Origin of the sequence: Paraburkholderia phymatum, from assembly GCF_038900715.1 — a bacterium.
Taxonomy (GTDB): domain Bacteria; phylum Pseudomonadota; class Gammaproteobacteria; order Burkholderiales; family Burkholderiaceae; genus Paraburkholderia; species Paraburkholderia phymatum_A.
This window is the reverse complement of the sequence record NZ_JAYMRZ010000005.1, coordinates 112,035-169,705: the sequence shown is the minus strand read 5'-3', so window position 1 is coordinate 169,705 and position 57,671 is coordinate 112,035. Positions and strand designations below refer to the sequence as shown.

44 protein-coding genes (2 of these 44 cut by a window edge) are annotated in these 57,671 nt (G+C 64.8%); 31 read left to right on the top strand and 13 right to left on the bottom strand.

Going from position 1 to position 57,671, the window contains the following annotated elements; all coding sequences use genetic code 11:
* Window positions 1-269 carry the 5' portion of a malate dehydrogenase gene (locus tag VSR68_RS11825; RefSeq protein WP_342940022.1) on the bottom strand. Its footprint begins 715 nt before the window's first position, so the window shows 269 of its 984 coding nt (coding positions 1-269); its start codon is at window positions 267-269; its stop codon lies off the left edge, out of view.
* A gap of 542 nt (window positions 270-811) precedes the next feature.
* Here VSR68_RS11825 and VSR68_RS11820 point away from each other — a divergent pair.
* From VSR68_RS11820 to gltA, 7 genes are all read left to right on the top strand, one after another.
* A complete protein-coding gene (locus tag VSR68_RS11820; protein WP_342940021.1) occupies window positions 812-1,612 on the top strand; it encodes a GntR family transcriptional regulator in 801 nt (266 codons plus the stop codon).
* 152 nt (window positions 1,613-1,764) lie between these two features.
* On the top strand, window positions 1,765-2,181 hold the full coding sequence (sdhC, locus tag VSR68_RS11815) for a succinate dehydrogenase, cytochrome b556 subunit (RefSeq protein ID WP_152758853.1): 417 nt from the start codon (window positions 1,765-1,767) through the stop codon (window positions 2,179-2,181).
* Window positions 2,182-2,185: 4 nt separating this feature from the next.
* Complete coding sequence (gene sdhD / locus VSR68_RS11810; protein WP_152758851.1) at window positions 2,186-2,554, top strand: succinate dehydrogenase, hydrophobic membrane anchor protein; 369 nt, start codon at window positions 2,186-2,188, stop codon at window positions 2,552-2,554.
* 4 nt (window positions 2,555-2,558) lie between these two features.
* Window positions 2,559-4,334 (top strand): succinate dehydrogenase flavoprotein subunit, encoded by a 1,776-nt coding sequence (gene sdhA / locus VSR68_RS11805; protein ID WP_342940020.1) that lies wholly within the window; start codon window positions 2,559-2,561, stop codon window positions 4,332-4,334.
* 22 nt (window positions 4,335-4,356) lie between these two features.
* Window positions 4,357-5,061: a succinate dehydrogenase iron-sulfur subunit gene (locus VSR68_RS11800; RefSeq protein ID WP_342940019.1), complete on the top strand. Its 705-nt coding sequence runs from the start codon at window positions 4,357-4,359 to the stop codon at window positions 5,059-5,061.
* 1 nt (window position 5,062) lies between these two features.
* Window positions 5,063-5,335, top strand: coding sequence for a succinate dehydrogenase assembly factor 2 (locus VSR68_RS11795; RefSeq protein WP_090871098.1), 273 nt, complete (start codon window positions 5,063-5,065; stop codon window positions 5,333-5,335).
* A gap of 82 nt (window positions 5,336-5,417) precedes the next feature.
* Window positions 5,418-6,719 (top strand): citrate synthase, encoded by a 1,302-nt coding sequence (gene gltA, locus VSR68_RS11790; protein WP_342940018.1) that lies wholly within the window; start codon window positions 5,418-5,420, stop codon window positions 6,717-6,719.
* Between the two features lie 96 nt (window positions 6,720-6,815).
* Here the strand turns inward: gltA and VSR68_RS11785 are convergent, their stop codons facing one another.
* Window positions 6,816-7,778 carry an AraC family transcriptional regulator gene (locus VSR68_RS11785; protein WP_342940017.1) on the bottom strand — a complete coding sequence of 321 codons (963 nt, stop codon included), beginning with the start codon at window positions 7,776-7,778 and terminating at the stop codon, window positions 6,816-6,818.
* 147 nt (window positions 7,779-7,925) lie between these two features.
* On the opposite strand from VSR68_RS11785, the gene VSR68_RS11780 reads away from it, so the two are divergent.
* The 5 genes from VSR68_RS11780 to leuB all read left to right on the top strand — a co-directional run bounded on the left by VSR68_RS11780 (window position 7,926) and on the right by leuB (window position 12,829).
* Window positions 7,926-9,170: a DUF1479 domain-containing protein gene (locus VSR68_RS11780; protein ID WP_342940016.1), complete on the top strand. Its 1,245-nt coding sequence runs from the start codon at window positions 7,926-7,928 to the stop codon at window positions 9,168-9,170.
* A gap of 219 nt (window positions 9,171-9,389) precedes the next feature.
* Window positions 9,390-10,799, top strand: coding sequence for a 3-isopropylmalate dehydratase large subunit (gene leuC / locus VSR68_RS11775; RefSeq protein ID WP_342940015.1), 1,410 nt, complete (start codon window positions 9,390-9,392; stop codon window positions 10,797-10,799).
* On the top strand, window positions 10,796-10,960 hold the full coding sequence (locus VSR68_RS11770; protein WP_087735655.1) for an entericidin A/B family lipoprotein: 165 nt from the start codon (window positions 10,796-10,798) through the stop codon (window positions 10,958-10,960). Before leuC ends, VSR68_RS11770 begins: the two co-directional genes overlap by 4 nt.
* A 73-nt stretch (window positions 10,961-11,033) precedes the next feature.
* The gene (gene leuD, locus VSR68_RS11765) at window positions 11,034-11,687 is read left to right on the top strand and encodes a 3-isopropylmalate dehydratase small subunit (protein WP_342940014.1); all 654 of its coding nucleotides are present in this window, start codon (window positions 11,034-11,036) and stop codon (window positions 11,685-11,687) included.
* A gap of 74 nt (window positions 11,688-11,761) precedes the next feature.
* The gene (leuB, locus tag VSR68_RS11760; RefSeq protein ID WP_342940013.1) at window positions 11,762-12,829 is read left to right on the top strand and encodes a 3-isopropylmalate dehydrogenase; all 1,068 of its coding nucleotides are present in this window, start codon (window positions 11,762-11,764) and stop codon (window positions 12,827-12,829) included.
* Window positions 12,830-12,951: 122 nt separating this feature from the next.
* Here leuB and VSR68_RS11755 read toward each other — a convergent pair whose 3' ends face one another.
* Entirely contained in the window at window positions 12,952-13,137 is a 186-nt protein-coding gene (locus tag VSR68_RS11755; RefSeq protein ID WP_342940012.1) for a hypothetical protein, read from the bottom strand.
* Between VSR68_RS11755 and asd the strand changes: the two genes are divergently transcribed.
* The 13 genes from asd to VSR68_RS11690 all read left to right on the top strand — a co-directional run bounded on the left by asd (window position 13,136) and on the right by VSR68_RS11690 (window position 28,415).
* Window positions 13,136-14,257 (top strand): aspartate-semialdehyde dehydrogenase, encoded by a 1,122-nt coding sequence (gene asd / locus VSR68_RS11750; RefSeq protein WP_342940011.1) that lies wholly within the window; start codon window positions 13,136-13,138, stop codon window positions 14,255-14,257. The two genes, VSR68_RS11755 and asd, sit on opposite strands and share 2 nt — an antisense overlap.
* 147 nt (window positions 14,258-14,404) lie before the next feature.
* On the top strand, window positions 14,405-16,801 hold the full coding sequence (locus tag VSR68_RS11745) for a FimV/HubP family polar landmark protein (RefSeq protein WP_342940010.1): 2,397 nt from the start codon (window positions 14,405-14,407) through the stop codon (window positions 16,799-16,801).
* Window positions 16,801-17,613 carry a tRNA pseudouridine(38-40) synthase TruA gene (gene truA, locus VSR68_RS11740; RefSeq protein ID WP_342940009.1) on the top strand — a complete coding sequence of 271 codons (813 nt, stop codon included), beginning with the start codon at window positions 16,801-16,803 and terminating at the stop codon, window positions 17,611-17,613. Before VSR68_RS11745 ends, truA begins: the two co-directional genes overlap by 1 nt.
* Entirely contained in the window at window positions 17,610-18,356 is a 747-nt protein-coding gene (locus VSR68_RS11735) for a phosphoribosylanthranilate isomerase (protein ID WP_342940008.1), read from the top strand. Before truA ends, VSR68_RS11735 begins: the two co-directional genes overlap by 4 nt.
* A gap of 58 nt (window positions 18,357-18,414) precedes the next feature.
* Window positions 18,415-19,608 carry a tryptophan synthase subunit beta gene (trpB, locus tag VSR68_RS11730; RefSeq protein ID WP_342940007.1) on the top strand — a complete coding sequence of 398 codons (1,194 nt, stop codon included), beginning with the start codon at window positions 18,415-18,417 and terminating at the stop codon, window positions 19,606-19,608.
* A gap of 11 nt (window positions 19,609-19,619) precedes the next feature.
* Window positions 19,620-20,531: a site-specific DNA-methyltransferase gene (locus tag VSR68_RS11725; RefSeq protein ID WP_342940006.1), complete on the top strand. Its 912-nt coding sequence runs from the start codon at window positions 19,620-19,622 to the stop codon at window positions 20,529-20,531.
* A 36-nt stretch (window positions 20,532-20,567) separates the two neighbouring features.
* On the top strand, window positions 20,568-21,383 hold the full coding sequence (trpA, locus tag VSR68_RS11720; protein ID WP_342940005.1) for a tryptophan synthase subunit alpha: 816 nt from the start codon (window positions 20,568-20,570) through the stop codon (window positions 21,381-21,383).
* Between the two features lie 82 nt (window positions 21,384-21,465).
* Window positions 21,466-22,338: an acetyl-CoA carboxylase, carboxyltransferase subunit beta gene (gene accD, locus VSR68_RS11715; protein ID WP_090871126.1), complete on the top strand. Its 873-nt coding sequence runs from the start codon at window positions 21,466-21,468 to the stop codon at window positions 22,336-22,338.
* A 132-nt stretch (window positions 22,339-22,470) separates the two neighbouring features.
* Window positions 22,471-23,781: a bifunctional tetrahydrofolate synthase/dihydrofolate synthase gene (gene folC, locus VSR68_RS11710; protein ID WP_342940004.1), complete on the top strand. Its 1,311-nt coding sequence runs from the start codon at window positions 22,471-22,473 to the stop codon at window positions 23,779-23,781.
* Window positions 23,782-23,807: 26 nt separating this feature from the next.
* On the top strand, window positions 23,808-24,734 hold the full coding sequence (locus tag VSR68_RS11705; RefSeq protein ID WP_342940003.1) for an SPOR domain-containing protein: 927 nt from the start codon (window positions 23,808-23,810) through the stop codon (window positions 24,732-24,734).
* A 7-nt stretch (window positions 24,735-24,741) separates the two neighbouring features.
* On the top strand, window positions 24,742-25,236 hold the full coding sequence (locus VSR68_RS11700) for a CvpA family protein (RefSeq protein ID WP_342940002.1): 495 nt from the start codon (window positions 24,742-24,744) through the stop codon (window positions 25,234-25,236).
* A gap of 134 nt (window positions 25,237-25,370) precedes the next feature.
* On the top strand, window positions 25,371-26,921 hold the full coding sequence (gene purF / locus VSR68_RS11695; protein WP_342940001.1) for an amidophosphoribosyltransferase: 1,551 nt from the start codon (window positions 25,371-25,373) through the stop codon (window positions 26,919-26,921).
* 303 nt (window positions 26,922-27,224) lie between these two features.
* Window positions 27,225-28,415, top strand: a complete 1,191-nt coding sequence (locus VSR68_RS11690; protein WP_342940000.1) for an O-succinylhomoserine sulfhydrylase — start codon at window positions 27,225-27,227, stop codon at window positions 28,413-28,415.
* Window positions 28,416-28,476: 61 nt separating this feature from the next.
* On the opposite strand, the gene VSR68_RS11685 is transcribed toward VSR68_RS11690, so the two are convergent.
* Together VSR68_RS11685 and VSR68_RS11680 are read right to left on the bottom strand one after the other, a co-directional pair.
* Window positions 28,477-29,247: an AraC family transcriptional regulator gene (locus tag VSR68_RS11685; RefSeq protein WP_342939999.1), complete on the bottom strand. Its 771-nt coding sequence runs from the start codon at window positions 29,245-29,247 to the stop codon at window positions 28,477-28,479.
* A 42-nt stretch (window positions 29,248-29,289) separates the two neighbouring features.
* Window positions 29,290-29,631, bottom strand: coding sequence for an FKBP-type peptidyl-prolyl cis-trans isomerase (locus VSR68_RS11680; protein ID WP_090871137.1), 342 nt, complete (start codon window positions 29,629-29,631; stop codon window positions 29,290-29,292).
* A gap of 127 nt (window positions 29,632-29,758) precedes the next feature.
* Between VSR68_RS11680 and VSR68_RS11675 the strand changes: the two genes are divergently transcribed.
* Together VSR68_RS11675 and VSR68_RS11670 are read left to right on the top strand one after the other, a co-directional pair.
* On the top strand, window positions 29,759-30,559 hold the full coding sequence (locus VSR68_RS11675) for a HAMP domain-containing sensor histidine kinase (RefSeq protein ID WP_342939998.1): 801 nt from the start codon (window positions 29,759-29,761) through the stop codon (window positions 30,557-30,559).
* Window positions 30,560-30,673: 114 nt separating this feature from the next.
* A complete protein-coding gene (locus VSR68_RS11670; RefSeq protein ID WP_342939997.1) occupies window positions 30,674-32,017 on the top strand; it encodes a hemolysin family protein in 1,344 nt (447 codons plus the stop codon).
* A 3-nt stretch (window positions 32,018-32,020) separates the two neighbouring features.
* Here VSR68_RS11670 and treY read toward each other — a convergent pair whose 3' ends face one another.
* From treY to VSR68_RS11630, 8 genes are all read right to left on the bottom strand, one after another.
* Window positions 32,021-34,960, bottom strand: coding sequence for a malto-oligosyltrehalose synthase (treY, locus tag VSR68_RS11665; protein WP_342939996.1), 2,940 nt, complete (start codon window positions 34,958-34,960; stop codon window positions 32,021-32,023).
* Window positions 34,957-37,116 carry a 4-alpha-glucanotransferase gene (malQ, locus tag VSR68_RS11660; protein WP_342940247.1) on the bottom strand — a complete coding sequence of 720 codons (2,160 nt, stop codon included), beginning with the start codon at window positions 37,114-37,116 and terminating at the stop codon, window positions 34,957-34,959. The genes treY and malQ overlap by 4 nt, the downstream gene beginning before the upstream one ends.
* Before the next feature lie 240 nt (window positions 37,117-37,356).
* Complete coding sequence (gene treZ / locus VSR68_RS11655; RefSeq protein WP_342939995.1) at window positions 37,357-39,303, bottom strand: malto-oligosyltrehalose trehalohydrolase; 1,947 nt, start codon at window positions 39,301-39,303, stop codon at window positions 37,357-37,359.
* A gap of 144 nt (window positions 39,304-39,447) precedes the next feature.
* The gene (glgX, locus tag VSR68_RS11650; RefSeq protein WP_342939994.1) at window positions 39,448-41,661 is read right to left on the bottom strand and encodes a glycogen debranching protein GlgX; all 2,214 of its coding nucleotides are present in this window, start codon (window positions 41,659-41,661) and stop codon (window positions 39,448-39,450) included.
* A gap of 880 nt (window positions 41,662-42,541) precedes the next feature.
* Complete coding sequence (glgB, locus tag VSR68_RS11645) at window positions 42,542-44,767, bottom strand: 1,4-alpha-glucan branching protein GlgB (RefSeq protein ID WP_342939993.1); 2,226 nt, start codon at window positions 44,765-44,767, stop codon at window positions 42,542-42,544.
* A complete protein-coding gene (treS, locus tag VSR68_RS11640; protein ID WP_342939992.1) occupies window positions 44,760-48,215 on the bottom strand; it encodes a maltose alpha-D-glucosyltransferase in 3,456 nt (1,151 codons plus the stop codon). Before treS ends, glgB begins: the two co-directional genes overlap by 8 nt.
* Window positions 48,205-51,654 (bottom strand): maltotransferase domain-containing protein, encoded by a 3,450-nt coding sequence (locus VSR68_RS11635; protein ID WP_342939991.1) that lies wholly within the window; start codon window positions 51,652-51,654, stop codon window positions 48,205-48,207. Before VSR68_RS11635 ends, treS begins: the two co-directional genes overlap by 11 nt.
* 520 nt (window positions 51,655-52,174) lie before the next feature.
* A complete protein-coding gene (locus tag VSR68_RS11630) occupies window positions 52,175-52,840 on the bottom strand; it encodes a DUF1345 domain-containing protein (RefSeq protein ID WP_342939990.1) in 666 nt (221 codons plus the stop codon).
* Window positions 52,841-53,484: 644 nt separating this feature from the next.
* Here VSR68_RS11630 and VSR68_RS11625 point away from each other — a divergent pair.
* From VSR68_RS11625 to VSR68_RS11610, 4 genes are all read left to right on the top strand, one after another.
* Entirely contained in the window at window positions 53,485-54,033 is a 549-nt protein-coding gene (locus VSR68_RS11625) for a sugar dehydrogenase complex small subunit (protein ID WP_428983499.1), read from the top strand.
* 148 nt (window positions 54,034-54,181) lie between these two features.
* The gene (locus VSR68_RS11620) at window positions 54,182-55,783 is read left to right on the top strand and encodes a GMC family oxidoreductase (protein ID WP_342939988.1); all 1,602 of its coding nucleotides are present in this window, start codon (window positions 54,182-54,184) and stop codon (window positions 55,781-55,783) included.
* 18 nt (window positions 55,784-55,801) lie between these two features.
* A complete protein-coding gene (locus VSR68_RS11615; RefSeq protein ID WP_342939987.1) occupies window positions 55,802-57,322 on the top strand; it encodes a cytochrome c in 1,521 nt (506 codons plus the stop codon).
* A gap of 170 nt (window positions 57,323-57,492) precedes the next feature.
* Window positions 57,493-57,671, top strand: the 5' end (the start) of a protein-coding gene (locus tag VSR68_RS11610; RefSeq protein WP_342939986.1) for a metallophosphoesterase. It continues 559 nt past the right edge of the window; 179 of the gene's 738 nt are visible here — the first part of the coding sequence; it begins with the start codon at window positions 57,493-57,495; the stop codon falls past the right edge of the window.

Here is a 57,671-nt window from a genome sequence, read left to right as displayed (position 1 = left end):
GCGCCGACCAGCAGAGCGACGTCTGCATCCTTGAATGCGACCTTGGGATCGTCAGTCACCACGACACCCGCGAGCAGCGGGAACGCGCAGTCTTCGAGTTCCATCACGACGCCTTTGACGGCGGCTTGCGCTTGCGGCAGGTCCAGCAACTGCAGGATGACCGGCTGGTCCTTGCCGAGCATGTCGCCATTGGCGATACGGAACAGCAGGGAGTAACCGATTTGACCTGCGGCGCCAGTGACGGCAACGCGCTTTGCGGGCTTAGCCATTGAGAAATCTCCAGGACGATGCGTTGAACGCTAGGGAAAACGCCATTCTATATGCGCGTTACGCGAAGCGTGGTTTAAGCACGGCAAATTCGCTGCGCGAGCCTTGCGGGCGCTCACGAGAAGGCCAGAAGGCACGCCGCCGGCGAAACCGCCATGCCGGATAATCGGTGCTGCCGAGCGCGGGGAACGGGGATGCTGGCGAGGCTCGCCTCGCGGCGATGCCGCACGTGGCCGCTGCATGGCGCGGGCTCCTGCAAACAGCGCGTTTCGGCGGGCATTGACGGCGCATGCCGGGCAATGCGGGGCGAAGCGAAACCTGAACTGCGTGAGGGAACGGCGTGATGCAGGGTGGCCTTCAGTGCATCACGCTGTTGACACAAAGCGGTGTCAAAAATGCGTGGCACTACCCGCAAACCCTTGCTCGACAAGGAGTGTAGGATTCGGGGCGCACAAAGTCAACAGTATCTTATGTCTTATATAAGACATAATTATTGCGGCAAAAAATCTGGACGGCATGCGGCGCTTTGTGTTGAAATGCGCGCATGAATTCGAACCAGGCCAGCACAGCAAACCCTCCCGGCGCGCCCGGCGCGGGTGACGCCGCGCCTGTCTCCACACCGGCTCCATCGCCGACCTTCAGTCCTCTTTATCAGCAGATCAAGGCGCTCATCACGCAGAGTCTCGAGTCGGGTGAATGGAAGCCCGGCGAGATCATTCCTAGTGAAGTCGAACTGGCCGCGCGTTACAAGGTCAGCCAGGGCACCGTGCGCAAGGCGATCGACGAACTCGCCGCCGACAACCTGCTGGTGCGCCGCCAGGGCAAGGGCACGTTTGTTGCCACGCACAACGAAGACCGCGCGCAGTTCCGCTTCCTGCGCCTTCTCGCCGACGACGGCGTCGAGCATCCGCATATCAGCCGGCTGCTCGAATGCCGGCGTCTGCGCGCGTCGGCGGAAATCGCGCGGCAACTGGACCTGAAGCCCGCCGATCCCGTCGTGCTGATCAAGCGTCTGCTGACCTTCGACGGTGAAGACACCGTGCTCGACGAGATCTGGCTGCCGGGCGGCGTGTTCCGCGGCCTGACGCTCGAGCGCCTGTCGGAGTACAAGGGGCCGCTCTACGCGATGTTCGAAACGGAGTTCGGCACGCGGATGATCCGCGCATCGGAGAAGATTCGCGCCGTTGCGGCGGACCCGGCCGTTGCGGATCTGCTGCATGTGCCGACGGGATTTCCGCTGTTATCCGTGGAGCGCGTGTCCTATACCTATGGGGATCGTCCCGTCGAAGTTCGACGAGGATGGTATGTCACAACCGGGTATTACTATCAAAACGACTTGAGTTGAGCGAAGCAGCTTTGCCGTGGCGTGCGGCGAGGCTTGCCTGTGCCTTTTACGTGCGCGTGGCGTAACGCTGTCTTGTGCGGGGTTTCGCTGCAGCGCGAAATAAAAAGGCGCTAAAATTGCGGATTAGTGTGACTACATAGTAGGGGTCTAGCATGGCTGAAGCCGTAAAAAAACCGAGGCCGGAATTCCGGAACATCGGTATCGGGCAGATATTGACGTCGTATCGTCTTCCTCTCGCGGGGCGCGTGTCGATTCTTCACCGCCTCAGCGGTGGACTGCTCTTCATCTTCCTTCCGTTCCTGCTGTACCTCTTCGACCAGAGTCTCACATCTGAACTCAGTTTCGAAGTTTTCAAGGGCTTCCTGTCCAACATCATCGTCAAGCTCATCACGCTCGTTCTCGCGTGGGCCTTCCTGTTCCACTTTTGCGCCGGCGTCCGTCACCTGTTGATGGACATGAACCATGACGCAGTGTCGAAGGAACGCGGCAAGAACACGTCGATCGTCGTGTTCGTCGTGTCGTCGCTATTGACGATCGCATTCGCGCTCAAACTGTTCGGAGCATTCTAAAAAAATGTCAGCTAATAACCGTGTTGGCTCGAAGCGCCTCGTCGTCGGCGCTCACTACGGTCTGCGCGACTGGCTCGCACAGCGCGTCACGGCCGTCATCATGGCCGTCTACACCATCATCCTGCTGTGCTGGTTCTTCGGCGCGCAGGCATTCTCTTACGACGGCTGGGCCGCGATCTTCGCTACGCAGTGGATGAAGCTCGCCACCTTCGTGACGCTGCTGTCGCTGTTCTATCACGCCTGGGTCGGCGTGCGCGACATCTGGATGGACTACATCAAGCCCGTTGGCACGCGCCTTCTGCTTCAAGCGTTGACGATCGTCTGGCTGCTCGCTTGCGCGGGCTACGCTGCGCAGATTCTCTGGAGAGTGTAAAAGAATGGCTGCAATCAAGAATTCTCTGCCGCGTCGCCGCTTCGACGTGGTCATCGTCGGCGCGGGCGGCTCCGGAATGCGCGCGTCGCTGCAACTCGCGCGCGCGGGCCTGTCGGTCTGCGTGCTGTCGAAAGTCTTCCCGACGCGCTCGCACACGGTCGCGGCTCAAGGCGGCATCGGCGCATCGCTCGGCAACATGAGCGAAGACAACTGGCACTATCACTTCTACGACACGATCAAGGGCTCCGACTGGCTCGGCGACCAGGACGCGATCGAGTTCATGTGCCGCGAAGCGCCGAACGCAGTGTACGAACTGGAACACTTCGGCATGCCGTTCGACCGCAACGCGGACGGCACGATCTATCAGCGCCCGTTCGGCGGCCACACCGCGAACTACGGCGAGAAGCCGGTGCAGCGCGCCTGCGCCGCGGCTGACCGTACCGGCCACGCGCTGCTGCACACGCTGTACCAGCAGAACGTCGCGGCCAAGACGACGTTCTTCGTCGAATGGATGGCGCTGGACCTGATCCGCGACGCCGACGGCGACGTGCTCGGCGTGACCGCGCTCGAAATGGAAACGGGCGACGTCTACATCCTCGAAGGCAAGACGACGCTGTTCGCCACGGGCGGCGCGGGCCGCATCTTCGCGGCATCGACGAACGCGTTCATCAACACGGGCGACGGCCTCGGCATGGCGGCCCGCTCGGGCATCGCGCTGCAGGACATGGAGTTCTGGCAGTTCCACCCGACGGGCGTGGCGGGCGCGGGCGTGCTGATCACGGAAGGCGTGCGCGGCGAAGGCGGCATTCTGCGCAACTCGAACGGCGAGCGCTTCATGGAGCGCTACGCGCCGACGCTGAAAGACTTGGCGCCGCGCGACTTCGTTTCGCGTTCGATGGACCAGGAAATCAAGGAAGGCCGTGGCGTCGGTCCGAACAAGGACCACGTCTTGCTGGACCTGTCGCACATCGGCGCCGAGACGATCATGAAGCGTCTGCCGTCGATCCGCGAAATCGCGCTGAAGTTCGCGAACGTCGACTGCATCAAGGAGCCGATCCCCGTCGTGCCGACCATCCACTACCAGATGGGCGGCATTCCGACGAACATCCACGGCCAGGTCGTGGGTACGTCGAAGGGGCACGAAGAGCCCGTCAACGGCTTCTATGCCGTCGGCGAATGCTCGTGCGTGTCGGTCCACGGCGCGAACCGCCTGGGCACGAACTCGCTGCTCGACCTCGTGGTGTTCGGCCGCGCCGCCGGCAACCACATCGTCAAGCACGTGAAGGAAATCAAGGAACACAAGCCGCTGCCGGCCGACGCCGCCGACTTCGCGCTGTCGCGTCTCGCAAAGCTCGACAACTCCAGCTCCGGCGAGTACGCGCAGGCTGTCGCGGGCGACATCCGCTCGACGATGCAGGCGCATGCAGGTGTTTTCCGCACGTCGAAGCTGCTGGCTGAAGGCGTGGAAAAGATGAAGGAACTGAAGGAACGCGCGGCGCACGTCCATCTGAAGGACAAGTCGAAGGTGTTCAACACCGCGCGCATCGAAGCGCTCGAAGTGGAGAACCTGATCGAAGTGGCGCGCGCGACGATGGTGTCTGCGGAGGCTCGCAAGGAAAGCCGCGGCGCGCACGCGCAGAGCGACTTCGAACATCGCGACGACGAGAACTGGCTGCGCCATACGCTGTGGTTCAGCGAAGGCGATCGCCTCGACTACAAGCCGGTTCACATGCAGCCGCTGACCGTCGAATCGGTGCCGCCGAAAGCGCGTACCTTCTAAGGCACATCAAAGGATCTGAGAAATGGCCAAGCGTACTTTTGAAATCTATCGCTACGACCCGGACAAGGACGCCGCGCCGCGCATGCAGACGTACGAGCTCGAAATCGACTCGCACGAGCGCATGCTGCTGGACGCGCTCGTCAAGTTGAAGGCACTGGACGAAACGCTGTCGTTCCGCCGTTCGTGCCGCGAAGGCGTGTGCGGTTCGGACGCAATGAACATCAACGGCAAGAACGGTCTTGCCTGCCTGACGAATCTGAACGACCTGCCGCAGAAGATCGTGCTGCGTCCGCTGCCGGGCCTGCCCGTCGTGCGCGACCTGATCTGCGACTTCACGCAGTTCTTCAACCAGTATCACTCGATCAAGCCGTACCTGATCAACGATACGCCGCCGCCGGAAAAGGAACGTCTGCAGTCGCCGGAAGAACGCGACGAGCTCGACGGCCTGTACGAGTGCATCCTGTGCGCCAGCTGCTCGACGTCGTGCCCGAGCTTCTGGTGGAACCCGGACAAGTTCGTCGGCCCGGCGGGCCTGCTGCAAGCCTATCGCTTCATCGCGGACAGCCGCGACGAGGCGACGGGCGAGCGTCTCGACAACCTGGAAGATCCGTACCGTCTGTTCCGTTGCCATACGATCATGAACTGCGTCGACGTGTGCCCGAAGGGCCTCAATCCGACGAAGGCGATCGGCAAGATCAAGGAATTGATGGTTCGCCGCGCTGTCTGAGATGGACGGATCATCGCATCAGTCCGACCCTCTACGCCGCGCGCGTCTCCGCTGGCGCGCGCGGCGCGGCCTGCTGGAAAACGATCTGATCTTCGAGCGTTTTTTCAGCCGATATGAGCATGACCTCAGTGATGCGGACGTAGGCGCGCTCACGCGCCTGCTCGAACTGAGCGATAACGACCTGATGGACTTGCTTCTCGCACGCAAGGAACCGGAAGGCGACCTCGCCGACGCCGACGTCGCGCGGGTGCTGGAGATGCTGCGCACTGTGTGAGCGTCACAGGTGCGCAGGTAAGTTTGATCCAGGCGTGCAATTATCGAAACCCTGTTTCCATACTTTCGATTGAGGATGTGCTATGACCCCGTCAGATGTTAAAGCCACGCTATCGTTCAGCGACAATTCGCCGAGCGTTGAAATGCCGATTTACAAGGGTTCGATGGGCCCGGACGTGATCGACATCCGAAAGCTGTACGGTCAAACCGGCAAGTTCACGTATGACCCGGGCTTCATGTCGACGGCGTCGTGCAACTCGGCGATCACCTACATCGACGGCGACAAGGGCGAGCTGCTGTATCGCGGCTTCCCGATCGACAACCTCGCGCAAAACGCCGACTTCCTCGAAACGTGCTACCTGCTGCTGAAGGGCGATCTGCCGAACCAGGCGCAGAAGGACGAGTTCGTGAAGACGGTCACGAACCACACGATGGTTCACGAGCAGATGCAGTTCTTCTTCCGCGGTTTCCGCCGCGACGCGCACCCGATGGCGATTCTCGTCGCCGCAGTCGGCGCGCTGTCGGCGTTCTACCACGACTCGCTCGACATCAATAACCCGCGTCACCGTGAAGTCTCCGCGATCCGCATGATCGCGAAGCTGCCGACGCTGGTCGCGATGGCGTACAAGTACTCGATCGGCCAGCCGTTCGTGTATCCGCAGAACAATCTGTCGTACAGCGCGAACTTCATGCGCATGATGTTCTCGAACCCGTGCGAAGAGTACAAGGTCAACGACGTGCTGGTCCGCGCGCTGGACCGCATCCTGATCCTGCACGCAGACCACGAGCAGAACGCGTCGACGTCGACGGTGCGTCTGGCCGGTTCGTCGGGCGCGAATCCGTTCGCGTGTATCGCAGCGGGTATCGCCTGTCTGTGGGGCCCGGCGCACGGCGGTGCGAACGAAGCCGCGCTGAACATGCTGGAAGAAATCGGCTCGGTCGACAACATTCCTGAGTTCATCAAGCAGGTGAAGGACAAGAACTCGGGCGTGAAGCTGATGGGCTTCGGCCACCGCGTGTACAAGAACTACGATCCGCGCGCGAAGCTGATGCGCGAAACGTGCCACGAAGTGCTGAACGAACTGGGCCTGCACGACGACCCGCTGTTCAAGCTCGCGATGGCGCTCGAAAAGATCGCGCTGGAAGACGAGTACTTTGTGTCGCGCAAGCTGTATCCGAACGTCGATTTCTACTCGGGCATCGTGCAGCGCGCGCTGGGCATCCCGACGTCGATGTTCACGTGCATCTTCGCGATGGCGCGTACCGTCGGCTGGATCGCGCAGTGGAACGAGATGATCGCCGATCCCGAACAGAAGATCGGCCGCCCGCGTCAGCTGTTCATCGGCGAAACGCCGCGCGAAGCAAAGCCGATCGCCAAGCGCTAAGCAACGGGCGCGCTAGCGCCTCGAGCACGCGTCGAAAGCATCGAAAGCATCGAAAGCATCGACAGAAACACCCCGACGGTTCGCCGTCGGGGTGTTTTATTTTGTGCGCGCGGTCCGCTTGCGCCTGCTGGTCTGCTCCAGCGACGGCGGGCGCACGTCGAGCGGGGGCTGCGGCGTGCCGGCGGGCGCATGTCCGTGCGTTTCGAAGAACTGGCGCCATGCGCTCGGCGTCATGCCGCGCGTCGCGAGGAATTGCCGGTTGAAGTTGGCGAGATTCGGCATGCCCGCTTTCGTCGCGATCACGGAAACGGGCCACGTCGTCGCCGTCAGTTGACGCGACGCGTAACCGATACGCACGCGGCTCAGATAGCGTCCCACGCTTTCGCCGACGTGCCGCATGAAATGGCGATGCAGCGAGCGCTCAGAAAGATGCGCGACGGCACACAGATCGGCGATGCGCAGCGGCTCGCCGAAGCGCCTGTCGATGAGATCGAGCACGCGATTCAGGCGCTCGGCCTCGGAGGCCATCTCGTCGGGCTTGCCCGCATGCGCCGACGGCGACGCGAGCGGCTGCGCGCCGGCATCGGCGAGCCGGGCGAGGATGTCGAGCACGGCGGAAAGACGCGTGCGCGGTTCGGTGTCGAGCAGCGCATCGGCTTGTTCGCGCATCATCGCCGTCGCGGCCGGATCGAAATGCAGGCCCGGCGCGGCGCGCCGCAACAGCTTGGAAAGCGGCGCGAACTCGGGGCAGCAGTCGGCCACGCGCCGCGCCCAATCCCCGCTGAACCACACGACGATCGCCACCTGCGGACGCGCCGCATCGACGGGCGCCGTCGAGGCCCATGTGTGCGGCATGTCGGGCGGCACGAGCACAAGGTCGTCGGTGGCGTAATCGTCGACGTGATCGCCGATAAAGCGGCGGCCCCGGCTGTTCAGCGTCAACGTCAGTTCGTATTCCGGATGGTGATGCCATTCGAATGGAATCTGCGCGAGCCGCCGGTGATAGACGCGCACCGAGCAGCCGTCGGGAATCGTCACGCGTTCGTATTGCGGCTTCATCGGCGGCTCCTGGCTGCGTTGGCTCACGCGGCATGGCGGCGCTGGCGGCGTGTCCGGATTGTATCGATAAATGGCCGGATTGCATCGCCCGTGCCCGTCGAAGATGCCTAATCTGGCGGTACACGATCAGTCCAACGGAGACATGCCATGCCACTCATCATCGACAACATACCCGAGGCGATTCGCAGCACGAAACGCGCGCTGCGCGAGGCGCTGCCGGACTATGCGAAGGTGTTCCGCGAACTCGAAGGCGCGATCGCCCGGCAGGTCGAAGTGATCCGCGGCGAGCGCGAGCGCGGCGAGGAGGCGATACCCGTATTCGACTACGCGTCGATTGCGTCGGGCGACGTCGATCCTCGCGTCGTCGCGCGTATCAAGGAGCGTGGCGCGTGTGTCGTGCGCCGCGTGTTCGATCCGCAGCAGGCAAGCGAATGGAACGACGAAATCGGGCAATACGTCGCGCGCAATCGTCTCGACGACCGGCTCGCGCATCGCGCGGAGGACAAGTACTTCGGCACGCTCGCGTCGAGCAAGCCGCAGATCTACGGCGTGTACTGGTCGAAGCCCCAGACGCTCGCGCGCCAGTCCGAGGAGTTGACGAATACGCGCGTGTTTCTGAACCGGCTGTGGCGCGCGGAAAGCGAAGGCACGCGCCATTTCGATCCCGATCGCGTGCCCGTCTACGCGGATCGTATCCGCCGGCGGCCACCGGGATCGGAATCGCTGGGGCTGTCGCCGCATGTCGACGGCGGCTCGGTCGAGCGATGGCTCGATCCGAATTACCGGAAGGTCTATCGGCACGTGCTGTCGGGCAACTGGCGCGCCTACGATGCCCACGACGCCGCCTTTCGTCCCGATGCCGAAGAGATTCCGTCGCCTGCCGTGTGCTCGATGTTCCGCACGTTTCAGGGCTGGACGGCGCTGACGGCGCAAGGTCCCGGCGACGGCACGCTGCAACTGGTCCCGATCGCGAACGCGATGCCTTACATCCTGCTGCGCGCGCTTCAGGACGACGTGCCCGACGACGAACTGTGCGGCGCGCAACCGTCGCGTGCGCTGTCGATCAAGCGCGAATGGCATGCGTTGCTGCTCGAAGCCGTCACGCCGATTCCCCACATGCAGCCGGGCGACGCCGTCTTCTGGCACTGCGATGTCGTGCATTCCGTCGAAGACGCGCATCGCGGCACCGGCTATAGCAACGTCATGTATATCGCGTCGGCGCCCTGGTGCGCGAAGAACGAGGCGTATCTGAAGCGCCAGTTGCAGAGCTTCATGCGCGGCGAGAGCCCGCCGGACTTTCCGTCCGATCATTTCGAAACGGACTTCATCGGACGCGCGACCGAAAGCGATCTGACGCCGCTCGGCCGCACGCAACTCGGGTTCGATCTCTGAGCGAGCGTGCGGGGCACCAAACGCAGGTGCCAGGAGCGGGTGCCTGGCGCGGCGGGAGAAAAACGCGAGGCGCTGGTAGTGCCGATACAGGTATCGGCACTACCAGCCAACTCCCTGTTTTTTATCGGTTTTTTCGATAGCTGGTGAGCCCCTGGCGCCAACTGCGTGGCATAATCGACCGGACACGCACTGCCCGTTGTCATTACTACCCCGCATACCATGGCACAGACTCTCTACGACAAATTGTGGAACACGCACGTGATCCACACGGAAGAAGACGGTACGGCAATTCTCTACATCGACCGTCATCTGCTGCATGAAGTGACCAGCCCGCAGGCGTTCGAAGGCCTGAAGATGGCGGAGCGCCCGGTGTGGCGCATCAGCGCGAATCTGGCTGTGTCGGATCACAACGTTCCCACCACGGATCGCAGCCACGGCATCGCCGATCCCGTGTCGAAGCTGCAAGTCGATACGCTCGACTCGAACTGCGATTCTTTCGGCATCACGCAGTTCAAGATGAACGACCTGCGCCAGGGCATCGTTCACATCATCGGGCCGGAGCAGGGCGCGACGCTGCCAGGCATGACGATCGTCTGCGGCGACTCGCACACGTCGACGCACGGCGCGTTCGGCGCGCTGGCGCACGGCATCGGCACGTCGGAAGTCGAGCACGTGCTGGCCACGCAGACGCTGCTGCAGAAGAAGAGCAAGAACATGCTCGTGAAGGTCGAAGGCGCGTTGCCGCGCGGCTGCACCGCGAAGGACATCGTGCTCGCGATCATCGGCAAGATCGGCACGGCGGGCGGCACGGGCTACGCCATCGAATTCGGCGGCTCGACGATTCGCGCGCTGTCGATGGAAGGCCGCATGACCGTCTGCAACATGGCGATCGAAGCGGGCGCGCGCGCCGGCATGGTCGCCGTCGACGATACGACGATCGAATACCTGAAGGGCCGTCCGTTCTCGCCGGAAGGCGTCGAATGGGATCAGGCCGTCGAGTACTGGAAGCAGTTCAAGTCAGACGCGGACGCGCATTTCGATCGCGTGGTCGAACTGAACGCCGCCGACATCGTGCCGCAGGTCACGTGGGGCACGTCGCCGGAAATGGTCACGTCGGTCGATGGCCGCGTGCCCGATCCGGAGAAAGAGAAAGACCCGGTGAAGCGCGACGCGATGGAACGCGCACTGCAATACATGGCGCTCCAACCGAATCTGCCCATCGAATCGATCAAGCCGGACAAGATCTTCATCGGCTCGTGCACGAACGCGCGCATTGAAGACCTGCGCGCGGCCGCGTGGGTCGTGAAGAAGCTCGGCCGACGCGTCGCGTCGAATGTCCGTCTCGCGATGGTCGTGCCCGGCTCGGGTCTCGTGAAGGCGCAAGCCGAGCGCGAAGGGCTCGACAAGGTGTTCACCGACGCCGGATTCGAATGGCGCGAGCCGGGGTGCTCGATGTGTCTCGCGATGAACGCCGACCGGCTCGAGCCGGGCGAGCGTTGCGCGTCCACGTCGAACCGCAACTTCGAAGGCCGTCAGGGCGCGGGCGGACGCACGCACCTCGTGAGCCCCGCAATGGCCGCAGCCGCCGCCATCGAAGGGCATTTCGTCGACATTCGCAAGCTGGGATGACACGCAACATGAACATCGATCGCATCGCGCTTCTGCGCCGATTCGCACTCGCGACGCTCGCCGGGCTGCTGCTCGGACTCGCCGGGTGCAACACGGTGCATGGCTTTGGCGAAGACCTGCAGCATCTGGGCGGGTCCATCAGCGACAAGGCGGCAAAGTAGGCGGTTTTTGATTCGCCGGACGCGCCTGCCGCGCACAGCGCGCGCCGTCCGGCTTCGAACAGGCGAAAGCGTCATGGATAAATTCATCGTACACACCGGCGTCGTGGCGCCGCTCGATCGCGAAAACGTCGACACCGACGCGATCATTCCGAAGCAGTTCCTGAAGTCGATCAAGCGCACGGGCTTCGGTCCGAACGCGTTCGACGAGTGGCGTTACCTCGATCACGGCGAGCCGGGGCAGGACAACTCGAAGCGTCCGCTGAATCCCGATTTCGTGCTGAACCAGCCGCGCTACCAGGGCGCGTCGATCCTGCTCGCGCGCCAGAACTTCGGCTGCGGCAGCTCGCGCGAGCACGCGCCGTGGGCGCTGCAACAGTACGGCTTCCGCGCGATCATCGCGCCGAGCTTCGCGGACATCTTCTACAACAACTGCTTCAAGAACGGCCTGTTGCCGATCGTTCTGACGGAGCAGCAGGTCGACCATCTGTTCAACGAAACATTTGCGTTCACCGGCTTCCAGCTGACCGTCGATCTCGACAAGCAGGTCGTGCGCACGACGGACGGCGGCACCGAGTATCCGTTCGAGGTGGCCGCGTTCCGCAAGTACTGCCTGCTGAACGGCTTCGACGACATTGGCCTCACGCTGCGTCACGCGGACAAGATCCGCCAGTTCGAGGCGGAGCGCATCGCGAAGCAGCCGTGGCTGAACCATCGCCTCGTGCGCTGAAGCGCGCGTTCGCGCTCAAGCTCACGCGTTGAAGTGCCCGATGAAGGCCTGATAGAAATCAACAAGGAATACGCATGAAGATCGCAGTGTTGCCGGGCGACGGCATCGGCAAGGAAATCGTCAAGGAAGCAGTCAAGGTTCTGAACGTGCTCGGCGAGAAGTTCGAGCTGGAAGAGGCGCCTGTCGGCGGCGCGGGTTACGAAGCGGCGGGCCATCCGCTGCCGGAAGCCACGCTGAAGCTCGCGAAGGAAGCGGACGCCATTCTGTTCGGCGCCGTCGGCGACTGGAAATACGATTCGCTCGAGCGCTCGCTGCGCCCGGAGCAGGCGATTCTCGGCCTGCGCAAGCATCTGCAGCTCTTCGCGAACTTCCGTCCGGCGATCTGCTATCCGCAGCTGACGGGCGCTTCGTCGCTGAAGCCGGAAATCGTCTCGGGCCTCGACATCCTGATCGTGCGCGAACTGAACGGCGACATCTACTTCGGCCAGCCGCGCGGCGTGCGCCAGGCGCCGGACGGTCTGTTCGAAGGCGCGAAGGAAGGCTTCGACACGATGCGCTATGCGGAGCCGGAAATCCGCCGCATCGCGCACGTCGCGTTCCAGGCGGCGCAAAAGCGCGGCAAGAAGCTGACTTCCGTCGACAAGGCGAACGTGCTCGAAACGTCGCAGTTCTGGAAGGACATCATGATCGACGTGTCGAAGGAATACGCGGACGTCGAACTGTCGCACATGTACGTCGACAACGCGGCGATGCAGCTCGTGAAGGCACCGAAGTCGTTCGACGTGATCGTCACCGGCAACATGTTCGGCGACATTCTGTCCGACGAGGCCGCGATGCTGACGGGCTCGATCGGCATGCTGCCGTCGGCGTCGCTCGACAAGAACAACAAGGGCCTGTACGAGCCGTCGCACGGTTCGGCGCCGGATATCGCGGGCAAGGGCATCGCGAATCCGCTCGCGACCATTCTCTCGGCCGCGATGATGCTGCGTTATTCGCTGAACAAAGCCGAGCAGGCCGATCGCATCGAAAGCGCCGTGAAGAAGGTGCTGGAGCAGGGCTATCGTACGGGCGATATCGTCACGCCGGGTTGCCAGCAGGTCGGCACGTCGGCGATGAGCGATGCCGTCGTCGCGGCGCTGTAACGCGCGCTCTTTAGCAGGCAAATACGCGTGAATCGGCCGGTTTTGCGCCGATTCACGCAAATCGCGGCATACGCGCCGCAAAATCGGGTTTTCGTGTAGACTCCAGCGATGGCGACGATTCCTCAAATCACCTCGATTTCGACACTGCGCGGCAAAACGGCCCGCGTGGTTGCGCTCGCCATTACCACCAAAACGATTACCCCGAAAACGATCACGAAGCGCTGATCGTCCGTCGTGCCCGCCCATCTTCCCCGCGCGGTCACGCCGGGCAAAGTTGCGGGGAAGTGTCCACTCGAAGGGTAAGTCATGAACGTAGGTCTCGTAGGTTGGCGCGGCATGGTCGGCAGCGTCCTGATGCAGCGTATGCAAGAGGAACGCGATTTCGATCTGATCGAACCGGTGTTTTTCAGCACCAGCAACGCGGGCGGCAATGCGCCGTCGTTCGCCAAGAACGAGACCAAGCTCAAAGATGCGACAAGCATCGACGACCTGAAGAAGTGTGACGCCATCATTTCCTGCCAGGGCGGCGACTACACGAACGAAGTGTTCCCGAAGCTGCGCGCAGCGGGCTGGAACGGCTACTGGATCGACGCGGCTTCGGCGCTGCGCATGAAGGATGACGCCGTCATCATTCTCGATCCCGTCAATCTCGACGTAATCAAGAACGCGCTGGTCAAAGGCCAGAAGAATTTCATCGGCGGCAACTGCACGGTCAGCCTGATGCTGATGGCGCTCGGCGGCCTGTTCCGCGAAAACCTCGTCGACTGGATGACGGCCATGACCTATCAGGCCGCATCGGGCGCGGGCGCGCAAAACATGCGCGAACTGCTGCAGCAGATGGGCACGCTGTACGGCTCGGCGAAGGAAGACCTGGCCGATCCGTCGTCGGCGATTCTCGACATCGACCGCCGCGTGCTGTCCGCGATGAACAGCGAGCGCATGCCGACCGACCACTTCGGCGTGCCGCTCGCCGGCTCGCTGATCCCGTGGATCGACAAGGATCTCGGCGACGGCATGTCGAAGGAAGAGTGGAAGGGCGGCGCGGAAACCAACAAGATTCTCGGCAAGCCCGCGATGGGCGAGCCCGGCTCGATCCCGGTCGACGGCTTGTGCGTGCGCATCGGCGCAATGCGCTGCCACTCGCAGGCGCTGACCATCAAGCTGAAGAAGGATGTGCCGCTCGACGAAGTGAACGGCATCCTCGCATCGGCGAACGACTGGGTGAAGGTCGTGCCGAACGAGCGCGAAGCGTCGATCCGCGACCTGTCGCCCGCCGTCGTGACGGGCACGCTGACGGTTCCCGTCGGCCGTCTGCGCAAGCTGGCGATGGGCGGCGAATACCTGTCCGCGTTCACGGTCGGCGACCAGTTGCTGTGGGGCGCTGCGGAGCCGCTGCGTCGTATGCTTCGCATTCTGCTCGACAAGTAAAGTAAACTACGCGCGATCAGTTCAACGACGCGTAAAAAACTCCAGAAAGCGTCGCGATTCTCGCGGCGCTTTTTTATTTGGGCATTACCGAATCTTGTCGCCAACACTCTTCAACATGTGCCGCAAGGCCATGCAAAAAAGGTCCCGATGACGGCCCGATTCCAGACTCTTCCCGCCGCTTTGCGCAGCGGCTCGCATCAGATCGCGGCAGCAGTCGCGATCGTCTTCGCCGGCGCACTTTCGACACCCGACGCGGCATTCGCGCAGACAGCCGCGACAGGCGCGGCGAGCGCCACTGCAACAGCCGGCGCGCCGTCCGGTGTGGACGCTGGCGCGACGCAATTCACCGTTCAGCCGGGTCAATCGCTGAACGACGCCGCGATTGCGCTCACGCAGTCGCACGATCGCGCGGTGCTGGCGCGCGCGGCGAAAGCGATCTTCGACGCGAATCCGAACGCGTTCATGGGGCACGATCCGAGCCGCTTGCGGCTGGGTGCCGTCCTGAACCTGCCACCCGTCGATGCGACCGGTGCGGCAGCCAGCGCGGCTGCGGCAGCGGGGCCGGCGTTCGCGCCGAACTCGACGGCACAGGCGGCGGCTAACGCTTCCGCGACGACATCGGCGGCAGCGCCAGCAGCGCCGACACCTGCCGCACCCGCCGATACGGGCACGAGCGCGGCCACTGGAGCGGGGGCTTCGTCGTCGGCGGCGGCGCAGTCTTCACACGGCGCCAGCGCGCCGGCAACGACCGAAACGGCGCCGGCTGCTGGCTCGCAGGCTGCGGGCACGAGCGCGCCGTCGGCATCGGCGGCGAGCGGCGCGCATGGGTGGACGGGCTCGATCCAGAGCAGCGGACCGGCCGCCGGCGCACAGCCCGCGTCGCAGGCGCATCCGAAGGTTTCAAGCTTGCAGCAGTTACTGGCGCTGAAGAACCGCGTGCTGATGGAATTGCAGAAGCATGGCATCGGCAAGCAGCAGCCAGCATCGAACGGGAACGCCGCGACCGCGCCTGGCGCGACACAGCCTTCGGGTTCGACGGGCGGCGCCAGCGCGCCGGCCAATGCGGCGCCCGCCGCTCCGACGCCGACATCGGCAGCGGCGAATCCTGCCAGCGGACCCGCCGGTATTCCGCAGGAGTATCTGGGCGTGGCGGCCGTCGTCGGGGCGGCGCTCGTGGCGCTGCTGGCCGGTCTGACGATGCGCCGGCGCCGTAAGGCCGCACGGGAAGAGGCAGCGGCAAACGAGGCAGCGGTAAACGAGGCAGCGGTAAACGAGGCAGCGGTAAACGAGGCAGCGGCAAACGGGTTAGCGACAAACGAGCCGTCCGCGCCCGGCGATCAAACGCCGCGCGTCGCGCCGGATGCGGCCCGGGTTCTCGACGAAACGCCTGCTGCGGCGAACGCGCCATCGACGCCGCCCGCCGATACGCATCGAGCGCCGCACGCCGCTCCGACCGCGCCCATCGTTGAAAGCGAAACGAAGTCGGAGCCTGAAACGTTCGACGCCGCGTCGGCTGAAGCGGGTCTGGCGGCGGCTGCGTCGCTGGGCGCCGATGCATTGCCGCGCGAATCGCTCGATCCCGCGCGCGAGAAGGCGCGTGCCGCCGAGGCTGCCGCGCAGGAACAGGCCGCGCGCGAACAGCTTGCGCAGACGGCAGATCACGCCGCTGAATCCGCGCGTGTCGAGCTGTCACTCGACGAAGCGCCGATTCACGCGTCCATCGAGCCGGCCGCGCGTCAAGCGCTCGAAGCACATGAAGAAGCGTCGGAATTGACATCCGCACCTGTCAAGCTGGATCTCGATACAGCGCCGGACATGGCGTTTCGCGAGCCGACCTTCGAGCCGCCGCCCGCCACACCGCCGATTCAGCTGGGCCACGTCGAACCCGCCGCTCAGCACGAACAACTGATCGAGCCGCTGCCCGACGAGGACTCGCTCGCGTTGCCCGACGAGCCGTCGACGCCCGAGCGTTTCCCGCTGGGCGAGCCGCCGCCGCTGGGGCCCGCCGTCACGGATTTTCCGCGCGACGCCATTCGCGCGCTCGACAGCCTCGACGACTTTGCGCTGCCGCCGCGCGCCGAGCGCGATGAGCCCGCAGCGGAGTTCGACTTGCCGGAGACGTTGGGCGCGCACGCCGTGACGCCGCCTGCGTCGCTGACCACGCAGCCCGTCGTCGCGCCGGACATCACGGCGCAGCAGGCGATGCCCGAGCATGCGCCCGAGCCGCCCGCCGCCGCCGATGAAATCGTCGCGGGCACGGCAGGCGCGGCTGCCGTTGCGGGCCTCGGCGCCGCGCCGTTCGGCGCGCTGAACCTCGATTTCGACCTCGAATTGCCGCCCGGCCCGTCTCAGGCCGTGCCCGCGTTCACGCCGGAAGAACTCGCGCGGATCGCCCGCAACAAGCTCGACCTGGCCGTCGAATACATCGATCTCGGCGACGTCGTGGGCGCGCGCACGCTGATCAACGAAGTGATCGAATCGAACGATGCCGCGACGCGCGCCGATGCACGCGCGTTGCTGTCGACGCTCGCGCCGCTTTCGTGATGTCTGTCGTGAAGCGTATTGCGCTAGGCATCCAGTACGACGGCGCGGCGTTTTGCGGCTGGCAGTCGCAGCCGCATGGCAAGACGGTGCAGGACGAACTTGAGCGCGCGCTGCGCGAATTCGCGCAGACGCCGCTGCAGACGGTCGTCGCCGGGCGAACGGATACGGGCGTCCACGGGCTCGGGCAGGTCGTGCATTTCGACACCGAACTGGATCGCGCGGAATTTTCGTGGGTGCGCGGCACGAACGCGTTTTTGCCGAAGACGGTCGCCGTGCAATGGGCGAAGCCGATGCCCGACGCGTTCCACGCGCGCTTTTCCGCCTTCGAGCGCACGTACTACTACGCGCTGTATGTGCATCCCGTGCGCTCGCCGATGCTCGTGGGCCGCGCGGGCTGGATCCACACGCCGCTCGATATCGACGCGATGCGCGAAGCGGCCGCCTGCCTGATCGGCGAGCACGATTTTTCGGCGTTCCGCTCGTCGGAGTGCCAGGCGAAGACGCCCGTCAAGCATCTTTATCAGATCGATATCCGGCCGCAGGGCGACTTTATCCATTTCCGCTTCCGGGCGAACGCATTTTTGCATCACATGGTGCGTAATCTGATGGGATGTCTCGTGGCCGTGGGCCGCGGACGCTATCCGGCAACGTGGCTCGCCGAAGTGCTCGCGAGCCTCGACCGGAATCAGGCCGCGCCTACGTTCATGCCCGACGGGCTGTATCTCGCGCAAGTGGGCTATCCTGAGGCGTTCGCTGTGCCTGCGCCGCAGGCGGGCAGCGTCCCGTGGAGCACTGTTTGGACCGACTCATGACTTCCGCCAAATCCGCCGATTCCTCCGTTTCCGCCGCCGTCTCCGCTGATAACTCCGCCGAAAGCGTCTTGCCCGCTGACGAACCCGCCCCGCACCGCACGCGCATCAAGTTGTGCGGGCTGGGCAACGCCGCCGACGTCGCGCATGCCGTCTCTCTCGGCGCCGACGCGATCGGCCTCGTGTTCTATCCGCCCAGCCCGCGCGCGCTGAGCGTCGCACAGGCCGTCGAGATGACTCGCGTCGTGCCGCCGTTCGTGTCGGTGGTCGGGCTGTTCGTCAATCCCACGCCGGAGTGGTTCAACGAAGTCACCTGCAACGTGCCGCTGACGATGCTCCAGTTCCACGGCGACGAAACGCCCGAGCAGTGCGAAAAACTGGCGGGCATTGCGGGTTTGCCTTGGTTGCGCGCGCTGCGAATTGCGCCCGATACTCAACCGGCCGATTTGATAAAATCAGCCCTTAACTATTCAGCCGCCAGTGGTCTCATGTTCGACACTCACGTCGAAGGCTATGGCGGCGGCGGGAAGGTCTTCGATTGGTCACTTATTCCAGCAGAGCTCGCGCGTCGGGCCGTTTTGAGTGGTGGGTTGAACACGCAAAACGTCAGTGAAGCGATTCATCGCGTGCGCCCGTACGCGGTCGATGTCTCGAGCGGCATCGAGTTGTCGGGCGCAAAGGGCGTGAAAGATCACGCCCGGATGGCGGCGTTCGTGCGCGCAGTGCGCGAAGCGGACGCCGGATGATTCCCAGGCCGCACCGCGCATCGCGCAGCTTGCGGCACACTGAGAAGAGTGACGGAACATGTACAACTTACCCGATGAACGTGGCCACTTCGGCCAATATGGCGGCGTGTTCGTCGCCGAAACGCTGATTCACGCGCTCGACGAACTGCGCAAAGCATACGAAAAGTACTCGAAAGACCCGGACTTCATCGCCGAATACGAACGCGAACTGAAGTATTTCGTCGGTCGTCCTTCCCCTGTTTATCACGCGCAACGCTGGAGCGAACTGCTCGGCGGCGCGCAGGTTTATCTGAAGCGCGAAGACCTGAACCACACGGGCGCGCACAAGGTGAACAACGTGATCGGTCAGGCGCTGCTCGCGAAGCGCATGGGCAAGCCGCGTGTGATCGCGGAGACGGGCGCGGGTCAGCACGGCGTCGCCACGGCGACGATCGCAGCGCGCTTCGGCATGGAATGCGTCGTGTACATGGGCGCCGAGGACGTGCGCCGCCAGGCCGCCAATGTCTACCGGATGAAGCTGCTCGGCGCGACCGTCGTGCCCGTCGAATCGGGCTCGCGCACGCTGAAGGACGCGCTCAACGAAGCGATGCGCGACTGGGTCACGAACGTCGAAAACACGTTCTACATCATCGGCACGGTGGCGGGTCCGCATCCGTATCCGATGATGGTGCGTGACTTCCAGCGCGTGATCGGCGACGAATGCAAGGTGCAGATGCCCGAACTGACGGGGCGGCAGCCGGACGCCGTGATCGCGTGCGTTGGCGGCGGTTCGAACGCGATGGGCATCTTTTATCCATACGTTGAAGACACTTCCGTGAAATTGATCGGCGTGGAAGCCGCCGGCGACGGCATCGATACGGGACGTCACGCGGCGTCGCTGATCGGAGGCAGCCCGGGCGTGCTGCACGGCAATCGCACGTATCTGCTGCAGGACGAGAACGGCCAGATCATCGAGACGCATTCGGTGTCGGCGGGCCTCGACTATCCGGGCGTCGGTCCCGAGCACGCGTGGCTCAAGGACAGCGGCCGCGCAGAGTACGTCGGCATCACCGACGAAGAGGCGCTCAAGGCGTTCCACGACTGCTGCCGCATCGAAGGCATCATTCCCGCGCTGGAGTCGAGCCACGCGCTCGCGTACGCGACGAAGCTCGCGCCGACGTTGCCGAAGGACAAAATCCTTCTGGTGAACCTGTCGGGCCGGGGCGACAAGGACATGCATACGGTCGCCGAGCGATCGGGCATCCAGTTCTGAGCGCCCCGACGATGCGCGACGAGTTCGAGGAGCCGCAGCCGCCCGCGCTGAACGGCGACGCCGAAGCCGGCGTCGCCGAGTTGTCGCATATGGCGGGCGCTGCATCGCTGCTGCCGCTACCGGCTGGCATCGACCTCCTGAATCGCGATTTTCTGACCGAGGCAGCGAATTTGCCGGATGGCTCGATCGATCTGATCGTCGCCGATCCGCCGTACGGTCTGGGCAAGGACTATGGCAACGATTCGGACATGCGCACGGGCGAGGATTTTCTCGCCTGGACGCGTGGCTGGCTCGATCTGGCCATTCCGAAGCTCAAGCCGTCGGGTTCGCTGTACATCTTCTGCACGTGGCAGTACGCGCCGGAAATCTTCGTGTTTCTGAAGGGCAGGCTCACGATGGTCAACGAGATCATCTGGGACCGGCGCGTGCCGAGCATGGGCGGCACGACGCGCCGCTTCACGTCCGTGCATGACAACATCGGCTATTTCGCGATGTCGAAAGACTATTATTTCGACCTCGATCCCGTCCGTATCCCGTACGATGCCGCCACGAAGAAGGCGCGTTCGCGCAAGTTGTTCGAAGGCAGCAAGTGGCTGGAACTCGGCTACAACCCGAAGGACGTCTGGTCGGTCTCGCGCCTGCATCGGCAGCACGCCGAGCGGGTCGCGCATCCGACCCAGAAGCCGCTCGAAATCGTCGAGCGGATGGTTCTCGCGAGTTGTCCGCCGGGTGGCCGCGTGCTCGACCCGTTCATGGGAAGCGGCACGACGGCCGTCGCTTGCGCACGCCAGAAGCGCGAATTCGTCGGCTATGAGATCAATGAAAGTTACTGCGCGATAGCGCGAGAACGCGTCAGTTTGGCGGCGAATCCGCCCGAACCCGTTCCCCGCGGCAAAGCAATAGTCGCCGATCCGGCGACCTGAGCCAGATTGCGCAGTCATCGACTTCGAGAAAATTCCATGTCCCGTATTCAATCGACGTTTGCGGCGCTGGCCGCGCAGGGTAAGAAAGGCCTGATCCCGTTCATCACCGCCGGCGACCCGGACCCGGCGCGCACCGTCGAGTTCATGCACGCGCTCGCCAAGGGCGGCGCCGATGTCATCGAGCTTGGCGTGCCGTTCTCCGACCCGATGGCGGACGGCCCTGTGATCCAGCAGTCGTCGGAGCGCGCGCTGGCGAAGGGCGTGTCGCTGAAGCACGTGCTCGCCGACGTGAAGCGCTTCCGCGAAACCGACCACAAAACGCCCGTCGTGCTGATGGGCTACGCGAACCCGATCGAGCGCATGGGCGCCGACGCGTTCGCAGCGGCCGCGAAGGAAGCGGGCGTCGACGGCGTGCTGGTCGTCGACTATCCGCCGGAAGAATCGGCTAACTTCGCCGAAAAGATGAAGGCGGCCGGAATCGATCCGATTTTCCTGCTCGCGCCCACGTCGACGGACGAGCGTATCGCCGAGGTTGGTAAAATCGCGAGCGGTTACGTCTACTATGTGTCGCTCAAGGGCGTCACCGGCGCTGCAAATCTGGACGTTTTGAGCATCGCGGGTAAAATCCCGGCCATCAAGTCGCGCGTGCCGCTGCCCGTGGGCGTCGGTTTCGGCATTCGCGACGCGCAATCGGCGCGCGCAGTCGCCGAGGTTTCCGATGCCGTCGTGATCGGCAGCCGTATCGTGCAATTGCTCGAAGAAGCGGCACCCGAGTCCGCTGCCAGCAAGCTGACGAATTTCATCGCCGAGATTCGCCAGGCCATCGACAGCATCGGCGCGACTGCCCGATAAACAATAATTTTGTCGCCGTTACGCTGGCGGCGCGGATCGGACCGCGCCGCTTTGCGTATCGCGAATCCTGGAAGGAATGACCATGAGCTGGCTCGACAAACTGTTGCCGCCGAAAATCAAGCAAACCGATCCGAAGAGCCGCAAGGGCATTCCGGAAGGGCTGTGGATCAAGTGCCCGTCGTGCGAAGCGGTGCTGTACCGCAACGACGTCGAGGCGAATCTGCACGTCTGCCCGAAGTGCGATCACCACATGCGGATCGGCGCGCGCGAACGGCTCGACGGCTTGCTCGATCCGGAAGGCCGGTATGAGATCGGCCAGGAAATCCTTCCCGTCGACGCGCTCAAGTTCAAGGACAGCCGCAAGTATCCTGATCGCCTGAAAGAGGCGATGGACGAGACGGACGAAACCGATGCGATGGTCGTGATGGGCGGCGCGATTCACACGCTGCCCGTCGTCGTCGCGTGCTTCGAGTTCGCGTTCATGGGCGGCTCGATGGGCTCCGTGGTCGGCGAGCGCTTCGCGCGCGGCGTGCAGAACGCGATCGAGCAGCACGTGCCGTTCGTCTGCTTCACCGCTTCGGGCGGCGCGCGGATGCAGGAAAGCCTGTTGTCGCTGATGCAGATGGCCAAGACCACGGCCATGCTGACCAAGCTCGCGGAAGCGAAGCTGCCGTTTATTTCCGTGCTGACCGATCCGACGATGGGCGGCGTGTCGGCGAGCTTTGCGTTCCTCGGCGACGTCGTGATCGCCGAGCCGAAGGCGCTGATCGGCTTCGCCGGCCCGCGCGTGATCGAGCAGACGGTGCGCGAAAAGCTGCCGGAAGGCTTCCAGCGCGCCGAATTCCTGCTGCAAAAGGGCGCGATCGACATGATCGTCGACCGCCGCAAGCTGCGCGAAGAACTGGCGAAATTGATGGCGCTACTGACGCGCCAGCCGGCCGACGCCGTCGCCTGAACGCTTGTGCACGCTAACGGTCGCGCAATTGAACCGCGCGGCCGGTAAGAAAAACCAACGCGCCGCGAGAGGTAATCAAGCGGCGCGTTGTCATTTCCAGGATAATTCCGGTCCGCACTACAGTTTCATCCGATGACCACTTTCCCCACTCTCGACGCGTGGCTCACGCATCTGGAATCCGCGCATCCCGTCGGCATCGACATGGGCCTCGCCCGCATCAGCCAGGTGCGCGAAGCGCTGCAACTGTCGTTCGCGTGCCCCGTCATCACAGTCGGCGGCACGAACGGCAAGGGGTCGACGTGCGCGATTCTCGAGTCGATCCTGCTGCGCGCCGGCTATTCCGTCGGCTGCCACACGTCGCCGCATCTTCTCGCATTCAACGAGCGCGCGCGGATCAACGGCCAGATGGCGACGGATGCGGAACTGCTGCCGCATTTCGAGGCCGTTGAGCAGGCGCGCAGGTCGCTGCCCGAGCCCGTCTCGCTGACGTATTTCGAGTTCACGACGCTCGCGATCATGCATCTGTTCGCGGAGCGCGGCCTCGACGCGGTGATTTTCGAAGTGGGGCTCGGCGGGCGCCTCGACGCCGTGAATATCCTCGATACCGATTGCGCGATCATCACCAGCATCGACATCGATCACACCGACTTCCTCGGCGATACGCGCGAAAAAATCGGCTTCGAGAAAGCGGGCATTTTCCGTCCGGGCAAGCCGGCCATCTGTGCCGATCCGATTCCGCCGCAGACGCTCATCGAGCATGCGGAAAAGATCGGCGCCGATCTGTGGCTCTTCGGGCGCGATTTCCGCTACGAAGGGCAGGCGGGCAGCGAGCGGCAGCAGTGGAGCTACATCGGCCCGTCGATGCGCCGTTCCGCACTCGCCTATCCGGCGCTGCGCGGCGCGAATCAGCTGATCAATACCTCGGCGGCACTGGCCGGGCTCGAAGCGCTGCGCGACCGTCTGCCCGTGTCAGCGCAGGACATCCGGCTGGGTCTCGCCAACGTCGAATTGCCGGGACGCTTCCAGGTGCTGCCCGGCAAGCCGTCGATCGTGCTCGACGTCGGGCATAATCCGCATGCCGCGGCCGTGTTGGGCCAAAATCTCGGCAACATGGGCTATTTTCCGTACACTTACGCCGTGTTTGGCTCCATGCGCGACAAGGACATCGCCGGCGTGGTGGCGCACCTGAAGGGCGAAATCGACCACTGGTGCGTGACGGATCTGCCGACTCCGCGCGCGGCGAGCGCCGAAGAACTGGAGACGGCGCTGCGCGAAGCGGGCGTCGCCGATGGCCCTGACTCCACTGTCACGCGTTTTGCAACACCGGCAGAAGCTTTCCAGGATGCGCTAAAACGGGCATCCGACAATGATAGAATCGTGGTTTTCGGCAGTTTCTATACGGTCGCAGGCGTAATGGCCTACCGTAAATCGCAGCAACACTGAACGCGCGGGCCTCGACCAAGCCATTCATGGGTATTTTCTCGTTCGGCAAGAAAGACGACGCACCTACGCGGCGCGGCGCAAATTCCAGTTCCAGTCGCGGCAGTCGTGCCGAGCGCGCTGAGCGGGTCGAACGGCGCAGCCGCCGCACGGACCGTTCCGGCGACGCCGACGCGATGATGCTCGACCCCACGCTTCCCGAGAAGCAGCGCGCGCGCCGTCGTCTGGTTGGCGCGATCGCGCTGGTGATCGCCGCCGTCGTGATCCTGCCGATGGTGCTCGACTCGCATCCGAAGCCCGTCACCGACGACATTTCCATCGATATTCCCAGCCGCCCGATTCCGAAGTCGCGCGCGGCAGACGACGCCGACACGCAAGCGGGCGTCGCGCCCGACAATCCCGCCGCGCCGGATGCCGCATTGGCTGCGTCGGGTCTTGCGCGCGCCGCGTCGGGCACGGCGGCAACGGGTGCCGTCGCGTCGCAGCACGACAGCCAGAGCGCGCCGATCGCCACGACGCCCGCGAAGCCGCAGGCGCCCGCTGTCGTCGCGAACAACACGCCGGCTCAGGCCGCGAAGCCCGCTGCCAAACCGCAAGCCGAAGCGAAGCCGGCGGCGAGGCCAGAGCAGAAGGCCGAACAGAAGCCCGCCGCCACCGACACCATGCAAACGGCCGCATCCGGCACCGAATCGGGCACGCCCGCGGCGCCTCCGGGCAACCGTTTCGCGGTCCAGCTGGGCGCGTTCCAGGACGACGCCAGCGCGCACACCTGGGCAAGCAAGTTGAAAGCGGCGGGCGTGCCCGCATATACCGAGCGTCGCAAGCAGGCAGATGGCTCGACCCGTACCCTGCTGCGTGCCGGTCCGTTCGCGGACCGCGCGGCGGCGTCGGCGGCTATCGCGAAGGTGCGCGAGGCGGGTCTGACGTCGGGTGCGAACAACGGCGCTGCGCAGTAAGCCGGCGATGTTCACCGCATTCGACTACGCTGTAATGGCGGTGATCGGCCTGTCCGCGCTGCGCGGAACGTGGCGCGGCTTTCTGTCCGAGGTGTTCGGGCTGATCGGCTGGGTCGTCGCGTTTCTGGTGGCGGCGCGCTTCGTCGGCCTGCTGGTGCCGTTCGTGCCGGCGAACTGGCCGGGCGGCGCGTTGACGCAATGGCTGATCGCGTTCGCGGCCATCGTCATCGGCGTGATACTGGTGGCGAGCGTGGCGAATGCGCTGCTGAGCCGGCTGGTGCAGGTTTCCGGCCTGGGCGGAATTGACCGCTCGCTTGGACTGATGTTCGGCCTCGTACGCGGGGTCATACTGGTGCTGATTCTGGTCGCCCTGGCTGGCTTGACCGAATTGCCCAGACAGGAATTCTGGCGCAACGCGCTGCTGCGGTCCTTCGCCGAGCAGGGCGTTCGAGAGTTGAAGCCTCTGCTTCCCGAGACGCTCGCCGCCTACGTCCACGTGTAACGAACCGTTGCACGCAAGGGACGAAAGCGGCAGACAAGGCGGGCCGATGGGGGAGGCAGTCAGAACCACGGCGCGCGCGGCTGCCTCCCCGGCACCGCCACTGATCGAATTTCGTACCCTTTGAAGGACATGCCATGTGCGGCATCGTAGGCGTAGTTTCCCAGTCTCCCGTCAACCAGCTGATCTATGACAGCCTGCTGCTCCTGCAGCACCGCGGTCAGGACGCAGCCGGCATCGCTACGGCGAATGGCAGCACTTTCCACATGCACAAGGCCAACGGCATGGTGCGCGACGTGTTCCGCACGCGCAACATGCGCAGCCTGCCCGGCACGAGCGGCATCGGCCAGGTGCGCTACCCGACGGCGGGTTCCGCATCGAGCGAAGAAGAAGCCCAGCCGTTCTACGTGAATGCGCCGTTCGGCATCATCCTCGCGCACAACGGCAACCTCACGAACTGGCCGCAGCTGAAAGACGAGATGTACCGCGTCGATCGCCGCCACGTCAATACGAACTCCGACACGGAAGTACTGCTCAACGTGTTCGCGCACGAGCTGCAAACGGCGAGCTCGGGTCTGCAACTCGATCCGGCGGCGCTGTTCAAGGCCGTGTCGGGCGTGCACCGTCGCGTGCGCGGCTCGTACGCGATCGTGTCGCTGATTTCGGGCTACGGTCTGCTCGGCTTCCGCGACCCGTTCGGCATCCGCCCGCTGTGCATCGGCAAGCTGGAAACGGCGTCGGGCACGGAGTGGATGCTGGCGTCGGAATCGGTGGCGATCGAAGGCATCGGCTTCGAATTCGTCCGCGACGTCGCGCCGGGTGAAGCGATTTTCATCGACTTCGAAGGCAACTTCCACGCGCAGCAATGCGCGACGAATCCGAGCCTGAACCCCTGCATCTTCGAACTCGTGTATCTCGCGCGTCCGGACTCGGTGCTCGACGGTGTGCCTGTCTACAATGCGCGTCTGCGCATGGGCGACTATCTGGCCGAGAAGATCCTGCGCGAACTGCCGAAGGACGTGAAGATCGACGTCGTGATGCCGATTCCCGACTCGTCGCGGCCGGCGGCGATGCAGGTCGCGGCGAAGCTGGGCGTCGAATACCGCGAAGGCTTCTTCAAGAACCGCTATGTGGGCCGTACCTTCATCATGCCGGGCCAGGCGGTCCGCAAGAAATCGGTGCGCCAGAAGCTGAACGCGATGGGCATCGAGTTCAAGGGCAAGAACGTGCTGATCGTCGACGATTCGATCGTGCGCGGCACCACCTCGCACGAGATCGTGCAGATGGCGCGCGATGCGGGCGCGAACAAGGTGATCTTCGCGTCGGCGGCGCCGCCCGTGAAGTATCCGAACGTCTACGGCATCGACATGCCGACGCGCAGCGAACTCGTCGCGCACGGCCGCTCGGATGAAGACGTGGCGCGCCTGATCGGCGCCGATTTCCTCGTCTATCAGGACGTCGACGCGTTGAAGAGCGCGGTGCGCGACATCAACCCGGCGCTGAAGGAATTCGAGGCGTCGTGCTTCGACGGCAACTACATCACCGGCGACGTGACGACGGAATATCTCGATCGCGTCGAATCCGCGCGCCTCGCGCCGTCCGCGCAATCGGACCGCGACGCGGCGAGCGAAGCGCTCGAAGGCGGCACCGCGCGTTCGCAATTGCATCTGCAACTGTCGGTGGAGTAAATCGCCGCGCGCGCGGGATCGGTGTGATCGAATCTCGCGCGCCGTGTTTCGGTCCGGAAAGGCGCATGCAGTGTTACTATCGGGGCTTGCGTCGATTTGATCTCAGCTTGCGGACGCGGGGAAACCCAAAACAGCTAAAGCGAACGGTGGGGTCAGCAGCACAGCCATCGACGCTCACAGCTCCCCGCACACGAAGCCCGCTTATGCCGACGCAAAGCGGGCTTTTTTGTTGCTCTCGCATGCGTGAACCTGGCGGAACCTGGATAAGCGCATGAGGCCTGGAAAAAGCGGAACAGAACGAACATGGACGACACCCTCAACTTCGACACTCTCGCAGTCCGCTCGGGCACGTTGCGCAGCGATTTCGGCGAACATTCCGAGGCAATCTTTCTGACGTCGAGCTTTGTCTTTGCGAGCGCCGCGGAAGCCGCCGAGCGCTTCAGGAAATCCGAAGACTATTACACATACTCGCGCTTCACGAACCCGACGGTCACGATGTTCCAGGATCGTCTTGCGGCGCTCGAAGGCGGCGAGGCGTGCATGGCGACGGCGTCGGGGATGGCGGCGATCATGTCGGTGGTGATGTCGGCGATGCAGGCGGGCGATCATCTCGTCAGCTCGCAGAGCCTGTTCGGCTCGACGCTCGGCATGTTCTCGCAGATCTTCAGCAAGTTCGGCATCACGACGACGTTCGTCGATCCGACCGATCTCGATGCATGGAAAAACGCCGTGCGTCCCGAGACGAAGATGTTCTTCCTCGAAACGCCGTCGAATCCGCTGACCGAAATCGCCGACATCGAAGCGATCAGCAAGATCGCGAAGTCCGCGAATGCGCTGTTCGTCGTCGACAACTGTTTTTGCAGCCCCGCGCTGCAACAGCCGCTGAAGCTCGGCGCCGACGTCGTGATGCACTCGGCGACCAAGTTCCTCGACGGCCAAGGCCGCGTGCTTGGCGGCGCGCTGATCGGCTCGAAGCAGTTCATCATGGAAAAGGTGTTTCCGTTCGTGCGCAGCGCCGGCCCGACGCTGTCGGCGTTCAACGCGTGGGTGCTGCTGAAGGGCATGGAAACGCTGTCGCTGCGCGTCGAGCGCCAGTCGGCGAATGCGCTCGAAATCGCGCGCTGGCTCGACACGCATCCCGCCGTGAGCCGCGTGTTCTATCCGGGCCTCGAATCGCATCCGCAGTACGAGATCGCGAAGCGTCAGCAGAAGGCGGGCGGCGCGATCGTCTCGTTCGAAGTGAAGGGCGGCACGCCCGAGCAGATGCGCGAGAACGCATGGCGCGTGATCGACAGCACGAAGATCTGCTCGATCACGGGCAACCTCGGCGATACGCGCACGACGATCACGCATCCCGCCACCACGACGCACGGCCGCATCACGCCCGAGGCGCGCGCGGCAGCGGGCATCACGGAAGGGCTGATCCGCCTCGCCGTGGGTCTGGAGAATGCCGACGATATCCGCGACGATCTGGCGCGCGGCCTGACCGGCTGATCATGTGAAGAGAGCCGGGCGCGCGCACGCGTCCGGTTCGTGCCATCGCCGTCGAGGGAAGTCAGTGCAACAGCGCCCGCCACTGGCCGGGCGCCATCCCATAGCGCCGCGTGAACGCGTGCGTGTACGCGCTCTGGTCGCCGAAGCCCACTTCGAGCGCGACGTCCGTCAGCGAACGGCGCGGATCGGCGAGCAACGTGACCGACGTATCCAGCCTCAGACGCTGCAAATAGCGATGTGGCGTTTCGCCGAAGGCCTCGATGAAGAGCTGATGAAAACGCCGCATGCCGAAGCCGCAATGCGTGGCGAGATCGGCGATACGCAGCGGTTCCGATAGATGCGCGCGCAGCCAGCCGTCGATGCGCGCGAAGTCGAGCCCCGCGCCGGGCGCAGCATCCGCCATGCCCGTCTCTTCGACGATCGCCGCGCACAGACGCGCCGCTGCGTCCCAGTTGAAGCGCCGCCACGCGGCATCGCCGTCGATATGGCCCGTCGCGCGGCCCGCGATGTGCGAAACCAGTTGCGTGAGCGATGCGTCGATCGCCACGGCGCGCGCCTTGTCGAAGAGACGCTGCGGCACCGCAACCGACGATGCGGGCAGATCGAGCACGAGTTGCCGGTTCTCGCCGACGCCCGCGTAATCGTGCCGCGAGCCTGCCGGAATGAGCCACGCGGACGTGCTGTCGATCTCGCGCGCGACGCCGTCGACGGCCATCACCATCGAGCCGTCGAGACCGAGCACGATCTGATGAAAGTTGTGCACGTCCGACGCTTCCACCGCGCCGTAACGGCGCAGGGAAACGCTGGGCGCGTCGTTGACGGCGTGGCTCATCTCAGGACGTCAAAAACAAAAAATTCAAAAGCGCAGAAACGCTCAGATGTCGAGCAATTCGACTTCGAACACGAGCGTCGCATTCGGCGGAATCACGCCGCCGGCGCCGCGCACGCCGTAACCGAGTTGCGGCGGGATGGTCAGCTTGCGCACGCCGCCGACCTTCATGCCCTGCACGCCTTCGTCCCAGCCCTTGATGACCATGCCGCCGCCCAGCACGAACGCGAACGGGTCATTGCGGTCCTTGCTCGAATCGAACTTCTGGCCGTCCGTGAGCCAGCCGGTGTAGTGCACGCTGACGGTCTGGCCAGCCTTCGCTTCGGCGCCCGTACCTTCTTTCAGGTCTTCGTACTTGAGGCCCGAGGCCGTGGTGACAGTGGTCATGCGATGCTCCTTTGATAATCGTTCGAAACCGTTATTGTAGGCGTGTCGGCGTGCTGTCGCGAGGATCGTCCGAACGGCCTGAGCCTATAATGACCAGACTGCAACCGATGATGAACCGCCAACGAGGATGTCGATCGTGACCACGTCTACACCGTCTTCTTCCGGCAGCAACCAGGGGATGCATGCCACCGCCGATCGCACCGCGCGACGCTGCGCCGAAACGGCGCTCTTCATGCGCGATCATGTGCTCTCTCTCGTCTCTCACGATCTGCGCAGCCCGTTGAACGCGATTCATAGCTGGGCGTATGTGCTCGACCGCAAGATCGACACGAGCGACGCCACTGCGCAACGCGCGCTCGAAGGGATCCGCAACGGCGTCGATCAGCAGGTGAAGCTGCTCGAATCGATCGTCGATACGACGCGCGCCGAAACGCGCACGCTCACGTTGAACCGCGCGACGTTCGCGTTGCGGCCGCTGATGGACGAGACGATCGGCGACGCGCGCGACGCGCTCGCTGCGCAGCGCGACGTCGCGCTTGAACTCGATGCGTCGATCGATGCGCAGCAACTGGATGGCGATCGCGAGCGGCTCGCTGCCGCGCTGTGGCTGCTCGTCACGTTCGCCGTCGAAGCGAGCGCGAGCGGCGCGACGGTCGCGCTCGCTGCGCGCGTCGATGCGTCGACGTTCGAGGCCACCGTCACCTGGCCGCACGCGCGCGCCGCGTTGACGGATGCCGGGCTGCCGCACGTGCTCGAAAAGTTCGCGCGCGAGCAGGCGACGCATCCGCGCGAAGCCGGCCGCATCTCGTGGGTGCTTGGCTTGTGCAAGCGCGTTGCGGAAGCGCACGACGGCGCATTCGAGCAGGGCGAATGGGTCGACGGCCAGCCGTCGACGCTCAGGCTGCGCGTTCCGCTCGCGCGCGCATGACGGTGCACGCGATGCGCCGATGACCTGGCCGGATGGCCAATCGATGCGCGGCACGCACTTTCACACGCCTTTCGCGCTCTATACTGACGGCTTTTGTTGCCGGAGTTGTCCGCTTTGATCCAGGTCATCGCGCTCATTGGCGCGTTGTTGCTCGTTGCCCTCAACGGTTTCTTTGTCGCCGCCGAATTCGGTCTCGTGAAGCTGCGGCAGACGCGCGTCCAGACGCTCGCGGAAAAGCATGGCTTGCGCGGCAAGCTGCTCGCGAAAGTGCATGGGCGGCTGGATGCGTATCTGTCGGCGTGCCAGCTGGGCATCACGCTTGCGTCGCTGGGACTCGGCTGGATCGGCGAGCCTGCCTTCGCGGAACTGCTCAACCCGCTATTCCACTTGCTCGGCATCGAGTCCGAGCAGCTGATACACGGCATCTCGCTGTTCTTCGCGTTCTCGTGCATTTCGTTTCTGCACATCGTCGTCGGCGAGCTGGCGCCCAAGTCGCTCGCGATCCGTCAGTCCGAGCAGATTGCGCTGTGGGTCGCGATACCGCTGTACGGTTTCTACTGGGCGATGTATCCCGCGATCTGGCTGCTGAACACGAGCGCGAATACCGTGCTGCGCGTCGCGGGACTGTCGTCCGATCACGGCGGCGACACGCACTATTCGACGGAAGAACTGAAGCTGATCCTGCGCGGCCGCCACGCGAGCGTCGCGAACGGACTCGATGCGCCGAAGGACGCCTATTCGCAGGACGAATGGAACACGATCGCGCATTCGCTCGACTTCTCGCGGATGACGGTGTCCGACCTGATGCGGCCCGCGCATGAACTCGTGAGCCTGCGGCGCGATCTGCCGTGGCGCGAGAACATGCAGACCGTCGCGCGCCATCGTTTCAGCCGCTATCCGTTGCTCGAAGATGCAACGGGTGAGCGCGTCGCGGGCACGATACATCTGAAGGACCTGTTGCTCGCGCGTCACGCGGGCAGCACGCTCGACGACCTGTCGCACTACGTGCGCCCCGTGCAGTACGTGAAGCCCAACATGCCCGCGCTCGAACTGTTCCGGCGCTTTCGCAAGGGCGCGCCGCATCTTGCGCTCGTCGGGCAGAAGAACGCGAAGCCGATCGGCTTTCTCACGCTCGACAATCTGCTGGGCGCGCTGGTCGGCCAGATTCACGACGAGTTCCGGCAAGGCGACGCCGACTGGACTCGCATGGACGACGGCACGCTGATGGGCAAGGGCAGCTTGCCCGTGGTGTCGCTGGAGCGTGCGTTGGGTATCGATATCGACGAAGGCCGCGCGGAATCCGTCGGCGGCCTCGTGATCAATGCGCTCGGCGATCTGCCGGAAGAAGGACAGCGCATCGAATTCGACCGCTTCGATGTGGTCGTGAAGAGGATGAAGGGCCCGCGGATCGTGCTGGTGCGCGTTTATCCGAAGGCGTTTGATGATGAAGGTGGCTGAGCATCACACCCGCGGCACCCCGTCCTCAACGAGCACGGCAACAGGCATCGCGGTCAGCGCATTGCGCAGATAGAGCAGCCCCGTGTCCTCCACCTTCGGCGCGGCGGGGCTCACCCAGTCGAACAGCGCGCGCGCAAAGAGTTCTTCGGGCATCTGCGCGGCCGTGTCCTCCCAGTCGATCGGATCGACGAGCGGCACGTCGTTGTCGGCGTCGAGCAGCGCCGTCGACAGACGCGTCGCGATCACCACCGCCCAGCAGTTACCGTGACGCCGAGCGAATGCGATCACGCGGTCCGCATGCCGGCCTTGCACCGTCAGCGGCAAATAGGTGCCCTTGCTGAGCAGCTCCGGTATCTGCATGCGCAACGCGAGCATCCGCTGGATGACGGCGAGCTTCACGCGGCCATCGCGCCAGTCCGCGAGATACGCGGAAGGCGGCGCTTCCGCGAGCATCGCTCGCCGCTGCGCGAAATCGACGGGCCGGCGGTTGTCGGGATCGACGAGACTGAAGTCCCATAGCTCCGTGCCCTGATACAGATCGGGCACGCCCGGCGACGCGAGACGCAGCACCGTCTGCTGCAAGCTGTTCACGACACCCGCGCGCCCGATACGCGCAACGAACGCGCATAGCTCGCGGAGGAAGCCATCGCGGCGCTGCGGCGCGAGGATGTCGAACAAGAATTCGCGGCAGCCGTTCTCGAACGCTTCATCGGGCGCGAGCCATGTCGTGCGCAATTTCGCTTCGCGCAGCGCCTTCAGTTGCCATTGCGCGACGCGTTCGGCGAGCGCCTTGATGCCCGCGTCGTCGTCGGGTGAGAGACCCGGCGGCCAGCAGCCGACCAGCGTCTGATACAGCATCGCCTCGGCGGCGGGACCGGGCGCCCAGTCGTCGTCATTGCCGTTGAGCGCGCGACGATGCGGCGTGTTCAGCGTCGTCCACGCGCGCAGCGTCGCGATCCACTCGTCGGCGATTTCGCTCACCACCGCGAGCCGCGCGCGCATGTCCTCACCGCGCTTGTGATCGTGCGTGGCCGTCGCGAGCATCGCGTGAGGAAAGCGCCGCGCGCGCTCCTGATTGTCCGCATGAAACTGCTCGACCGACAGCGCGAACTCGCCCGGATCGCCGCCCACTTCGCAGCGCGACAGCAGACGCCCATAGCGATAGCAGGCAGTATCTTCGATCGCCTTCGCGGCGACGGGCGCCGTCAGTTGCGAGAACAGCGTCTGCACCGTGCGGCGCGCCGACGCCGTGTGATTGAACGCACCAGAATTGCCCTGCTGCGCTTGCAAGGATTGCTGCGCTTGCCGCGACTGCGAAGCCTGCTGCGACTGCGAGGACTGCCGCGACTGCGAAGCCTGCTGCGACTGCGAAGACTGCGAAGCCTGCGACTGTTGCAGCGAAGCCGGGCGCCCATTGCCGCTCTCGTCCGTGCCGCTGCCGAGCCACGCATCGACCTGCGCCAGCACGTCATGATCGGCGCGCGACAGCGTTTGCTTCGCGGCGTCGAGCGCGATATCGAAGTACGCGTTGTCGGCGCTGCTGCGCAGGCCGTTTTGCGGATAGATGCGATACACGGGGAAGTGCGCCGCGAGTTCGTTCGTCACGCGGCGAATCGCGGTGTACGTGAAGTCGCGCGTCGGAAGGTTGTCGCGCGCAATCCGATGCAGCGCGCGCGCCACGCGATCCAGTTCGGCGGGCAGGTTTTCCGCGAGTATCTGGCGGCGCGCAGGCAGCGCTTCGTCGGCGAAGTTCGCGGGGCCGTCGCTCAGTTCGGCCCACGCGTTCGCGAGCGGTGCGGCGCCCGCCGGATCGTGCAGCAGCGCGCCGACGTCGTTCATGAAGTCATAGCCCGTCGTGCCGTCGACGGGCCAGTCGTCGCGCAGCGTCTCGCCGCGTCCGAGAATCTTTTCGACGACGATATACGGCGTCGTGCCCTCGCGCAGCTCCGAGAGCCGTTGACGCAGACGCTGCGTGTATTCGCGCGGCTCCGCGAGCCCGTCGACGTGATCGACGCGCACGCCGTCGATCACACCTTCCGCATACAGCCGGAAGATCAGCGCGTGCACGGCGTCGAACACTTCGGGGCGCTCGACGCGCACGGCCGCGAGCGAGCTGATATCGAAGAAGCGCCGCCAGTTCACTTCGTCCGATGCCGTGCGCCACCATGCGAGCCGGAAATGCTGCCGCTCGATCAGCCGGTGCAGCCGGTCACGCGTAACGGGCTCGTGCGGCGAGTAAGTTTCGAGCACGAACTCGATCGCCGACGCGCCGTTCTGCCGCACGAACTCGACGAGCGCTTCGCGGCCTTCGATGGCGCGAGGCTGATCGGCGGGCTGCGTCGTCACGGGAGCGAAGCGCTCGGCGAGCGCGCTCAAATCGGCACGATCCGCCGACTGCAAGATCGCCGCGTAATCGACGGGACACACGGGGCACGCGTGCTCGCCATAGCCGATATCGAAGCGGCCGCTAGCGGCATCGAAGCGCAACCCGATGCGCCCCGCCGTCAGCTCTTCGCCGTAGGGCGCGCCGAGCACGGGCATCAGCACCTTGCCGCGCAGCGCGGGATCGGGCGAATGCCAGTCGACGTCGAAGTAGCGCGCATACGCGCTGTGCCGGCCCCATTCGAGAATGTCCTGCCACCACGCGTTGTGCGGACTCACGCCCATGTGATTCGGCACGATGTCGACGATCAGGCCCATGCCGCGTTCGTGCAGCTTGTCGGCGAGACGCCGCAGGCTGTTTTCGCCGCCGCATTCGGCGCTGACCTGGCTGTAGTCGACGGTGTCGTAGCCGTGCATCGAGCCGGGCGTCGCCGTCGTGACGGGCGATGCGTACAGGTGGCTCACGCCGAGCGTGGCGAAGTAGTCGACGTGCGCGAGCGCATCGTCGAATGTGAAGCCGCGATGGAACTGGAGTCGGAGCGTGGCGCGCGGGACAGTCATGGCGTATCGGACAACGAAGATGCAGAGGTTGGATCGGTGCGTGCCCGCTCGATCGCGAGCAGGCGGTCGCAAAACGTTTCATCGGCAAAGAGCGCTTCGACGGGCTGCATCACGCGGCGGCGCCAGTTCGGATGCTCGTCGATCGAGCCGGGCAGATTCGGCTGATCCGCGAGACCGAGCAGGTCTTCGAGCGGATACGTGACGAGCGGCGACGGCGTGACGGCGACGAACGCGAGCGCTTCGTCGATGGGCGCATCGTCGGGCGGGGGCGCAGCGACTTTGCGCGGGGCGATGCCCGCCTGCTGGAACGCCTGCCACAACGCGGCGCGGTCGACGGCGCGTTCGGCCTGCGCGAGCGCGACGGGGTCGCGGCCATCGGCGCGCGGAGCCGTCTGCCCGACGCGATGGCGCCACACGATATCTTCGCCGCGCCACCAGCCGGTGACGGTCGGCAGATCGTGCGTGGTGGTCGTCGCGACGGCGTCGCGGTCCCACTCGGAGGGCGGCTTGAAGCCGCTGCCGTCCTTCGTGCGCTCGAACCACAGCACGCGAATGCCCGCAAGCCCGTGCTCCGTCAGCCGCTCGCGCAAGCCGGGCGGCACGGTGCCCAGGTCCTCGCCGATCACGATCGCGCGATGCCGCCACGATTCGAGCGCGATCAGCCGCAGCATGTCGTCGAGCGGATAGCGCAGATACGCGCCGTTCTTCGCGGACTCGCCTTCGGGCACGAGCCACAGCCGCCGCAAGCCGAGGATGTGATCGATGCGGATGCCGCCCGCGTGCGCGAATGCGGTGCGCAGCATGTCGATGAACGCCGAGAAGCCCTGGTTGCGCATCGCGCGCGGCGAGAAGGTCGTGAGTCCCCATGCCTGGCCCGCCTGGTTGAACAGATCGGGCGGCGCGCCGACGGACACGCCTTGCAGCATGTCGTCGCGATACGACCATGCGTGAGAGCCGGCGCTGTCGCAGCCGACGGCGAGATCCGCGATCAGTCCGACGGACATGCCCGCGTCGCGCGCCGCGTGTTGCGCGTGCGACAGGCCCTTGGCGGCGAGCCATTGCAGGAACAGGTGGAACTCGACTTCATGCCGATGCTCGTTCGCAAACGCCTCGACTTCGGGGCTGCGCGGGTCTTGCAGCGGCTCGGCCCATTTGCGCCAGTAACCTTCGCCCCCGTGCTGCAACTGGAACGCATGCAACGCTTCGAAGCGCGCGTGGTCTTCGAGCGCGCGGCCGCCGCGCTCGCAGAAGCCGTGAAATTCGAGCGCGCGCGGCAGGTCCTGCGCGCGGTCGTTTGCGCAGAAGCGCTCGAACAGCACGCGCAGCACCTTGAGCTTCAATGGGATCGCCGTCTTCCAGTCGATCAGCGGCAGCGGTTCGAGTTGCGTCCAGGCGTCGGCGGCGCCCGCTGCATCGAGCGCGGCTTGCGCGGCCTGCGCGCCGAACACGGCGGCGGGATCGATATGCGTGACGTTCAGCCACAGACGCGACGACGGCGAATACGGACTGAAGCTTTGCGGCAGCGCGCTGAACATCGCGTGTGTCGGGCTGATCGCGAGCGCATGCGCGCCGCGTTTCGCGCTTTCGATCGCCAGCGTCGCGAGCGCCGTGTAGTCGCCGATGCCGCCGTCGCCGATCCGGCGCAAGCCGTAGATCTGCGCGGCGATGCCCCACAGCGGCGGGGGGCTGGCGTCGTCGTCGCCGTGCATCGCGTGCCACGCATCGGCGACGGTGTAGCAGCGCGGAGGCGCGACGGCGAGCGTCATCCGGTGATCGTTGAGCACGAGCGTGTGATAGCCAGGCTCGTCGATCGGCGAGAGCAGCGCTGCTTCGCCCCTGGGCGCCGTGAAGCGGCCGTCGATCAGCGAGCCGCTTTCCAGTTCGATCCGGTAGTGGCTGCCCGACTTGATCGCGGCGGCGGGCAACGCGATCCCGCGTCCGCATTCGACCGTCATCAGCGGCGGCAGCTTGCGGCCGGACAGTTCGGCTTCGAGCGCGGCCGTGCTCTGGCGGACCTGCGTAGCGGTTGCGCACGGCAGGCCCATCCGCTCGAGCAGCGCGGCGAGCGTGCTGTCGGGCACGCGCTGCTTCCTGCGATGTGCGTCTTCCCATTCGACTTCGAAGCCTGCGCGCGCGGCGAGGCTATCGACGGGCATGCCGGGACGTCGTGTAGTGGCCAAACGTGTCACTCCTGTGTCGACCAGAGTTGGCGCTTTAGCTGTCGGCTGGAGTTAGTGCTTCAGCACTTACTCCAGCCCCATGCAGAGCACGTACTCCGGTCCCATGCAAAGCGGTCGACCAGAGCTGGTGCTTTAGCTGCCGACCGAAGTTAGTGCTTCAGCACTTACTCCAGCCCCATGCAGAGCACGTACTCCGGTCCCATACAAAGCGGCCGATCAGAGCTGACGCCTTGGCGCCTTACTCTGGTCCGATGCCGCGTAATCGGCGTCGGCGTTCTGGCGCGCGTCGTGACCGACCGCGTACTCGCAGACGTCGCCCGTCAGCCACGCGACGAACGCATTCGACTGCAGCTCGCCCGCATCGACGCGATCGCGCGCGCGCGGCGGCGTCTCGAAGATCACCATGCCCTCGGGCTGTGTTTCGAGCCGCACCGCTTTCTCGCCGAGATTCAGCGCGACGGACAGCGTCTCGCCGTCATCGAGCTTCCAGCGCGCGACGAGCGCGTTCGCATCCTGTCCGTCGTCTGCCTTCAGCACGGCCGCGCCGAGCGGCTTCGCGCGTTGCAGGCGCGGCGCGATCAGCTTCGCGCGCACGGCCAGCGCCGACTTGTAGAAGTGCATCCATTCGAACGCTTCCTTGTCGTTGGACGTGTCGCTGCGGCGCGCGGCGGGCGGCGACGACTTCGCGAACGTCTGCGGATCGTTCGGATCGGGAATCTGCGCGCGGCGCTTTTCGTCGGCGAACGCGGAAAAGCGCGCGAATTCCTTGCGGCGCCCTTCGCGCACCGCCTTCGCAAGATCGCCGGTGTAGTCGGTGAAGAACAGGAACGGCTGCTTCGAGCCGTGCTCTTCATCCATGAACAGCAGCGGAATTTGCGGCGACAGCAGCAACAGGCCCGTCGCGGCGAGCAGCGCGTCGTCGGCGCACAGCGCGCGCAGACGCTCGCCCATCGCGCGATTGCCGATCTGATCGTGGTTCTGCAGGAACATCACGAACGACGTGGGCGGCAGATGGCCGCTCGGCTGCCCGCGCGGCTTGCCGTGATGAATCGGCGAAGGATCGCCCTGATAGCCGAAGCCGCTGCCGAGTATCCGCGCGAGCTTGTGGATCGGCTGATCGGCGTATGCGGCGTAATAGCCTTCATGCTCGCCCGTCAGCAGCACGTGCAGCGTGTTGTGCGCGTCGTCGTTCCATTGCGCGGTGAAGTGCGTGTCGAGCAGGTTCGCCGTATTGTGCTCGTTTTCGAGCACGAGATGCACGTGACGTCCGTGCTGTATATGCGCGCGCACGTGATCGGCGAAACCGCGCAGCCACGCGTCGTTGTCGATCGCATGCACGGCGTCGAGGCGCAGGCCGTCGATCCGATATTCGTTGAGCCAGTAGAGCGCGTTGTCGCTGAAGAACTCGCTCACTTCGCTGCGCTCGAAGTCGATCGCGGGGCCCCACGGCGTATGCGTGCCTTCGCGGAAGAAGGGCTTCGCATACTGCTGCAGATAATTGCCGTCCGGGCCGAAGTGGTTGTAGACCACGTCGAGGAACACCGCGAGGCCGTGTCCGTGCGCGGCGTCGATCAGCGCTTTCAGGTCGTCGGGACGGCCATACGCGGAGTCGGGCGCATACGGCAGCACGCCATCGTAGCCCCAGTTGCGCTGGCCCGGAAAATCGTTGAGCGGCATCAGCTCGATCGCGGTGACGCCGAGCGCGGCAATCTCGGGCAGGCGCTTCATCACGCCCGCGTAGCCGCCCAGCGCGCCGACGTGCAGCTCGTACAGCACCGTTTCTTCCCACGGGCGCCCGCTCCAGTGCGTGTGCTGCCAGTGGTAGGCGCGCGGGTCGATCACTTCGCTCGGGCCGTGCACGTCCTGCGGCTGGAAGCGCGACGCGGGGTCGGGCACCATCAGCGCGCCGTCGAGCTTGTAGCGATACAACGTGCCCGCGCCGCATTCGGCTTCCGTTTCGAACCAGCCGTTGCCGGTCGCGCTCATGTCGAGCAGGCCCTTCGCGGGGCCGCTTTCGATCATCACCTGCATCTTCGCGCACGACGGCGCCCACAGCCTGAAGCGCGTGCGCGGCTTCGCGCTCGCCGCGCCGAGCAGCTGCGCGCCGAACGGCAGGCAGTGCGCGTGATGATGCGCGTGAGGGTCGATCGGACGTTCATGCATGATTGTCACCATTCATCGGCGTGCTCATCGATGTGCTCATTCGTGTGCTCATTGACGGGCACGTTCGCGTGTTCATTCGTGCGTTCGTTCGCGCGCTCATTTGCACGCTCATTTGCGTGCTCAATCGCGCGTTCATTCGTGCGTTCATTCGGACGGCTCCGGGTCCGGCATCGACGTGCCGGGGTCGGGCGGCAGCGCCGTCAACAGACGCGGGCCGTACTGCGCACCCGCGCGCCAGCTCGCCTGCCAGTCCGCGTCGCCCGTGGGCTGCGCCGCGAGCACGACCATGCTGTGCGCCGCGACTTCCAGATCGGGCGCCGCGAGGGGAGCAGGCGGCGCTTGCGGGTCAGACGTATCGATGAGCACGTGCCATTCCAGGTGCGGCGGAGGCGGCGTGAAGCGCACGGCCGCTGCCGACGCGTTCAACATCATCAACAATACTTCCGTTTCTTCGTTCAGGCCCGGCCCCGCGCGCCGCAGCGTGAACGCGCGGCCTTCGGGGTCCTGCCATGCTTCGATCGTGAGCGCCTCGCCGTGTTCGTCGAACCAGCCGACGTCGTAAAGTCCGGGCAGCACCTCGCGGTCGCCGAACAGGAAGCGGTTTTCGCGCAACAGCGGGTGCTGTTTGCGCAACGCGATCATGCGCGCGAAGAACGCGGTCATTTTGCGACCGTGCGGAAGCGCGGCGCGTTCCCAGTCCATCCACGAAATGTCGTTGTCCTGGCAGTACGCGTTGTTGTTGCCGCGCTGCGTGCGGCCCATTTCGTCGCCGGCGAGCATCATCGGCGTGCCGAGCGCGATGAAGAGCGTCGCGATCAGCGAGCGCGCGACGCGTTCGCGCGTTTCGGCGATGGCGGGATCGTCGGTCGGGCCTTCGATGCCCCAGTTCGAACTGCAGTTTTCGTTGTGGCCGTCGTTGTTGTTTTCGCCGTTCATCTCGTTGTGCTTTTGCGTGTACGAGACGAGATCGGCGAGCGTGTAGCCGTCGTGCGACGCGACGAAATTGATCGACGCCGTCGGCTTGCGGAAGCGCCGGTTGAAGAGATCCGCCGATCCCGTCAGGCGCGCGGCGAGATCCGGCCGCATGCCGGCGTCGCCGCGCCAGAAACGGCGCACGGAATCGCGGAAACGGTCGTTCCATTCGGCGAAGCCGGGCGGATGATTGCCGAGCTGGTAGCCACCGGGGCCGATGTCCCACGGCTCGGAAATCAGCTTGCGCTGCGACAGGATGGGGTCCTGACGCATGGCGTCGAAGAAGCCCGAGCCGGGATCGAAGCCCGAATGCTCGCGTCCGAGCGTGACGCCGAGATCGAAACGAAAGCCGTCGATATTGAAGGCCGTCGACCAGTAGCGCAGCGAGTCCATCACCATTTGCAGCACGCGCGGGTGGGGCAGGTTGAGCGTGTTGCCGCAGCCCGTGTCGTTGATGTGATGCCGTTCGTCGCCGGGAATGAGGCGATAGTAGCTGGCGTTGTCGAGTCCGCGCCACGACACGGTGGGGCCCATTTCATTGCCTTCGCACGTGTGGTTGTAGACGACGTCGAGTATCACCTCGATTCCCGCCGCGTGCAGTTGACGGACGGCGATGCGCATTTCGTCGAGCCGGTGCGCGGACAGATACGACGGCTCCGGCGCGAAGAACGCGGCCGTGTTGTAGCCCCAGTAATTGCGCAATCCGCGCTCGACGAGAAAGCGGTCGTTGAGAAACGCGTGGACGGGCAGCAGTTCGACAGCGGTGACGCCGAGCCTGAGCAGGTGCTCGATGAATTCCGGCGACGCGAGCGCGGCGAACGTGCCGCGCTCGGGCGCGCGCAGGTCCTTGCGCAGCATCGACGCGCCGCGCACGTGCGTTTCGTAGATGACGGTTTCGTTCCACGGCACGTTGGGGCGCTTGTCGTGTGACCAGTCGAATGCTTCGTCGACGACGACGCACTTCGGCATGGCGGGCGCCGAGTCTCGCCGGTCGATCGACAGGTCCATTCTGTTCGAATGGACGCGATAGCTGAAGAGCGCATCCGACCATCTGAACTGGCCGATGAGCTTTCTCGCGTAAGGGTCGAGCAGCAGCTTGTGCGGATTGAAGCGATGGCCGTGTTGCGGCTGATAGGGGCCGTGGGCCCGGAACGCGTAGACGGTGCCCGGGTGCGCGTGGGGCAGATAGCCGTGCCATATCTCGTCGGTGCATTCGGGCAGTGCGTAGCGTTTGAGTTCCTTTCTGCCTGTCGGCTCGAACAGGCACAGCTCGATTCGTTGCGCGTTCGCGGAGAAGACCGCGAAGTTCACGCCCAAGCCGTCCCAGCTCGAACCCAGTGGGTATGGGTTGCCCGGCAACAGTCGGTCTGGTAGTACATGGGACATGGTTTTCCTTTTTTGTCTGCGACGCTGTTGCGTATTTCACTTTGTCTGCGACGCGTTGGCTTGCCCTTATCGCGGGCATCCGCGATGCGCCTCGCGGCGCAGGCGTTGCCCCTGTGCGGGGCGGCACCTACTTTTCTTTGCAGCGGCAAAGAAAAGTAGGCAAAAGAAAGCCGCTCACACCGCCAGTGCTTGACCTCTACCCACGGGCCCTCAACGTCCCCGTATTTCGCTCGGCAACGTACTGGTCCATGTGCGTTGCCAACGCACTATCAAGCGCCTCACCTGCATCTGCACCCCAATTACGGCCCGCGACTTCGAATATCCCCGGCCCCTTTGCGGCAAACTGTGTGTAGGCACTCGCACCACATTGGAAACCCTCGCTACGCGATGCGGCTCAAGTGCGAGCGTTGCCCTGCACGGCACAGCAACCTCATTCACTACCGACATGCGGCGCCGGAACAGCGATACCCTTGGCCGTGCCACGCGTGCGTGAAGCGGGTGAGGCGTTTAGCCGGAGCGTTGGCAACGAACATCAGCGAGCACACTGTCGTATGAAAGATGGGGCCGTTGAGAGCCCGTGGGTAAACGTCAAGCACTGGCGGTGTGAGCCCGCTTTCTTTGCTTACTTTCTTTGCGGCGGCAAAGAAAGTGAGTGCCGCCCCGCACAGGGGCAACGCCCGCGCCGCGAGGCGCATCGCGGATGCCCGCGAAGGGCAAAGCAAACGAACGCATCGCGGATGCCCGCGAAGGGCAAGGCAAACAAAACGCATCGCGGATGCCCGCGAAGGGCAAGGCAAGCAAAACCGCATCGCGGATGCCCGCGAAGGGCAAGGCAAACCGAACAAATCGCAGACGCCCGCGATAAGGGCAACAAAAAACCTCAATCCGCCCTCAGTACTACAGTCCCCAACGGCGGCAAGATCAACGAAGCCGACTGCGGCCGTCCATGCGCCGCCACCTCTTCCGTATAGATCACACCAGCATTCCCCACATTCGATCCGCCATAAACACCCGCATCGGTATTCACGACTTCGACCCAACGTCCCGGACGCGGCATGCCGATCCGGTATCCCTGCCGCGGCACCGGCGTGAAATTGCAAACGGTGATCAGCTCGCGCCCCGCGCCATCCACGCGCCGCCACGCAAACACCGAGTTCTCGGTGTCGTCGCCGACGATCCACTCGAACCCGCCAGGCTCCGAATCGAGCCGATGCAACGCAGGTTCCTCGCGATACAGCCGGTTCAGATCGCGCACGAGCCGCTGCACGCCGTGATGCAAGTCGTCGTCGAGCAGATGCCAATGCGGCGAGCCGTCGTGATCGAACTCGGCCATCTGCCCGAACTCGCCGCCCATGAACATCAGCTTCTTGCCTGGATGCGTCCACATGAACGCGAAGTACGCGCGCAGATTCGCAAACTTCTGCCAGCGGTCGCCGGGCATCTTGCCGAGCAGCGACCCCTTGCCATGCACGACCTCGTCATGCGAGAGCGGCAGCACGAACTTCTCCGAGTACGCGTACACCATCGCGAACGTCATGTTGTGGTGATGCCATCGGCGATGGATCGGGTTTTCGTGCATGTAGTGCAGCGTGTCGTGCATCCATCCCATGTTCCATTTGAACTGGAAGCCAAGCCCGCCGTCCTCCGTGCGCGCCGTCACGCCCGGCCATGCCGTCGACTCCTCCGCAATCGTGATCGCGCCATGCACGTCCGGCATATGCTGCACTTCATGATTCAGCCGCTTCAGGAACGCAATCGATTCGAGGTTCTCGCGGCCGCCATAGATATTCGGCACCCATTCGCCCGCCGCGCGCGAGTAGTCGCGATACAGCATCGACGCCACGGCATCGACGCGCAATCCGTCGACGTGATAGCGCTTGAGCCACGCAAGCGCCGATGCGATCAGGAACGCGCTGACCTCGTTGCGTCCGAGGTTGTAGATCATCGTGTTCCAGTCCTGGTGATAGCCCTCGCGCGGATCGGCGTGCTCGTAGAGCGGGGTGCCGTCGAATTCCACGAGCCCGTGTGAATCGTTCGGAAAGTGCGCGGGCACCCAGTCGAGTATCACGCCGAGCCCCGCCTCGTGCGCGCGATTCACGAAGCCCGCGAACTGCTCCGGCGTGCCGAAGCGCGCCGACGGCGCGAATTGCGACAACGGCTGATAACCCCACGATCCGCCGAACGGATGCTCGGCGACCGGCATGAACTCGATGTGCGTGAAGCCCATTTCCTTCGCGTAGGGAATCAGGCGGTCCGCAAGCTCGGACCAGTCGAGCCCGCGATGCCCTTCCTCCGCGATGCGCAGCCACGACTCCGCATGCACTTCATAGACCGAGATCGCGGATTGCACCGTCTGCTTCGCGGCGCGCGTCTGCATCCAGTCGCCGTCCGTCCACGCGAAGCGCTCGACGTCGTCGACATGCGCAACCACGGAAGCCGTCGCGGGCGGCTTCTCCGTCTGCATTGCGCAAGGATCGGCCTTCAGTGGCAACGGATGGCCGTCGCGCGTCAGCATCTCGTACTTGTAGCGCGTGCCCGCGCCGATACGCGGCACGAACAGCTCCCACACGCCCGCCTGATGACGCATCCGCATAGGATGCCGGCGGCCGTCCCACGCGTTGAAGTCGCCCACCACGGACACGCGCCGCGCATTCGGCGCCCACACGGCAAAGCGCACGCCCGGCACACCGTCCATCGTATGAGGCCGCGAGCCGAGGCATTCGAGCACTGCATACGGATCGCCCCATGCGACGCGCTGCAACGGCTCGTCGCCGAGCACGGGGCCGAACGAATACGTGTCCTCGATTTCCTGAACGGGACCATGCCAGTCGATCCGCAAGCGATACGGCACGGCCTCGCTGACAGGGCCCGCGAACAGGCCGCCCGGATGCAGTTGCTCCAGTTCGCCGAGCAGTCTGCCGTCGTCGCGCGCGATCACCGATACGTGCGCCGCGTTTGGCTGCATCGCGCGCACGACGGGACCGGCGCTCGTGTGATGCATGCCGAGCTGCGAGAACGGATCGTGATGGCGCGCATCGACGAGCGCATCCAGGTCCACGCGATGCAGACCGGCCGCTTCAAGCTGAACGTCGTGTTGCTCACTCATAGTCACCCTCTGATGCGGCGGGAGGCGTGGAGGCGTCGTCCGGCGATTGCGGCGGCGCGCCCGTGTCGCCGAGCAGTCGGCTCGTCAGCGCCGCGAGCCCGCGCACCGGCAAGCTGAGCCACGCGGGCCGGTTGGCTGCTTCATAGCGGATTTCGTAGGCTGCTTTCTCGATCAGAAACAGATCGAGCAGCGCCTGTTCGTGCTCAGGCGCGACGAGCGGCTGCGACGCGGCTTGCGTCGCGGCCCGATACTCGTCGAGGAACGCTTCGGCGGCGGCCTGGCGGAAGCGGTCGAAGAGGGCGCGCTTGCGGTCGGCTGTGATTTGCGGCGCGGATTCCGTCGACGATTGCGCGGCGGCGCTCGCATACGACAGCGAACGCAACAGGCCCGCCACGTCGCGCAACGGGCTCGACTTCGCGCGGCGCTCTTCGAGTTCGCGCGCGGGCTCGCCTTCGAAGTCGATCAGGAACGCGTCGCCTTGCGACACGAGCACCTGGCCCAGATGGAAGTCGCCGTGAATGCGCGTGCGCAGCGCATGCGCGTCGGGCTTCACGAGATTCGCGACCGCTTCGACCAGCATGTCCTTGCGATCGAGAATGCTGCGCCCGAGCAGCGCGCCGTCTTCCGTCAGATGCTCGACGTTTTTCTCGAGCAGTTCGAGTGCCGCCGCGAGCATCTTCTGCGTGCCGTCGATCCATGCCTCCACGTGTCCCGCGTCGGCGGGCTCGGGCGCGAACGCGGCGTTGTCGGAAGGCGTCGCGAGCGCGACGTGCAGTTCGCCCAGCCGCTTGCCGATGATGCCCATATACGACGCGTAGCCTTTGATCGCCTCTTCCTCGTTCACGCGGTCCTGGCTCGCCTGACTCGGATCGCCGCTTTCGACGGCGAGCGCAAGCTCGTCGACGGAACGGCGCAGCGTGTCGAGCGCCCAGTTCCATGCATCGCCCTGGTTGTCGACGAAGCCTTGCAGGATGCACAGCGTATGCGGCACGTCCTCGGGATCGATGCGCATGACTTCGCCGTAGAGCGGCGCCGTGTTCGCATAGCCGAGCTGCGTCAGATAGCGGCTCATCTCCGCTTCGGGATGCGTGCCTTTCAGCAGACGCCGCACGAGCTTGAGCACGATCTTGTCGGCGATCACGAGCGAGCTGTTGCTCTGCTCGGCTGCGAGCCAGCGGATTTCGGGCTGGTCGCCGAGATCGAGTTCGGCGAAACGGTCGGTCGGCACGAAGTGGATCGTGCTCTTCTGCACGGTCGGCACGGCGGCGCGCTCGCGCATCTTGCGCAGCACGCCGTACGCGAATTGCGGCAGCGCGAACGCATCCGTCAGATGGCCGACATTGCGGCCGCGCCGCACGCGCGCGAGCGCGAGCTGCATGAAGAGCGGCGTCGTCGTGTCGGCGCCCCACGTGATCGCGATCGGCAGCACATAACGCTCGGTGTGCTTGCCGACATCCGCTTCGATTTCGGTGAACGCAAAGCCCGCTTCGGGAATCGTCGTGAGCGCGGCGAGCCGCACCGCGTGCATCTTCTGATCCTTCGATGCAAACCAGCGCCGCCGTCCGAGCCACGACGGCAGCACTTCCGATTCGAGCAGCCGCACGTTCTCAGGCGTCGGGCCCGTTTGCCCTTCGCGGATCACGATGGTCACGAAATCGGGCAGCGGTTCTGACGGCGGCTGGCTCCATGTCGGGCGGCCTCCGCCTTCGCAAAGAAGGAACCACAGGAAGCCGTATGGCGGGAACGTCAGCAGATAGGTCAGTTGTCCGATTGCGGGGAACACGGAATCCGCCGTCATCTCGATCGGCACCGCGCCGTTGAATTCGGACAGATCCAGCTCGACGGCCTGCGGCGCGCGCGACAGGTTCGCGACGCACAGAATGGGCGGCTCGCCGGGCAGCTCGCGCAGATACGCGAGGATCTTGCGGTTGCTCGGCTTCAGGAAGCGGATCGTGCCGCGCCCGAACGTGTGCTTCGAGCGGCGCGTCGACAGCATGCGGCGCGTCCAGTTGAGCAGCGAATGCGGATCGCGGCTCTGCGCTTCGACGTTGACGGCATCGAAACCATACAGCGCGCCCATCACGGGCGGCAGCACGAGCTGTTCGGGGTCGGCGCGCGAGAAGCCGCCGTTTCTGTCGGACGACCATTGCATCGGCGTGCGCACGCCGTCGCGGTCGCCGAGGTGGATGTTGTCGCCCATGCCGAGTTCGTCGCCGTAATAGATCACGGGCGTGCCCGGCATCGACAGCAGCAGCGAGTTGATCAGCTCGATACGGCGGCGGTCGCGCTCCATCAGCGGCGCGAGCCGGCGGCGGATGCCGAGGTTCAGCCGCGCGCGCCGGTCGCTCGCATACGTGTTCCACAGGTAGTCGCGCTCGGAGTCCGTGACCATTTCGAGCGTGAGTTCATCGTGATTGCGCAGGAAGATCGCCCACTGGTTCGTTTCGGCGAGATCCGGCGTCTGCTTCATGATGTCGGTGATCGGGAAGCGGTCCTCGCTCGCAATCGACATGTAGATGCGCGGCATCAGCGGGAAGTGGAACGCCATATGGCATTCGTCTTCGTTGCCGAAGTATTCCTGCACGTCTTCCGGCCACTGGTTCGCTTCGGCGAGCAGCATCCGGTTCGGGTATTCGGCGTCGATGGTCGCGCGAATCTTCTTCAGGACCGCGTGCGTCTCCGGCAGATTCTCGTTGTTCGTCCCTTCGCGTTCGACGAGATACGGCACGGCATCCAGCCGCAGACCGTCGATGCCCATGTCGAGCCAGAAGCGCATCACCTGCAGCACTTCGCGCATCACAGCAGGGTTGTCGAAGTTCAGGTCCGGCTGGTGCGAATAGAAGCGATGCCAGTAGTACTGGCCCGCGACGGGATCGTGCGTCCAGTTCGACGGCTCCGCGTCGATGAAGATGATGCGCGTCTCTTCGTATTTCTTGTCCGTGTCGGACCACACGTAGTAGTTGCGATGATTCGAGCCGGGCTTCGCGCGGCGCGCGCGCTGGAACCACGGGTGTTGATCGGACGTGTGGTTGATGACCAGTTCGGTAATCACGCGCAGGCCGCGCGCGTGCGCTTCCTGAATGAAGCGCTTGACGTCGCCGAGCGAGCCGTAATCGGAATGCACGCTCCTGTAGTCGGCGATGTCGTAGCCGTCGTCGCGGCGCGGCGACGGATAGAACGGCAGCAGCCAGATCGCGCTCACACCCAGTTCGGCGATGTAGTCGAGCTTCGCAATCAGGCCGGCGAAATCGCCGACGCCGTCGTTGTTCGCATCGAAGAACGACTTGATGTGCACCTGGTAGATGATCGCGTCCTTGTACCAGAGCGGATCGTCGGCGAGCATCGAGACCTTGCCGCGGCGCGCCTTGCGAGGCTTCTCGGGCACGGCGGCCGTCGTATCGGTGATATGTGCTTGCGACGTGCTTTCCGCGGGATCGTCACGTTTCATATCGCACCTGCAATTCGTTGATCAGAGTGTCGTTGGCTGTCGGTTCCGCTTCTTCGGGAACCGCCTCGCGCGGCAGGCCGCCCGCCGGCGCAATGCGCCAGATCGAGAAAGGCCGCAAGCCGGGATTGAGCCGCACGTGTTGCCATCTGCCATGCCATTGAAACCGCTCGCCCGTCATCTGGTCGATCACGTCGATGGCTGCGTGATCGTGCAGGCCCCAGCGGTTGAACGTCGCCCACGACAGTTCGATATCGGCGCCCTGTTCGTTGTACGGATCGAGACTGATCGCGACGACGATCACGTTGTCGCGCGTCTCGGTGGCCTTCTCGAAGAACAGGATGTGATCGTTGTGCGCGGGCAGGAACGTCACGTTCAGATGCGTGTGCAGCGCTGGATTCGTGCGGCGGATACGGTTCAGCTCCGTGATCTCGCCGACGATATTGCCGGGCCGGTTCCAGTCCCACGCGCGGATCTGATACTTCTCCGAATCCAGATACTCTTCGCTGTTCGGCAGCGCGGCCGCCTCGCATAGTTCGAAGCCGCTATAGACGCCCCAGAGTCCCGAGAGCATCGTCGCGAGCGAGGCGCGGATCAAAAAGCCCGGACGTCCCTGCGCCTGCAAGTGACGCGGGTTGATGTCCGGCGTGTTCACAAAGAAGTTCGGCCGGAAGAATTCGCGCAGACTGGTCTGCGTGAGTTCCGTTAGATACTCGGTGAAGTCGCGCTTCGACTCGCGCCACGTGAAGTACGTGTACGACTGCGAGAAGCCGAGCTTCGCGAGCCGCGCCATCACGCGCGGGCGCGTGAACGCTTCCGAGAGAAAGATCACGTCCGGGTGACGCGAGCGCACGTCGTTGATCATCCATTCCCAGAATGGGAAGGGCTTCGTGTGCGGATTGTCGACGCGGAAAATGCGCACGCCCGCATCGATCCAGAACAGGATCACGTCGCGCAGCGCGATCCACAAATCGGGCTTCGCGTCGCGCGCGTAGAAGTCCGGGTTCACGATGTCCTGATACTTCTTCGGCGGATTTTCCGCGTAACGCAGCGTGCCGTCGGGACGCCATGCGAACCATGTCGGATGCTGCTTCAGCCACGGGTGATCGGGCGAGCATTGAATCGCGAAATCGAGCGCGATTTCGAGGCCCTCGTCGTGCGCGGCGGCGAGCATCCGCTTGAAGTCGTCGAGCGTGCCGAGCTGCGGATGCACGGCATCGTGGCCGCCCGCCTCGCCGCCGATCGCATACGGGCTGCCCACGTCGTCGGCGTTCGGGGTCAGCGTGTTGTTGCGCCCCTTGCGATTGGCGAGGCCGATCGGATGGATCGGCGGAAAGTAGAGCACGTCGAAGCCCATGTCGCGGATGCGCGGCAGCTTCGCGATCACGTCGTCGAACGTGCCGTGACGATGCTCGTCGTCGCTCATCGAGCGCGGAAAGATCTCGTACCAGCTGCCAAAGCGCGCCTGCGCGCGTTCCGCGTCGATCCGGTACACGATGGGATCGCGCGACAGTCCCGGCCGGTGACGCGCGGCCGCGAACGCCTGCGCCGTCGTCGGCGCGAGCACGATCGCAAGGCGCTCGCCCGTGTCGGCCTTCATGAATTCCTTCGTAATTGCTTCGAGCTGTTGCGGCTGCGAGCCCTCGGCCGTTTCCGCTTCGGCCAATGCGAGCGCGAACAGATGCTTGGCCTCTTCGAGTTCGAGATCGACGGGCTGATCGGCCTTCAGCTTCTTCTGCATGTGATCGACGAGCGACGCGAAATCGTCGCGCCACGCGATCACCGTGAACTCATGCCGCCCGATGCGTTCGAGCGGAACGCGCGCTTCCCAGATGTCGTTGCCGGCGGGCTGCGCGGGTGTCATCGGCACTTCGTGCCATGCCGTTTCGTCGGCGGCGCGCCAGATGACGGCGGCCGCGATCTTGTCGTGGCCTTCGGCGAACACGGCCGCCGTGACGGGCACGCGCTCGCCGACGATCCGCTTCGCCGGAAAGCGCCCGTGATCGACGGCGGGCGACACGCTTTCGATCGCCACGCGCGATGTCGCGATCGCGTCCAGCACGCTCTTGTGTCCGGAGGTTTTGGTGTTCTGCTTGTCGATGGGCGGCGCGAGCACAACGGGCTTTTCGGCGACCGCGCGAAAGAGGCGGCAGGCGCCCGGCGCGAGCGTGAAGGAACCGAGCGGCTGCGGCGCGCTGCGCGTTTCCGTGCCGAGCGACACGAAGCGCGTGAAGCTGCCGGGCACGCCGTCGAGAAAGCGCGCGGGATCGACATGCACGGGCATGCCGAGTTCGGGATTGATCGCGATCAGCACGGCTTCGCCCGCGTCGCGCAGATCGCGCTGATCGCCGCGCAGCAGGATCGTCGCGTGCGTGTCGGGGCCCGACAGCGCGCGCAGCTCGCCGTTCGTCTGCAGCGCCCACGTATCGCGGGAAACGGCGTTCGCGTGGCGCACGCGCTCGGAGAGATCGAAGCGCGCCGCGCCGCGCTTGCTCGCGTACTCGTCGGCGTTGCCGAGCGTGTGCGAGATTGGCTCGGCGATGCCGTACTCGAAGCCCATCGGCATCAGCCAGCCGGTGCCCGTCGATGCCGCCGTCAGCAGCGCGCGCCGGTACGCGCGCTCGACGATGGCCGAATCGTGCACGTGCGAGAGATCGGCGGCGAGCCGCGTGCCATACGGCGCTTCGGGAAAGGCGACGGGCGAGCCGACGCGCATCAGCACCGCGTGCTCGTCGAAGAGCCACGGCGCGCGGAAGTCCCACCAGCGCGACGACGTGAATACGGCATCGAAGCCCACGCCTTCGAGCGCCGCGATGTCCGCGCGCGCGAGCCCGGGCGTGGCGGCGAGAAAGCGCGTCGATGGATGTTGCGACGAGCGCACGGCATCTTCGAGACGCCGCCATGCAAGCGCGGGCACGCGATGCGGCGAATCGAAACGGAAGCCGCCGATGCCCGTTTCCGCGAGCGCATCGAGCGTATGCGCCCACCAGTCGATCAGCGGCGCGGCGGCCTGCTCGTTGCTGAAGTTCGCATACGCGACGTTGTCTTCGTGGCGCGCGTGACGCGGATCGAGCCGCGCTTCCTCCGGCTCGAACGGATGAAACCAGTCGCGATGCTGATGATAGAGCTGGCCGTCGGCGGCCGCGCGATCGATCACGAGATCGACGAGCAATGTCAGCCCATGCCGGCTCGCGGACTCGGCGAGACGCTGCAGCATGTCGGGCGCGGATTGATCGGTCGCGAAAGCGGGATGCAGCCGCGCATGATCGCTGACGATCTGCGCGTGCCCCGCCTGTCCCGGCTGAAACAGCCCGCCGATCAGCACATGATCGAAGCCCAGCGCGGCGGCGTGTTCGAACTGCGCGGGCCACGCATCCAGCCGTCCGACGAGGGGGGAATGAACAAAGTAGATCCGCGGCGCATAAGCGTGAGGAGCTTCCATCGGTCGTTTCCAGATTCGTCCTGCTTTGCGGCGTGGATGCACATTCGTACGATCACGACCGCCTATTAGGCTTCAGAGCCGGATGCCGCGCGATGCGTCCTGCGACGGCGCGTATTGCTCAATGTAGTGCATTGATCGAAATGCCGCGCGCCAGTTCAAAGCGTCCGATTCGGCCTGGCCGATCTGAACAGGATGCGCGTGATGTCGTCGGTCCGGCACCCGTCGGCAGGCGGTAAAAGAGCAAGCGCTATGCCAGAAAGCGGCGCAGTGCAGGCAAGACGGGCCGCGCGACGTGCGCGCGGGCGAAGGCTGGCGCGGGCGCATGCGGCCCGTTGAAACGGCGCGCTCGCGTCGCCGTTCACAGGAATGGCGATGCGAGGCTCGAGGGAAGACGTGTAAATCGGGCGTGTCGTGCGCCGGCTGTTACATGGCGGGCTGTTTCGGCAGCGTCGCCTGAATGCGCGGTGGCGCGGCATGCGAAGCGCAGAGACCAACGTCGTCGCATGTCGCGAACGTGCGGCTACGAGCCGAGCAGCCCCGCCGCCATGTTGATGCACAGCCCGAGCACGGCCACGTTGAAATAGAACGACAGAACGGATTGCGCGAGCGCCGCGCGGCGTATGTCTCGCGAGCGAAGCACGACGTCCGATGTCTGCGACGCGACGGCGATCGTGAACGAGAAGTACAGGAAGTCCCAGTAGTTCGGATCGAGCTTGTGATCGGGAAACTTCAGCGCCGTTTCCTGCTTGTCGGTTGCGAAGTGCAGGCGCGCGTAGTGCAGCGTGAAGATGGTCGGTATCAGGAACCACGCGCCGATCAGCGTGACGGCCGTCACGACGTAATGCGAGAGGCCCGGCCCCTGCGAGCCGGAGCCGCCTTTCGACGACGCCAGCTCCAGCACGATCGCCGCGATGCTCGCGACCGTCGCGAGACAGATGATGAACAGCACGACCGTCGCGTTCTCGTCCTCGCGTCGCGCGATGTCGCGCACGCGATCGTGATCGGCGCGCGCCATCTCGATCCACATCAGCGCGAGATAAGTCCATACGGCGACGTCCCACGAGACGAGCACGCGGATCATCGGGCGCATCTGCGCGCCCGCGAGCAGCGCGCCGAACAGCACGCCGACAAGCAGGCCCGCAACCATGCGCGGGCGGTTGCGCAGTACCTGGGGATAGACGTTCATGGACGCGCGCTCCTGGCAGGATGTTGTGACGAGGGCATGTCGCGAAGCGATGCCAAAGGTTGCGGCGATTCTACGTTTGCATGCAGCATGATTTGTCGAAATGGGTATCTGGACGTTATAGTTTTCCCGCAGTTTTGCTCAATGGCCTTGCATGCGGCTTTCACGAGGTGCGTTGCCTTGTCCCGGGGCGCAAAGGAAGCACGAAGCTATAGTGCACGAAGCACGCGACGGGCCGTCGAGGTCGATCGCGATCGGGCATCGCCGGAATGACCGGATTGGCGGCGCAATCGCTGGCGCCGCGTCGATGATCCCGATCGAAGCGCTCGCATGCGCCCGACGATAAGAGACCGCAAGACAGCGGCGCAAGACCAGCAAGACCAGTATTGGGGTGGACGCACGGCGTGCTCGCAGGGTCCGGCCATTAGCCGGACGGCGCGCGCCCGTCGAACGACAAACATCATCTGGAGCCCCCAATGACCGATGTTGAACAACACGCTGCGCGCACGGATGCCGCGCACGCCGGCGAGGCCGCTCATGAGGCGGTGCAAGCGGCGCGCATCGACGACGGCGCGCAGGTCGGCTGCCATCACAGCCCGGATTCGGGTTCCGGATTCATCGCGCGCTCGCCGCGCCGGCGCGCGTGGATGCTCGGTGCGCTCGCATCGGCGGCAGGCTTTGCGTTTTCAACGGCGGCGAGCCATCGCGTTGTGCGCGGCATCCGTCCCATTGCGGGCCTTGCGAGCCTTTCGCAGTTCGCGGGCATCTCGCCCGCCTACGCCGATACGCTGCCTGCGGGCGGCGGCTTCGATGCATTCATCGCGCTGTCGGGCAAGCTCACGGGGCACACGAGCTTCGATCCCGTGCTCGGCAAGCGCGCTTACGAAGCGTTGTCCAAGGCGGACAGCCAGTTCACGCAGAACGTCGCCGCGCTCAACGCGTGGCTGCAGACCCACGGCGGCGTGCCGTCCGACACCGTCACGCAGGCATTGCAGGCCGAACGGCCGAATCTCGCGAAGACCGTCAGCGCGATCACGCGTGCGTGGTATCTGGGGCTCGTCGGCGATTCGCCGAACATCCAGGTGATCGCGTATGAAAGCGCACTGATGTTCGAGCCCGTCCAGGACATCCTGACTATTCCGTCGTATTGCCGCGACGTGCCGTTTTACTGGACCCGGAAACCCGCGAATGCGTGAGCGCTGCGCATGCAGCGTCACGCGTTCGTCTCGCACGCCGCTCGCGCTCGATGCGCGCGGCGGGGTTTCCGGACGGGTTGCCACACCCGTGAACAACACATAAGCCAGCGGATCAAGCCAGCCGCAGAAGGCAAAGAAGAGGGCAAGGATGGCAAACGCAAATTCCGCCGACGTCGTCGTAGTCGGCTCGGGCGTGGCGGGCGGTCTCGTCGCGCATCAGTTGGCGCTCGCGGGCGCATCGGTGATTCTGCTCGAAGCCGGGCCGCGTCTGCAGCGCGGGCAGATCGTCGAGAACTTCCGCAATTCGCCCGCGAAACTGGACTTCGCGACGCCGTATCCGTCGACGCCCTATGCGCCGCATCCCGAGTACTCGCCCGCCAACGACTATCTGATCCAGAAGGGCGACTATCCGTATAACTCGCAGTATCTGCGGCTCGTCGGCGGCACCACGTGGCACTGGGCGGCCGCGACGTGGCGTCTGCTGCCAGCGGATTTCGAACTGAAGAAGCGATACGGCGTGGGCCGCGACTGGCCGTATCCGTATGAAACGCTCGAACCGTGGTACTACGCGGCCGAAGTGCAACTGGGCGTGTCCGGGCCCGACCCGTCGATCGATCTCGGCTCACCGCGCTCGAAGCCGTATCCGATGGCGGGCCTGCCGTTGTCGTATATGGACCAGCGCTTCTCCGATGTACTGAACGCGAACGGCTTCAAGGTCGTACCCGAGCCCGTCGCGCGCAACAGTCGTCCATACGACGCGCGGCCCACCTGCTGCGGCAACAACAACTGCATGCCGATCTGTCCGATCGGCGCGATGTACAACGGCATCGTGCACGCCGACAAGGCCGAGCGCGCAGGCGCGAAGCTGATTGCGCAAGCCGTCGTCTACCGGATCGAAGCGGACGACAAAGGGCTTGTCACGGCTGTCCACTACAAGGACCCGAACGGCAACAGCACGCGCGTCACGGGGAAGCTGTTCGTGCTCGCCGCGAACGGCATCGAAACGCCGAAGCTGATGCTGATGTCGACGTCCGACAAGTTCCCGCACGGCATCGGCAACAGCTCCGATCAGGTCGGCCGCAATCTGATGGACCATCCGGGCACGGGCATCGCGTTTCTTGCGAACGAGTCGCTGTGGCCGGGGCGCGGACCGATGGAGATGACATCGGTGGTGAACTTCCGCGACGGTGCGTTCCGCTCGGACTATGCGGCGAAGAAACTGCATGTGTCGAACGGCGTGCCGACGATCGCGATCGCGTCGGCGCTGCTCAGACAGGGCCTGACGGGCGCCGAACTCGACCGGCAGATTCGCGACCGCGCGTCGCGCCTCGTCGTCGTCAACAGCTTCCACGAGCATCTGCCCGAGGCGCAGAACCGCATCGTGCCTTCCGCCGATCACAAGGACGCGCTCGGCATTGCGCAGCCCGAGATCTACTACTCGATCAACGATTACGTGAAGAAAAGCGCCGCGCACACGCACGAACTGTATGCGCAGATTGCGGGGCTCTTCGGTGGAACGGAGGTGTCGTTCGACGATACGTTCGCGCCGAACAATCACATCATCGGCACGACGATCATGGGCAGCGATGCCGCCGATTCCGTCGTCGATCCCGACTGCCGCACGCACGATCACCAGAATCTGTTCATCGCGGGCAGCGGCGTGATGCCGGGCGCGGGCTCCGTGAACTGCACGCTGACGATCGCGGCGCTGTCGCTGAAGCTCGCCGACAAGCTCAAGCGCGAACTCTGACCCAACGCACGAAGACACATGACGAACCAGCACATGTCCCGCGCGCGCAAGCCAGGCGAACGCACCGGCAACCTGGACGCGACGGTCTTTTCGGGCAGCCGGCGCGCGGCGCTCAAGAGCCGCCGCCGGATCTGGAAGATGGCGGCGCTCGCCGCGGCGTTCTCGCTGTTCGCGCTGTATCTCGCGTGGCTCGAAGCATACGACTCGGCCCCGCGTCACAACGATGAATCGCCGCTCGCTGAAGCCGTTGCGCAGGGCGCCGCGTCGAGCGTTACGGCAAACACTGCCTCTAGCATTACGTCAGGCGCTGCGCCAGCCACCGCGCCCGCCGGCAACGCGACAGCCTACGGTCCCGATCTCGTCAGGCGCGGCGAGTACCTTGCGCGCGTCGGCGACTGCATCGCGTGTCACACGTCGGACAAGGGGCGCCCGTTCGCGGGCGGCCTCGCGATTCATACGCCGTTCGGCACGATCTACACGCCGAACATCACGCCCGACGCGGACACGGGCATCGGCCGCTGGACGGACGCGGACTTCATGCGCGCGATGCACGAAGGGATCGGCAAGGAAGGCGAGCGGCTCTATCCGGCGTTCCCGTATGTCGAGTACACGAAAGTCACCGAGCTGGATGTGCAGGCGATTCGCGCGTACCTGAACACGGTGGCGCCCGTCCACTACACGCCGCCCGCGAACAACCTGAGCTTTCCATTCAACTTGCGCTGGCTGATGTTCTTCTGGAACCTGCTGAACTTCGACGAAGGCCGCTTCGTGCCCGATCCGAAGCAAAGCGCCGAATGGAATCGAGGCGCGTATCTGGTGCAAGGGCTCGCGCACTGCGAGGAGTGCCATACGCCGCGCAATTTCACGCAAGGGCTCAAGACGAGCGAACGATTCTCAGGTGCGATCCAGGCCGGCTGGCACGCGTACAACATCACGCCGCACAAGACGAGCGGGATCGGCGAGTGGACGGATCAGGATGTGATCGGCTATCTGTCGACGGGCGTTGCCCCTAAACGCGCGAATGCGGCGGGCCCGATGGCCGACGTGGTCGCGGACAGCACGCAGTATCTGAACCGCGAAGACTTGCGTTCGATCGCGACGTATCTGCGCACCGTCAAGCCCGTCGACAAGGGCGAGTCGCGCGCGCGGGCCGGATGGGGCACGCCGGCGAGCGACGTCGTCGCGTTGCGCGGCACGAAGACGAACGGCGTGAACGGCGCGCAACTCTTTCTCGCCAACTGCGCGACGTGCCACAACTGGACGGGCGAAGGCGTCGGCGCGAGCGCGCCCGGCGCGTATCCATCGCTGATCCATAACACGGTGTCGGGCGCGAGCGATGCGAACAATCTCGCGATGGTGATCCTGCACGGCGTGAGCCGCGCGACCCAAGGCGCCGATGTTTTGATGCCGGCATTCGACCGCGATCTGAGCGACGAGCAGATCGCCGCGATCACGAACTACGTGACGAAGCGGTTCGGGAATCCGCAATCGACAGTCGGCGTCGAGCAGATCGGCAAGTTGCGCGCGACGCCGCAGTGACGGCATGAAACGCATGAAACGCGAATAGTGCGGCGAATTGTGCGACTGCGACGCAGCCTCGCGGCGCACGAATCCCACTCCGACGTTCCTCGCGTATCTTGCCGACGATAGGCGCGCGAACGCGGGATGCCGCGCATACAGCGCTTGCATGCTCGCACTATCATTGCGTCATGGACTCCACACTTGTCACCACCGTCCAACATCACGACGTCAATCGAGACGGACGCGATTTCGTGGTCGGCGATCTGCATGGCTGCGTCGATGCGCTGCGCTTTTTGCTGCGCGAAATCGAATTCGATCCGTCGCGCGACCGGCTGTTCTCCGTCGGCGATCTGGTCGATCGCGGCGC

What these genes read in the sequence shown, in the direction of transcription:
- VSR68_RS11820 (WP_342940021.1), top strand. Translation starts at nt 812, where the DNA reads ATGAATTCGAACCAGGCCAGCACAGCAAACCCTCCCGGCGCGCCCGGC.
- sdhC (WP_152758853.1), top strand. Translation starts at nt 1,765, where the DNA reads ATGGCTGAAGCCGTAAAAAAACCGAGGCCGGAATTCCGGAACATCGGT.
- sdhD (WP_152758851.1), top strand. Translation starts at nt 2,186, where the DNA reads ATGTCAGCTAATAACCGTGTTGGCTCGAAGCGCCTCGTCGTCGGCGCT.
- sdhA (WP_342940020.1), top strand. Translation starts at nt 2,559, where the DNA reads ATGGCTGCAATCAAGAATTCTCTGCCGCGTCGCCGCTTCGACGTGGTC.
- VSR68_RS11800 (WP_342940019.1), top strand. Translation starts at nt 4,357, where the DNA reads ATGGCCAAGCGTACTTTTGAAATCTATCGCTACGACCCGGACAAGGAC.
- VSR68_RS11795 (WP_090871098.1), top strand. Translation starts at nt 5,063, where the DNA reads ATGGACGGATCATCGCATCAGTCCGACCCTCTACGCCGCGCGCGTCTC.
- gltA (WP_342940018.1), top strand. Translation starts at nt 5,418, where the DNA reads ATGACCCCGTCAGATGTTAAAGCCACGCTATCGTTCAGCGACAATTCG.
- VSR68_RS11785 (WP_342940017.1), bottom strand. Translation starts at nt 7,778, where the DNA reads ATGAAGCCGCAATACGAACGCGTGACGATTCCCGACGGCTGCTCGGTG.
- VSR68_RS11780 (WP_342940016.1), top strand. Translation starts at nt 7,926, where the DNA reads ATGCCACTCATCATCGACAACATACCCGAGGCGATTCGCAGCACGAAA.
- leuC (WP_342940015.1), top strand. Translation starts at nt 9,390, where the DNA reads ATGGCACAGACTCTCTACGACAAATTGTGGAACACGCACGTGATCCAC.
- VSR68_RS11770 (WP_087735655.1), top strand. Translation starts at nt 10,796, where the DNA reads ATGACACGCAACATGAACATCGATCGCATCGCGCTTCTGCGCCGATTC.
- leuD (WP_342940014.1), top strand. Translation starts at nt 11,034, where the DNA reads ATGGATAAATTCATCGTACACACCGGCGTCGTGGCGCCGCTCGATCGC.
- leuB (WP_342940013.1), top strand. Translation starts at nt 11,762, where the DNA reads ATGAAGATCGCAGTGTTGCCGGGCGACGGCATCGGCAAGGAAATCGTC.
- asd (WP_342940011.1), top strand. Translation starts at nt 13,136, where the DNA reads ATGAACGTAGGTCTCGTAGGTTGGCGCGGCATGGTCGGCAGCGTCCTG.
- VSR68_RS11755 (WP_342940012.1), bottom strand. Translation starts at nt 13,137, where the DNA reads ATGACTTACCCTTCGAGTGGACACTTCCCCGCAACTTTGCCCGGCGTG.
- VSR68_RS11745 (WP_342940010.1), top strand. Translation starts at nt 14,405, where the DNA reads ATGACGGCCCGATTCCAGACTCTTCCCGCCGCTTTGCGCAGCGGCTCG.
- truA (WP_342940009.1), top strand. Translation starts at nt 16,801, where the DNA reads ATGTCTGTCGTGAAGCGTATTGCGCTAGGCATCCAGTACGACGGCGCG.
- VSR68_RS11735 (WP_342940008.1), top strand. Translation starts at nt 17,610, where the DNA reads ATGACTTCCGCCAAATCCGCCGATTCCTCCGTTTCCGCCGCCGTCTCC.
- trpB (WP_342940007.1), top strand. Translation starts at nt 18,415, where the DNA reads ATGTACAACTTACCCGATGAACGTGGCCACTTCGGCCAATATGGCGGC.
- VSR68_RS11725 (WP_342940006.1), top strand. Translation starts at nt 19,620, where the DNA reads ATGCGCGACGAGTTCGAGGAGCCGCAGCCGCCCGCGCTGAACGGCGAC.
- trpA (WP_342940005.1), top strand. Translation starts at nt 20,568, where the DNA reads ATGTCCCGTATTCAATCGACGTTTGCGGCGCTGGCCGCGCAGGGTAAG.
- accD (WP_090871126.1), top strand. Translation starts at nt 21,466, where the DNA reads ATGAGCTGGCTCGACAAACTGTTGCCGCCGAAAATCAAGCAAACCGAT.
- folC (WP_342940004.1), top strand. Translation starts at nt 22,471, where the DNA reads ATGACCACTTTCCCCACTCTCGACGCGTGGCTCACGCATCTGGAATCC.
- VSR68_RS11705 (WP_342940003.1), top strand. Translation starts at nt 23,808, where the DNA reads ATGGGTATTTTCTCGTTCGGCAAGAAAGACGACGCACCTACGCGGCGC.
- VSR68_RS11700 (WP_342940002.1), top strand. Translation starts at nt 24,742, where the DNA reads ATGTTCACCGCATTCGACTACGCTGTAATGGCGGTGATCGGCCTGTCC.
- purF (WP_342940001.1), top strand. Translation starts at nt 25,371, where the DNA reads ATGTGCGGCATCGTAGGCGTAGTTTCCCAGTCTCCCGTCAACCAGCTG.
- VSR68_RS11690 (WP_342940000.1), top strand. Translation starts at nt 27,225, where the DNA reads ATGGACGACACCCTCAACTTCGACACTCTCGCAGTCCGCTCGGGCACG.
- VSR68_RS11685 (WP_342939999.1), bottom strand. Translation starts at nt 29,247, where the DNA reads ATGAGCCACGCCGTCAACGACGCGCCCAGCGTTTCCCTGCGCCGTTAC.
- VSR68_RS11680 (WP_090871137.1), bottom strand. Translation starts at nt 29,631, where the DNA reads ATGACCACTGTCACCACGGCCTCGGGCCTCAAGTACGAAGACCTGAAA.
- VSR68_RS11675 (WP_342939998.1), top strand. Translation starts at nt 29,759, where the DNA reads ATGTCGATCGTGACCACGTCTACACCGTCTTCTTCCGGCAGCAACCAG.
- treY (WP_342939996.1), bottom strand. Translation starts at nt 34,960, where the DNA reads ATGACTGTCCCGCGCGCCACGCTCCGACTCCAGTTCCATCGCGGCTTC.
- malQ (WP_342940247.1), bottom strand. Translation starts at nt 37,116, where the DNA reads ATGCCCGTCGATAGCCTCGCCGCGCGCGCAGGCTTCGAAGTCGAATGG.
- treZ (WP_342939995.1), bottom strand. Translation starts at nt 39,303, where the DNA reads ATGCATGAACGTCCGATCGACCCTCACGCGCATCATCACGCGCACTGC.
- glgX (WP_342939994.1), bottom strand. Translation starts at nt 41,661, where the DNA reads ATGTCCCATGTACTACCAGACCGACTGTTGCCGGGCAACCCATACCCA.
- glgB (WP_342939993.1), bottom strand. Translation starts at nt 44,767, where the DNA reads ATGAGTGAGCAACACGACGTTCAGCTTGAAGCGGCCGGTCTGCATCGC.
- treS (WP_342939992.1), bottom strand. Translation starts at nt 48,215, where the DNA reads ATGAAACGTGACGATCCCGCGGAAAGCACGTCGCAAGCACATATCACC.
- VSR68_RS11635 (WP_342939991.1), bottom strand. Translation starts at nt 51,654, where the DNA reads ATGGAAGCTCCTCACGCTTATGCGCCGCGGATCTACTTTGTTCATTCC.
- VSR68_RS11630 (WP_342939990.1), bottom strand. Translation starts at nt 52,840, where the DNA reads ATGAACGTCTATCCCCAGGTACTGCGCAACCGCCCGCGCATGGTTGCG.
- VSR68_RS11625 (WP_428983499.1), top strand. Translation starts at nt 53,485, where the DNA reads ATGCTCGGTGCGCTCGCATCGGCGGCAGGCTTTGCGTTTTCAACGGCG.
- VSR68_RS11620 (WP_342939988.1), top strand. Translation starts at nt 54,182, where the DNA reads ATGGCAAACGCAAATTCCGCCGACGTCGTCGTAGTCGGCTCGGGCGTG.
- VSR68_RS11615 (WP_342939987.1), top strand. Translation starts at nt 55,802, where the DNA reads ATGACGAACCAGCACATGTCCCGCGCGCGCAAGCCAGGCGAACGCACC.